Annotated in this window: 53 protein-coding genes and 2 pseudogenes (2 of these 55 only partly in view); 48 read left to right on the top strand and 7 right to left on the bottom strand. The window is 43.3% G+C overall.

Going from position 1 to position 57,671, the window contains the following annotated elements; genetic code table 11:
* From lgrD to HP399_RS15825, 14 genes are all read left to right on the top strand, one after another.
* A protein-coding gene (lgrD, locus tag HP399_RS31015; RefSeq protein WP_173619273.1) for a linear gramicidin non-ribosomal peptide synthetase LgrD crosses the window boundary here: on the top strand, positions 1 to 63 show its end. It extends 15,192 nt beyond the left edge of the window; 63 of the gene's 15,255 nt are visible here — the last part of the coding sequence; its start codon lies off the left edge, out of view; its stop codon occupies positions 61 to 63.
* Between the two features lie 104 nt (positions 64 to 167).
* Positions 168 to 362, top strand: a complete 195-nt coding sequence (locus tag HP399_RS15885; RefSeq protein WP_007729128.1) for a PLD nuclease N-terminal domain-containing protein — start codon at positions 168 to 170, stop codon at positions 360 to 362.
* A gap of 32 nt (positions 363 to 394) precedes the next feature.
* Positions 395 to 1,315 (top strand): ABC transporter ATP-binding protein, encoded by a 921-nt coding sequence (locus HP399_RS15880; RefSeq protein ID WP_173619274.1) that lies wholly within the window; start codon positions 395 to 397, stop codon positions 1,313 to 1,315.
* A complete protein-coding gene (locus tag HP399_RS15875) occupies positions 1,312 to 2,097 on the top strand; it encodes an ABC transporter permease (protein WP_173619275.1) in 786 nt (261 codons plus the stop codon). Before HP399_RS15880 ends, HP399_RS15875 begins: the two co-directional genes overlap by 4 nt.
* 15 nt (positions 2,098 to 2,112) lie before the next feature.
* Positions 2,113 to 2,874 (top strand): CPBP family glutamic-type intramembrane protease, encoded by a 762-nt coding sequence (locus HP399_RS15870; RefSeq protein WP_173619276.1) that lies wholly within the window; start codon positions 2,113 to 2,115, stop codon positions 2,872 to 2,874.
* Positions 2,875 to 2,883: 9 nt separating this feature from the next.
* On the top strand, positions 2,884 to 3,201 hold the full coding sequence (locus HP399_RS15865) for a heavy metal-binding domain-containing protein (RefSeq protein ID WP_007729137.1): 318 nt from the start codon (positions 2,884 to 2,886) through the stop codon (positions 3,199 to 3,201).
* Between the two features lie 3 nt (positions 3,202 to 3,204).
* Complete coding sequence (locus HP399_RS15860; protein ID WP_173619277.1) at positions 3,205 to 3,429, top strand: hypothetical protein; 225 nt, start codon at positions 3,205 to 3,207, stop codon at positions 3,427 to 3,429.
* Positions 3,430 to 3,896: 467 nt separating this feature from the next.
* On the top strand, positions 3,897 to 4,571 hold the full coding sequence (locus HP399_RS15855) for a response regulator transcription factor (protein WP_173619278.1): 675 nt from the start codon (positions 3,897 to 3,899) through the stop codon (positions 4,569 to 4,571).
* Positions 4,568 to 6,388 (top strand): sensor histidine kinase, encoded by a 1,821-nt coding sequence (locus tag HP399_RS15850; RefSeq protein ID WP_173619279.1) that lies wholly within the window; start codon positions 4,568 to 4,570, stop codon positions 6,386 to 6,388. Before HP399_RS15855 ends, HP399_RS15850 begins: the two co-directional genes overlap by 4 nt.
* Before the next feature lie 112 nt (positions 6,389 to 6,500).
* Complete coding sequence (locus tag HP399_RS15845) at positions 6,501 to 7,187, top strand: GDSL-type esterase/lipase family protein (RefSeq protein ID WP_173619280.1); 687 nt, start codon at positions 6,501 to 6,503, stop codon at positions 7,185 to 7,187.
* 21 nt (positions 7,188 to 7,208) lie between these two features.
* The gene (locus tag HP399_RS15840) at positions 7,209 to 8,615 is read left to right on the top strand and encodes an MBOAT family O-acyltransferase (protein WP_173619281.1); all 1,407 of its coding nucleotides are present in this window, start codon (positions 7,209 to 7,211) and stop codon (positions 8,613 to 8,615) included.
* Positions 8,616 to 8,631: 16 nt separating this feature from the next.
* Entirely contained in the window at positions 8,632 to 9,771 is a 1,140-nt protein-coding gene (locus tag HP399_RS15835) for a DHHW family protein (RefSeq protein ID WP_173619282.1), read from the top strand.
* Positions 9,772 to 9,776: 5 nt separating this feature from the next.
* Positions 9,777 to 10,250, top strand: coding sequence for a DUF4358 domain-containing protein (locus HP399_RS15830; RefSeq protein WP_173619283.1), 474 nt, complete (start codon positions 9,777 to 9,779; stop codon positions 10,248 to 10,250).
* A 657-nt stretch (positions 10,251 to 10,907) separates the two neighbouring features.
* Positions 10,908 to 11,090 carry a hypothetical protein gene (locus HP399_RS15825; protein WP_173619284.1) on the top strand — a complete coding sequence of 61 codons (183 nt, stop codon included), beginning with the start codon at positions 10,908 to 10,910 and terminating at the stop codon, positions 11,088 to 11,090.
* Between the two features lie 89 nt (positions 11,091 to 11,179).
* Here the strand turns inward: HP399_RS15825 and HP399_RS15820 are convergent, their stop codons facing one another.
* On the bottom strand, positions 11,180 to 11,593 hold the full coding sequence (locus HP399_RS15820) for a hypothetical protein (RefSeq protein WP_173619285.1): 414 nt from the start codon (positions 11,591 to 11,593) through the stop codon (positions 11,180 to 11,182).
* 134 nt (positions 11,594 to 11,727) lie between these two features.
* Positions 11,728 to 11,991 (bottom strand): hypothetical protein, encoded by a 264-nt coding sequence (locus HP399_RS15815; RefSeq protein ID WP_173619286.1) that lies wholly within the window; start codon positions 11,989 to 11,991, stop codon positions 11,728 to 11,730.
* Between the two features lie 111 nt (positions 11,992 to 12,102).
* Here HP399_RS15815 and HP399_RS15810 point away from each other — a divergent pair, with 111 nt between their 5' ends.
* Together HP399_RS15810 and HP399_RS15805 are read left to right on the top strand one after the other, a co-directional pair.
* On the top strand, positions 12,103 to 12,414 hold the full coding sequence (locus tag HP399_RS15810; protein WP_173619287.1) for a hypothetical protein: 312 nt from the start codon (positions 12,103 to 12,105) through the stop codon (positions 12,412 to 12,414).
* Between the two features lie 18 nt (positions 12,415 to 12,432).
* Positions 12,433 to 14,388, top strand: coding sequence for a GTP-binding protein (locus tag HP399_RS15805; RefSeq protein WP_173619288.1), 1,956 nt, complete (start codon positions 12,433 to 12,435; stop codon positions 14,386 to 14,388).
* Between the two features lie 78 nt (positions 14,389 to 14,466).
* Here HP399_RS15805 and HP399_RS15800 read toward each other — a convergent pair whose 3' ends face one another.
* On the bottom strand, positions 14,467 to 15,099 hold the full coding sequence (locus HP399_RS15800) for a Crp/Fnr family transcriptional regulator (protein WP_173619289.1): 633 nt from the start codon (positions 15,097 to 15,099) through the stop codon (positions 14,467 to 14,469).
* Positions 15,100 to 15,125: 26 nt separating this feature from the next.
* Complete coding sequence (locus tag HP399_RS15795) at positions 15,126 to 15,773, bottom strand: Crp/Fnr family transcriptional regulator (RefSeq protein ID WP_173619592.1); 648 nt, start codon at positions 15,771 to 15,773, stop codon at positions 15,126 to 15,128.
* 335 nt (positions 15,774 to 16,108) lie between these two features.
* On the opposite strand from HP399_RS15795, the gene HP399_RS15790 reads away from it, so the two are divergent.
* From HP399_RS15790 to HP399_RS15730, 13 genes are all read left to right on the top strand, one after another.
* A complete protein-coding gene (locus tag HP399_RS15790; protein ID WP_173619290.1) occupies positions 16,109 to 17,596 on the top strand; it encodes a 4-hydroxyphenylacetate 3-hydroxylase family protein in 1,488 nt (495 codons plus the stop codon).
* Between the two features lie 28 nt (positions 17,597 to 17,624).
* Positions 17,625 to 18,161 carry a 3-hydroxyanthranilate 3,4-dioxygenase gene (locus HP399_RS15785; protein ID WP_173619291.1) on the top strand — a complete coding sequence of 179 codons (537 nt, stop codon included), beginning with the start codon at positions 17,625 to 17,627 and terminating at the stop codon, positions 18,159 to 18,161.
* Complete coding sequence (locus HP399_RS15780; protein WP_173619292.1) at positions 18,152 to 19,156, top strand: amidohydrolase family protein; 1,005 nt, start codon at positions 18,152 to 18,154, stop codon at positions 19,154 to 19,156. The genes HP399_RS15785 and HP399_RS15780 overlap by 10 nt, the downstream gene beginning before the upstream one ends.
* The gene (locus tag HP399_RS15775) at positions 19,153 to 19,614 is read left to right on the top strand and encodes a RidA family protein (protein WP_173619293.1); all 462 of its coding nucleotides are present in this window, start codon (positions 19,153 to 19,155) and stop codon (positions 19,612 to 19,614) included. The genes HP399_RS15780 and HP399_RS15775 overlap by 4 nt, the downstream gene beginning before the upstream one ends.
* 10 nt (positions 19,615 to 19,624) lie before the next feature.
* Entirely contained in the window at positions 19,625 to 21,091 is a 1,467-nt protein-coding gene (locus HP399_RS15770) for an aldehyde dehydrogenase (RefSeq protein WP_173619294.1), read from the top strand.
* Positions 21,092 to 21,123: 32 nt separating this feature from the next.
* A complete protein-coding gene (locus HP399_RS15765; RefSeq protein ID WP_173619295.1) occupies positions 21,124 to 21,909 on the top strand; it encodes a 2-keto-4-pentenoate hydratase in 786 nt (261 codons plus the stop codon).
* 22 nt (positions 21,910 to 21,931) lie between these two features.
* The gene (locus HP399_RS15760) at positions 21,932 to 22,819 is read left to right on the top strand and encodes an acetaldehyde dehydrogenase (acetylating) (protein WP_173619296.1); all 888 of its coding nucleotides are present in this window, start codon (positions 21,932 to 21,934) and stop codon (positions 22,817 to 22,819) included.
* A 25-nt stretch (positions 22,820 to 22,844) separates the two neighbouring features.
* Entirely contained in the window at positions 22,845 to 23,867 is a 1,023-nt protein-coding gene (dmpG, locus tag HP399_RS15755; RefSeq protein ID WP_173619297.1) for a 4-hydroxy-2-oxovalerate aldolase, read from the top strand.
* Positions 23,868 to 23,878: 11 nt separating this feature from the next.
* Positions 23,879 to 24,667 carry a 2-keto-4-pentenoate hydratase gene (locus HP399_RS15750; protein ID WP_173619298.1) on the top strand — a complete coding sequence of 263 codons (789 nt, stop codon included), beginning with the start codon at positions 23,879 to 23,881 and terminating at the stop codon, positions 24,665 to 24,667.
* Between the two features lie 167 nt (positions 24,668 to 24,834).
* Positions 24,835 to 25,857, top strand: a complete 1,023-nt coding sequence (locus tag HP399_RS15745) for a heparan-alpha-glucosaminide N-acetyltransferase domain-containing protein (protein ID WP_173619299.1) — start codon at positions 24,835 to 24,837, stop codon at positions 25,855 to 25,857.
* Positions 25,858 to 26,277: 420 nt separating this feature from the next.
* Complete coding sequence (locus HP399_RS15740) at positions 26,278 to 26,751, top strand: carboxymuconolactone decarboxylase family protein (RefSeq protein WP_173619300.1); 474 nt, start codon at positions 26,278 to 26,280, stop codon at positions 26,749 to 26,751.
* Between the two features lie 42 nt (positions 26,752 to 26,793).
* A complete protein-coding gene (locus HP399_RS15735) occupies positions 26,794 to 27,441 on the top strand; it encodes an NAD(P)H-dependent oxidoreductase (RefSeq protein WP_173619301.1) in 648 nt (215 codons plus the stop codon).
* A gap of 280 nt (positions 27,442 to 27,721) precedes the next feature.
* Positions 27,722 to 28,591, top strand: coding sequence for a PhzF family phenazine biosynthesis protein (locus HP399_RS15730; protein WP_173619302.1), 870 nt, complete (start codon positions 27,722 to 27,724; stop codon positions 28,589 to 28,591).
* Positions 28,592 to 28,684: 93 nt separating this feature from the next.
* Here the strand turns inward: HP399_RS15730 and HP399_RS15725 are convergent, their stop codons facing one another.
* Entirely contained in the window at positions 28,685 to 28,900 is a 216-nt protein-coding gene (locus HP399_RS15725; RefSeq protein ID WP_173619269.1) for a type 2 periplasmic-binding domain-containing protein, read from the bottom strand.
* Between HP399_RS15725 and HP399_RS15720 the strand changes: the two are divergent.
* From HP399_RS15720 to HP399_RS15705, 4 genes and pseudogenes are all read left to right on the top strand, one after another.
* Positions 28,848 to 29,051: pseudogene (locus tag HP399_RS15720) on the top strand (multidrug efflux SMR transporter); the annotation flags it as partial. The gene HP399_RS15725 and the pseudogene HP399_RS15720 overlap by 53 nt on opposite strands.
* Before the next feature lie 1,657 nt (positions 29,052 to 30,708).
* On the top strand, positions 30,709 to 31,743 hold the full coding sequence (locus HP399_RS15715) for a hypothetical protein (protein ID WP_173619303.1): 1,035 nt from the start codon (positions 30,709 to 30,711) through the stop codon (positions 31,741 to 31,743).
* 17 nt (positions 31,744 to 31,760) lie between these two features.
* Entirely contained in the window at positions 31,761 to 32,612 is an 852-nt protein-coding gene (locus tag HP399_RS15710; protein WP_173619304.1) for a TauD/TfdA family dioxygenase, read from the top strand.
* 307 nt (positions 32,613 to 32,919) lie between these two features.
* Positions 32,920 to 33,741, top strand: a complete 822-nt coding sequence (locus tag HP399_RS15705) for a DUF6602 domain-containing protein (protein ID WP_173619305.1) — start codon at positions 32,920 to 32,922, stop codon at positions 33,739 to 33,741.
* Between the two features lie 534 nt (positions 33,742 to 34,275).
* Here the strand turns inward: HP399_RS15705 and HP399_RS15700 are convergent.
* A pseudogene (locus tag HP399_RS15700) lies at positions 34,276 to 34,434 on the bottom strand (tyrosine-type recombinase/integrase); the annotation flags it as partial.
* A gap of 650 nt (positions 34,435 to 35,084) precedes the next feature.
* Between HP399_RS15700 and HP399_RS15695 the strand changes: the two are divergent.
* The 6 genes from HP399_RS15695 to mcrC all read left to right on the top strand — a co-directional run bounded on the left by HP399_RS15695 (position 35,085) and on the right by mcrC (position 47,197).
* Positions 35,085 to 37,832, top strand: a complete 2,748-nt coding sequence (locus HP399_RS15695) for a type I restriction-modification system subunit M (RefSeq protein ID WP_173619307.1) — start codon at positions 35,085 to 35,087, stop codon at positions 37,830 to 37,832.
* A gap of 1 nt (position 37,833) precedes the next feature.
* Positions 37,834 to 39,066: a restriction endonuclease subunit S gene (locus HP399_RS15690; protein ID WP_173619308.1), complete on the top strand. Its 1,233-nt coding sequence runs from the start codon at positions 37,834 to 37,836 to the stop codon at positions 39,064 to 39,066.
* A gap of 16 nt (positions 39,067 to 39,082) precedes the next feature.
* Positions 39,083 to 42,235: a type I restriction endonuclease subunit R gene (locus tag HP399_RS15685; RefSeq protein WP_173619309.1), complete on the top strand. Its 3,153-nt coding sequence runs from the start codon at positions 39,083 to 39,085 to the stop codon at positions 42,233 to 42,235.
* Positions 42,236 to 42,696: 461 nt separating this feature from the next.
* Positions 42,697 to 43,116 (top strand): hypothetical protein, encoded by a 420-nt coding sequence (locus tag HP399_RS15680; protein WP_173619310.1) that lies wholly within the window; start codon positions 42,697 to 42,699, stop codon positions 43,114 to 43,116.
* Between the two features lie 186 nt (positions 43,117 to 43,302).
* Entirely contained in the window at positions 43,303 to 46,140 is a 2,838-nt protein-coding gene (locus tag HP399_RS15675) for an AAA family ATPase (RefSeq protein WP_173619311.1), read from the top strand.
* On the top strand, positions 46,133 to 47,197 hold the full coding sequence (gene mcrC, locus HP399_RS15670) for a 5-methylcytosine-specific restriction endonuclease system specificity protein McrC (protein ID WP_173619312.1): 1,065 nt from the start codon (positions 46,133 to 46,135) through the stop codon (positions 47,195 to 47,197). Before HP399_RS15675 ends, mcrC begins: the two co-directional genes overlap by 8 nt.
* 788 nt (positions 47,198 to 47,985) lie before the next feature.
* Here the strand turns inward: mcrC and HP399_RS15665 are convergent.
* Positions 47,986 to 49,188: an IS110 family RNA-guided transposase gene (locus tag HP399_RS15665; protein WP_173619313.1), complete on the bottom strand. Its 1,203-nt coding sequence runs from the start codon at positions 49,186 to 49,188 to the stop codon at positions 47,986 to 47,988.
* Positions 49,189 to 49,529: 341 nt separating this feature from the next.
* Between HP399_RS15665 and HP399_RS15660 the strand changes: the two genes are divergently transcribed.
* The 9 genes from HP399_RS15660 to HP399_RS15620 all read left to right on the top strand — a co-directional run.
* Positions 49,530 to 50,009: a GNAT family N-acetyltransferase gene (locus HP399_RS15660; RefSeq protein WP_228088266.1), complete on the top strand. Its 480-nt coding sequence runs from the start codon at positions 49,530 to 49,532 to the stop codon at positions 50,007 to 50,009.
* A gap of 76 nt (positions 50,010 to 50,085) precedes the next feature.
* Positions 50,086 to 50,961, top strand: a complete 876-nt coding sequence (locus HP399_RS15655; RefSeq protein WP_173619314.1) for a hypothetical protein — start codon at positions 50,086 to 50,088, stop codon at positions 50,959 to 50,961.
* Positions 50,962 to 52,239: 1,278 nt separating this feature from the next.
* Positions 52,240 to 53,268 carry a hypothetical protein gene (locus HP399_RS15650; protein ID WP_173619315.1) on the top strand — a complete coding sequence of 343 codons (1,029 nt, stop codon included), beginning with the start codon at positions 52,240 to 52,242 and terminating at the stop codon, positions 53,266 to 53,268.
* A 27-nt stretch (positions 53,269 to 53,295) separates the two neighbouring features.
* Positions 53,296 to 53,526 carry a hypothetical protein gene (locus tag HP399_RS15645; RefSeq protein WP_173619316.1) on the top strand — a complete coding sequence of 77 codons (231 nt, stop codon included), beginning with the start codon at positions 53,296 to 53,298 and terminating at the stop codon, positions 53,524 to 53,526.
* A gap of 186 nt (positions 53,527 to 53,712) precedes the next feature.
* Positions 53,713 to 54,573 (top strand): 3-hydroxyacyl-CoA dehydrogenase family protein, encoded by an 861-nt coding sequence (locus tag HP399_RS15640; protein WP_173619317.1) that lies wholly within the window; start codon positions 53,713 to 53,715, stop codon positions 54,571 to 54,573.
* Positions 54,574 to 54,578: 5 nt separating this feature from the next.
* A complete protein-coding gene (locus HP399_RS15635) occupies positions 54,579 to 55,634 on the top strand; it encodes an HAD-IIIC family phosphatase (protein ID WP_173619318.1) in 1,056 nt (351 codons plus the stop codon).
* A gap of 14 nt (positions 55,635 to 55,648) precedes the next feature.
* Positions 55,649 to 55,894: an acyl carrier protein gene (locus HP399_RS15630; RefSeq protein ID WP_173619319.1), complete on the top strand. Its 246-nt coding sequence runs from the start codon at positions 55,649 to 55,651 to the stop codon at positions 55,892 to 55,894.
* Between the two features lie 4 nt (positions 55,895 to 55,898).
* Complete coding sequence (locus HP399_RS15625; RefSeq protein WP_173619320.1) at positions 55,899 to 57,068, top strand: acyl-CoA dehydrogenase family protein; 1,170 nt, start codon at positions 55,899 to 55,901, stop codon at positions 57,066 to 57,068.
* A 15-nt stretch (positions 57,069 to 57,083) separates the two neighbouring features.
* Positions 57,084 to 57,671, top strand: partial view of a non-ribosomal peptide synthetase gene (locus HP399_RS15620; protein WP_173619321.1) — the 5' end (the start) only. 11,574 nt of this gene lie beyond the right edge of the window; only the first 588 of its 12,162 coding nucleotides appear in the window; it begins with the start codon at positions 57,084 to 57,086; its stop codon lies beyond the right edge, outside the window.

Genomic DNA, 57,671 nt, shown 5'->3' with positions numbered 1-57,671 from the left:
AAAGTCCTTGATTACTTTATCAGAAGCGGCCAACTAAAATTACCGGAACAAGCTTTACAATAAAAAAATGAAAGCCCATCCGTCACCTCATTTCATGGCGGCGGGTGGGAAAATTATCAAAATAATGATAAACTTTATAATAACTATAAAAATTGGAGGTTTTATCCATGCCATTCGACATTCAGCTTCTTGCGCCTATCATTGCTATTCAATTGATACTAGCAGTTATTGCTTTAATTGATTTGGCTAGACGCGAAGCGTACCGAGTTGCAGGTGGAAAAAAATGGCCGTGGGCTCTCGGCATTATCTTTATCAACACCTTGGGTCCGATCGTGTATTTCTTTGTAGGCAGAAAAGACTAGCTCAAGAGAACCGAGGAAAGGGTTGACATTCTTTGCGAGTTATTGAATGTGAAGGCCTCACAAAGGAATATAAAGACCATAAAGCGTTAAAGAACGTAACCTTTTCCGTCGATGGCATCGGTTGTGTCGGTTTTCTTGGGGGAAATGGTGCCGGGAAAACGACGACCATTCGCATCCTAACCGGATTAGCTGCACCGACCAGAGGAAAAGTGAGAGTAGTAGGCTACGACGTCGTGACCGACCGCAATAAAGTCACAAGTGAAGTAGGGTATTGTCCACAAATCCCAGCCTTTTACAACTACATGACAGCGACAGAGTGGATGCATTGGGTGGGTAGACTTTATGGATTGGACAAGCGCACAATTACGCAGAGGACAGATGAACTCTTGGAGTTATGCGGAATCAATGAGGCGAGGAACCGCCCAATAAGCGGTTACAGCGGAGGGATGAAACAGCGTCTGGGGATTGCTCAGGCGCTCATCCACAACCCCAAGCTACTCGTCTTGGACGAGCCCGTTTCGGCGCTAGACCCCATGGGCAGATATGACGTCTTATTGCTAATAGAAAAGTTGAAGCAACATATGACTGTCTTCATGTCGACCCACATTTTGGATGACATCGAAAGAATCGCCGACCATATCGTCATCATCAAGGACGGTACAGTGGTGCTGTCGTCCAGTTTGGATCAACTGCGAGCAAACCATGTGGAGCCGCTGATTGAGTTCAAGCTTGATCAACAGGACATCGATTTAAACGATGTATTGAATGGGCTAACCTGGATCAGGGAATGGAACCGAGACGGCGGTATTTACAAAGTTCTTACCGATGACATGGAAAAAGCCAAGGCACTCCTGCCTCACATTCTTCTAGAGTCTGGCGGGACACTGGCGTATTATCGCTTGTCCGTATCGACCCTCGAAGATATTTTCCTAAAGGTTGTGAATAACGGATGACTTCCCACCCAATGATCAGAAAAGAATTCAATGAATTGGTCAAAACCTACAAGATACTCATTGTCCCGATTGTGTTTATTGCTTTAATGATCACACAGCCGATTACGATGAAAATGCTCCCTGATATTTTGGCCAATTCCACTGGACTGCCGGAAGGGGCAGTCATCAAAATTCCAACCCCGTCTGCTCCAGAAGTGCTCTCGACGGCGATTAGCAAATTTAGCTCACTCGGCACGTTTGTGCTAATCCTTATTGTCATGGGATCCATTGCAGGAGAGAAAGCCTCTGGTGTAGCATCCATGGTATTCGTCAAGCCCATCAGTCGAGCTAAATACTATCTCGCCAAAGCTATTACCTATTACACGTTGACAATGGCAAGCATGCTGATCGGGATGGGGATAACCGCCTACTATACAGAGATCCTTTTCGGAAAACTAGATTGGACCCATGTATGGATAGGTACGTTGATGTACATACCGAATCTATTCCTTGTCGTCACAACAACGCTGTGCGCCTCCAGCTTTTTTAACAATGCTGTTGGTGCGGGTGGAGCCTCGTTGGTATTCAATATCCTGATCTTCACGGTTCCACAATTTCTCGGTAAATTTTTGGATATGGTATCTCCAGGTGGATTGTCAAATGCGGCGATGATGATTATTCAAGAAAACTCAACTCTGTCGCAAGCATTCATCACAGGTTTACCGGGGCTCGCAGGTGTCTTTACACTCAACATCGTGTTTTTCTTCATGGGCTGGTACTTTTTAGAACGATCAGAAATCTAAAGAGGAGGCGTAGAAATGGAACATTTTTGGCTGATCTGGTTGGTTAGCGTACTGTGCGCGCTATGCACTATACCTATTCAATCCAACACGATTCGCCAACATATGCAACTGCAAGCAGCCATCTATCCTAACAAAAAAGTCCCGCCTATTTCCGTCATGGTTGCGGTTATGATCATTCAGACTTGTGTATTTCTGACTGTGGCGACTGCTATAGGCTTATGGCTCATGCCTTCCACTGGTCTTCGACTCTGGATTCTCGATCACTGGGTGTCTGGAGCGGAGCTGCCTTTTTCCATCTGGTCGTTGTGGACAGTAGCGATTGGTTCAGGTATCGCCGTAGGCCTCTTGGTAAAATGGGTGGACCGTTCTTTCTTTCAACAACACATGACTACAATAATGGGTAAAGAACCGATTTCATCACGGTTCTACGGCTTCCTCTCGTCTTTTTACGGAGGGTTTTGCGAAGAAGTGCTCATGCGTCTAGGGGTTATGACTGTTGTCGTGTTTTTGGCACAGAAGATGGGATGGATGGGAATTTCCTATTGGCTGGGCATCTGTGTCGCCGCCATTGTTTTCGCTGCATCCCATCTCCCAACCAATTACATGACGTACGGAAAAAGCAACGTGGTCACTGTATGGACGTTGTTGCTAAACGGTATCTTAGGCATCTTGTTTGGCTTCCTATATTGGCGATACGGTTTAGAAGCTGCGATCATTAGTCATTTTAGCGCTGACATCGTGCTACATGTGATCTTCAAAAATAAAAGCAGAAAGTAGGAGAAGCAAATGATCGTCGTAACAACAGAAAACATTCCAGGATATCGTGTCGTTGAAGTAAAAGGAACGACATTCGGTTTGATCGTTCGAGCACGCGGAATTGGGGGAGACATCATGGCAGGTCTTCGTTCAGTAGTTGGTGGAGAAATCAAGGAATACACCGTGCTCCTAGAGGACGCGCGGAAACAGGCGCTTGACCGCATGATTAAAAACGCAACTGCCATGGGAGCTAACGCTGTGGTAATGTGTCGTTATGACTCTGGAAATATGGGAAATATGGGGGAAGTTGTCGCTTACGGTACAGCCGTTGTCGTTGAAAAGGTGTAATGAATGATTTATGTCCTTTATTACATTGTGTTTCAGATCTTGCTTTTCATCACCTTGCTAATCATTTCCAAAATCAAGGACAAGCGACTGCACGCAGACCACGGAGAAATCGTCCCGCCCGGATTTGAGTCGACGAATGAAGTGACAATCGATCCGGTAACGCAGGAAAAGCGTCGTGTATACTTCAATCCAAAGACCGGGGATCGCTATTACAAAGTTGAAAAATAAGCGATGAGGATGATTGTCCAACTCGTGGGGCATGCTGGTTTTATCATTTGGTGGAAAGTATGTAGTTAGATTTGTAGTAGAAACGAGCCAAATCTTGTTAGATGACAAGATTTGGCTTTTGTTGTGCGTCGAGCATGAGAGATAGCTCTAGGGTGTAAGTCCCGAACGGGGTTGGCTGGACCAACCTTTCCATTTTTTTCATCGTTAACTAATAAACAACAGGTACACCAATCATCTATGAAGTACAAATTGAAAAAATAAAGGAGGCAGTCGGTCAATTTAACCGACTGCTTTTCCTAATTCATGGATAACGCCCCGCTGTGCAGAGATAATAAAGTTTTAGACTGATTAGAAAATGGCGTCATCTAGGACCCTCGGCAATACTGCCCATATTGTGACGACCCCAAAGTCATGATAACATTCTAAAAAATATCTTTTGGAGAAATAGAGGACGAGAGGTCATTAGCATGACGAAAACGATACTGATTGTGGAAGACCAACAGGTTTTGCGAGAGATTATGAAGGAATACTTGATGGACGAGGGATACGAAGTGCTGGAAGCGGGGGACGGGAGTCAGGCGCTGACGTTATTTCAAGAGCATGAAGTGCATTTGATCATTCTGGACGTTATGCTGCCGGAATTGGACGGGTGGTCAGTATGCAGACGCATTCGCAAAGTCTCCAACGTCCCCATTCTGATGTTAACAGCTCGTTCGGATGAGGATGACACGTTGCTTGGATTCGAGCTCGGGGCGGACGATTATGTGTTGAAACCGTGCAGTCCTCCCATCCTTCTGGCACGCTCCAAACGGTTGCTGGAAAACCGGCAAATGCGCGAACCGGGGGATCTGATGTCCGGCGGCGGGATTACGATTCACTTGCCGTCTCGAACCCTCTCGATTGAGGGAAAGAATTATAGCCTGACTCACACGGAATTCGAAATTTTGGCCTACTTGATGAAAAACAAAGGCATCATCCTCACCAGAGAACAGCTCATTACAAAAATCTGGGGTTACGACTTTATCGGCGAGGATCGAACGCTCAGCAGCCATGTTCGGAATTTGCGTTCCAAGCTGGGAGAGCATGCGAAGCATGTCGTCACAGTTGTTCGTTCCGGTTATAAATTCGAGGACCGGCCATGAGAACAAGCATTGTACGCAAGCTGTTTCTGCTCACGACGGGATTATGCCTGTCTGTGATCGTGAGCATTTTTATCGGACAAACCGTATTTTTCGAGCAGTATTATGTGCATCAAAAGGTAGAAAAGGTGAAGGAAGCCCTTCAATCCTATCGGCAAAACGAGTTGACTCATGCCGGGACTTCCCAGGATGAACTCAGGGAGGAACAGGAGTTTTATCAAAAGACGAATGCCTGGTTCGCTCGATTGGATGATAGAGGCCAGTTGAAATACACGGACGATTTCCAGATGGAAGTCCGTCTGGAGAACTCAGACGATATCCCTACTCTTTCTGGCAAGTCGATTGTCGTTCCGTTGTACACGGTCATGGATGTGGAGGATGTAAGCACCGATACCCCCTTCCTCGATACTTATGTGAAAGTGGGACAACAGATTGCCATGGAAGGGATCATGTTCGATAATCAATGGTTTGCGCAACGGATCGGGAGGAGTGTCTCCAATCTCAGAGAGGAAGATCGACTGGAGAATCAGCAACTCGTCAAAAAAGAGTATGAGATCGTCCCGAGATTTAAGAGTGGCACCGAATACCATGAGCGTTATCCCAGCGTTTTGTTTCGCGGAACAATCACACAGGTCCGAAAACCGCAAGGCGCGGATGTATCCCGCTATATGAACCGCTTATTTCTTGAACGGGTGAAAGCTTTTCAAGCGGATCTTCTATACGGAGATGTTGTGGAGCAAACAAGCACCATAACAGACTACCAAGAGAACAATATCGATTACAAAATATTCGTTGAGCGCGTGACCGATCAAACAGGGAAACCTGCCTATTTGTTCGCCATGACATCGCTGCAGCCCGTAAACGAAGCTGCGGGGATCATGAGAAGTTATTACGTTTACATCCTTGCAGGTACCTTGCTGCTCGTTCTGCTCGCCTCCTTCTATTATTCCCGCAGAATAGCAGCTCCTTTGCTCCGCATGGACGACATGACGCAAAAAATGGCCAAGCTGGATTTCTCTGAAAAAATTCCGATCAAGACAGAGGATGAGATCGGCAGCTTGTCACGGAATATTAATCGGCTTTCGGATATGCTACATGACCATATAGGCCGGCTGGAGCAGGATATTGAGAAAGAAAAGCGGCTGGAGCAAACGCGCAAAGATTTTATAGCTGGCGTGTCGCATGAGCTGAAAACTCCGCTCAGTATCATGGAAAGCTGCCTATACATTTTGAAGGATAAGGCGGACAGCCCGAAGCGGGACTACTATTTCGCTGCGATGGAAGATGAAGTGAAGAAGATGAACCTGCTGGTTGCGGATATGCTGGAATTGGCAAAATATGAATCCGGTACATATAGAATGCAGATGGATTCGTTCAGGGTTGATGTGCTACTGGAGCGAATCTGCGTGAAGTTGGAACCAGACCTCGTCGGCAAGCAGTTACAACTACACCACCGTTTAGCCCCAGTTGAAGTCATCGCCAATCAGCATCGAATCGAGCAGGTGATCGTGAATTTCCTGACAAACGCCATACGCTATACACCGGAACAAGAGGATATTATCATCTCGACGGTTGAAGGGGAGGATACTGTCAAGATTTGCATCGAAAACAAAGGCGTCCAGATTCCGGCCGAGCAGTTGGAAAAGATATGGGATCGTTTTTACCGAGTTGAGCATTCCCGCAACCGTTCGACTGGAGGAACCGGTTTGGGCCTGGCGATCTCCAAGCAGATACTAGAACTGCATGGGGCGTTCTATGGAGCAACGAATACGGAGGATGGCGTCTTGTTCTATTTTGAATTGAAGAAAAAGAAAGTGTAGAACCTCGGTTCTGCACTTTTTTATTGTATTTCTACCCATTCTGCAACTGATCTGCATCTAATCTTGATCTCCGACGATTACTCTTTACCTTGTTCAAGAAGAAAGGGGAAAGATGAAAGTGCAAAGGAAAATGATGGGTATTACACTGGTCGCAATGGTCGCTTTGTCGGTTGCGGCATGTGGCACCACTGGACAACCAACCGCTTCCGAGATTACCAAGCAGGCCGGGGAACTCTCCACTCCGGAGCAAACCTCATATGCATCACAGTATCAAACAAGCGTGTTTCTCGGAGATTCGATTACGGAGGGATTGTCTTACCATGATGTGTTGAAACAGGAGAACGTGCTGGCAGGTGCAGGGAAAACGGCTGAATTCGCGTTGGAAGATGTGGACGAATTAGTCAAGCGAAAGCCCGAGCATATTTTTATCCAACTGGGTTCGGACGACATTTTATGGCCGACCGACCATCCCAAGGAATATTCGTTGTCGTACTACGCACAATTGATCGACCGCATCAAAGAAAGGCTTCCTGAGACGTCCATCACGATATTATCCGTTACCCCGGTTACGGAAAAGGCAGAAAAGGCGGAGCCCCGCTATCAAAATATCGGGGACTACAATAAGGGACTGAAGGAGCTGGCAAGTAAGCTGCAAGTCGGATACATCGATGTGTCGTCAATTGTGGCCGCTCAACCTGACATGTACGATGCAGACGGCATTCATTTCCAGGACAAGTTTTATCCGATCCTGCTCGATTACGTAAAAGATGAACTGGCTCGTAAGAAGAGTGCAAAATAAAGGCGCGGGAGGATAGAAACATTGGTATTCAGCAGTCTGATTTTCCTGTTTCAATTTTTGCCCGCCGTGCTGCTCGTTTATTATTTGTCGCCCAATAAGCTGAGAAATGCTGTTCTGTTCGTAGCGAGCCTCATCTTTTATGCATGGGGCGAACCGGTCTATATCATCCTCATGATTTTTACAACCGTATTTGATTATATCAACGGGCTTTTGATCGACAAGTACAGTCACCGCAAGCCGATCGCCAGAGCAGTGTTGTTTGGTTCCATCTGCGGCAGTTTGGCGATTCTCGGTTTCTTCAAATATGCCGGGTTTGTCGTATCGAATGTGAATGATCTATTCGGTCTGCATATACAGGTGGCTGATCTGCCGCTACCCGTCGGTATTTCCTTTTATACGTTCCAAACGATGTCCTATGTAGTGGATGTATACCTAGGAAAAGTGCCGGCACAACGAAATTTCGTCGCTTTCGGCACTTACGTCACGATGTTTCCTCAACTGGTCGCAGGTCCGATCGTCAAATATGGAGATATCGCGGAGCAATTGGTCTTTCGTAAAGTGACGCTGGAGCGGTTCGGAGAAGGAGCGGAATGGTTCATCCGGGGATTGGCCAAAAAAGTGCTGCTAGCCAACAATATCGGACTGCTATGGACCAATGTGAAGTCGACGCCGATGGAGGACTTGACTGTCCTGTCCGCGTGGCTCGGTATCTTGGCATTTACGTTTCAAATTTATTTCGATTTCAGCGGGTATTCGGATATGGCGCGCGGACTCGGCAAAATGTTCGGTTTCGAATTCCCAGAAAACTTCAAGCATCCGTATATTTCACGAAGCGTCACAGAATTTTGGCGTAGATGGCATATTTCACTTGGTTCCTGGTTCCGGGAGTATGTCTATATTCCGCTCGGCGGCAACCGAATGGGCTTGGGCAAGCAGCTCCGTAACCTCTTGATCGTATGGTTCTTAACTGGTCTGTGGCATGGGGCGAGCTGGAACTTTATCGTATGGGGCTTGTATTTCTGCTGTTTCGTTGTGTTTGAGAAGCTGTTTTTGCTGAAATGGCTGAAGCATTGGCCGAACTGGGCAGGACATCTCTACACGCTGCTGATTGTCGTAGTCGGATGGGTCTTTTTTGAATTCGAACAGTTGCCTTCCGCGTGGATGTTCATCAGTGCAATGTTTGGTTTCGGGGCGCACGAATGGGTGGATCGCCAGTCGCTCTACAACCTGACGACGTACGGGGGATTGCTCGTTCTGTTGGCCTTGTGCGCGACACCGCTGCCCCGCAAAGTATTGGAGCAGGTGAAAGCCCGCTGGAATTCGGTAGGCATGCTCGCTGCTTTGGCACTTTCTATCATCAGTTTGGTTTTGTCTTCCGCTTATTTGGTCTTTGAGGATTACAATCCATTCTTATATTTTCGGTTTTGAGAGGGAGGGAGCGATCTTGACCACCTATGACAAACGGACACGAGCAGTGACGGGCTTGTTGTTCTTGCTGTTTATCCTCATGGTGGCTGTTTTGAACATACTGACCCATGATCAAGCGTTCTCGGAATCGGAAAACAGGGTGCTCGAGAGGAAGCCGCCATTTTCACTGCGATCACTGCTGGCGGGGAAGTTCACTTCTGATTACGAGACCTATATCACCGATCAATTTGCTTTTCGGGACGTTTGGATCGGGCTAAAAACAGATGCGGATCGTGTTATGGGCAAAAAGGACAGCAACGGTGTTTATATGGGCAAGGATGGGTACCTAATTCAACATTTCTCATCGCCGCTGGACGCCGAGGTGAATGACAGAGTTCAGGCCATCCATTCGATTCACCAGACAACGCCTGACCTTCGCAAGTACTTCATGCTGGTACCGACCGCCGCCGCGTTGCTTCGGGATAAACTGCCCTCCTACGCACCAATTGGCGACGAACATGCGGCTCTGAATCGAGTTCGGCAATTGGTTCCACCTGATATTCGCTTCGTTGATGTCTATCCCGCGCTGTTTGCCAGACGCGAAGAAGCCATTTTTTATAAAACGGATCATCATTGGACGAGCAAAGGCGCTTATTATGCTTATCGGGTGTTGTGCAAGCAGATGGGGATTGTTCCAAAAGACGAAGCTGCGTTCAACATCCGGCAGGTGACCGATGCATTCTACGGATCGCTCTATTCGAAGAGCGGCTTCCGTCATCTGCAGCCTGATCGTATCGATCTTTATCTGCCGAAAGAGGAAAGCAAAAAGAAGGTGGAGTACGTGGACGAAGGCCGTACCGCGGCTTCCATATATCAGATGGACAATCTGGCCAAAAAGGATAAGTATGCAGTATTTCTGAACGGCAACCATGCACTGGTCCGAATCACAACCGGCCATCCGGAAGGGAAAAAGCTGCTGGTAATGAAAGATTCATACGCCAATAGCCTGATTCCCTTTTTAGCCGAACACTTCGCAGAGATTGATGTCGTTGACCTTCGATATTATGAGGGATCCGTAACAAAGCTCATACAAGATCGGCAGTTTCATGACATGCTATTCCTTTACAACGTCAAAACGTTTTTTGAAGACACCTCTATTCTGAACATCATGGAGTGAATGTAATGAAGCGATTTTTGTCTGTACTGCTTATGTTTGCTATCGGAATGGGAATGTTGGTCGGATGCTCCAATGACGACGTCACTTCCGGAGAACTTTCGGCCGCGGAAGTGGGAGAAAGAATTCAACAAACGGTAAGTTTTCAGGATATGAAGCAAGGGGATCTGGAGAAACTGCAAAAAATGTATCAGATCGAGGCAGGAAAAGTGGATGATTTCATCCTGTACACGGCTTCCTCCAATGTGAAAGCGGATGAACTGGCTGTTATCAAAGTCAAAGATGCGAGCGACAGCGAAAATGTAAAAGAGAAGATACAACAACGGATCGAGGCCCAAACAATCAAATTCAAAGACTATCGCCCAGAAGAGTATTTTCTTATCGAAAAGCATGTTTTGAAGACGAAAGGGCAGTTTATTTTATTCGCGGTGTCGAAAGAGGTTGATCAAATAGAATCTGTGTTTGAAGAAGCTCTGAAGTAAAAACAAGCTGCTCAGAGACCCAAGTAGGGAGAGCAGGAAGATTTAGCAACCCTTAACTATAAAAGGACTCATCCTGCTTCTGACAGGGTGGGTCCTTTTTCTGACAAACTACGAAGAGAAGGATTTCTAGTGGTTATAAACCGTACCTCACGCATAAAGAGCGTGAGAGGTTCAACATGACAAAACAAGTTGTGTATGTTGTAACAAAAGAAAACGGTAACCCTATTAGCTACCGTTTTCATACGGACCCATTTATCTTACTCGGATAAACACCAAAACATTATCTCTTGATAACACACGTTGGAACCCGTTATTCAAAAGACAACGTGCAGCTGGACCCACACGTCTACCAATCATTAAAAATCGGTTGCATGGTGCGGCACTTCCAATGATGCTAACGTCGCGAATAATTCGCCTCCGTACGCCATTCACTCTGATACGTCTGAATAGGATTACTACTACATCAGTCATATTAATCACCTCGCTTCTCTCTGCATGATATAGAGCATGCAAATGGGGGAAGCTTGGCAACTGATACGAGCCTATAGTAAATGAAAATGTGCTAATTGATACGGCAATTTACAAGAAAGCGTTAGTCAAAATTCAGAATAACTAAGTAATCATGTTAGTGACAAATTAGTTAGGGAGGAAAGTGCAATGAATAGACAAGCATTTTTGGACATTCTGAACAGCCTGCAAGTCCTTGATAGTGAAGGTGGCGAATCTGCGTATATCCTGGTCGAAAATAACGAGGAAGTGCTCCGGAAACTCAACGCCGTAGGTATTGTTGATGAAGTTATCAACCAATACGGCGATGATGAATCGTTTGATTTACTATGACGCTCTACAGTGAAAGTATTTCATAGGATGAACAGGTACTCGTTCGCATCTATGTAGACCATAATAGCGGTGAATTAAAAGTCGGGGGATCAGATTAGAGATCTATATCCAACTTTGACATTGGAGAGATTACCCGCTTCCCCTACATTCATCTCGATATAATAATTGTGAGATCCAGATGACACTAAATGTACCCAATTTAAATTGATCGGAAAGTTAATGGTAAAAGACAGTGGTACAGTGACGACGTGAGTATTCACCTTTCTAACAAACAATTCTGTAATCACTTGCCTTGAAGTTTGATTAGACTCAATCAAGGCAAGATACATAACCAATATGTAGTCTGAGCCGATTCCCAGACTTAATTCAACATTTATCATTGAATCAAATTTAATTTGTTGATTATACCCTGTTGTTATCGTAGGAATATTTAGAACACGTTGAGGATATCCAGGTCTGAGAGATAAGTTGTCATAGCGCTGATCAAAAACGAGATAAGCCATAATGATTCACCTTCTTTGGTGGGTGTTATCTCAGTGTATTCAAGGTCTGAAAAATCATTCTAGCATGTGAGGAGAATTTTGGACTCATCGTTCTTCGATCGCTCCAAAGAAAAGACATCAGAAAACTTGGAACTTCACCTTTCCATAACGGCTTCATCGAAAATTTTTCTGTAATGGTGCAAATCAAATTGAGAGGCTAATGCGTCGACTGTAGACCAAAATTCATCTTCATTGAAGCCAACAAAATCTACGACGATAAACTCTGCGAGATTATGGAATGCATGCACTATACGGAAATTTCTATAAAAGGTAGCCTCGTCAAAAGAACCACTGTTTTTTAGGTCTAGGAAAGCTTGATGAATCAACTTCTTATAACCGATCTTCTTTACTTCAGTCATCAGATCATCTCCTTTACCTGAATAAATAGGACAGGGGGGTGGAAAATTCCTGCGTGAAGAAAGCAGTTCATTTATCAAAACATTACGTTTGTACCCAGGGAGGGATAGAACATGGTTGAAGTCTTGAAAACGCCTAAATATCCATGCTCTATCTGCAAAAGGAAAGAGGCGACGCAGTTCTGTGATTTTGTAATCGGGTATGGATTACTAGCGCGAACGACGACCAGCAAAAATGATGGCAGATATAGCATTTGGGAGGTAAGCGGAATGAATTTACAGACACTTCTCGAAAAGCAACAACAGCTTGACGTTAACTTGACATTCAATCCAATAGAGGTGAACGCACGCATAGTTGAAGCTGGCAAGCCTATTCTTCTTCTCAATTTTTATGTTTTAATGAAAAAAGAAATTGCAGTCGAGTAGCTATGGAAGAGGGATAACATGAAGCGTCTAACGATCGGCTTGTTTGCCCATGTGGATGCGGGCAAGACTACTTTCGCCGAACAGTTGCTATATCATACGAACAGTATCCGGTCGCGGGGCCGGGTAGATCATCAAGATGCCTTTTTGGACAGCCACGATATTGAGAGGAAAAGAGGCATTACCGTGTTCGCCGATCAGGCGGTTATGCACCATAAGGGCGACGTTTATTATTTGATCGACACGCCTGGACACGTGGATTTTTCTTCCGAGATGGAGCGGGCGATCGGGGTAATGGATTATGCGATCGTGATTGTCAGTGCGGTAGAAGGTGTCCAGGGTCATACCGAGACAGTCTGGCAGTTGTTGCGCAAACATCGGATACCAACATTTTTCTTCATCAATAAAACAGATCGCGTAGGCGCGGATGCCAGCAGGACGGAAGAGGAGATACGGAGTCAGTTGACAGGGGATGTCTGTTCCGTCAAGGACAACTTCGCCAACGGTATCGTTGGTGAGGAGCTACGGGAGATGATGACCGAGCGGAACGAGGCACTGCTAGAAGCGTTCATAGAGGAACGGGACGATCAAGCATTTTGGCTGGGTGCCTTGCAGGAGATGATACGAGATGGGAGTCTTTTCCCCTGCGCCTGCGGCTCGGCACTGCAGGATGATGGCGTTGTAGAGTTCCTGAATCAACTGTCCTTGTTGACGACTGCGTCTTATGACGAGACGGCTCCGTTCGGGGGACGCATTTATAAAATTCGACACGCAGCAAACGGGTTGAGGCTAACATTCGTCAAAGCGCTGAGCGGCAAGCTAAAGGTACGGGAGCTGCTTAGCTATGAAAGCGGTGGACTTCGATACGAAGAGAAGATTACACAAATCTTACTGTTTAATGGTAGGAAATCACACTCGGTTGAACAAGTAGCTGCCGGCGATTTGTTCGCGGTCGTCGGCTTGTCCGAGGCCGAGGCTGGACAAGGGGTGGGGCTCTACTCAGACAAGTTTATTTATGAGACTGAGCCGACACTACAGTCGAAAGTACAGTTTGACGGTTCGCTTCACGTGCAGCAAGTACTCGGTGCGTTTCGCATTCTGAATGCGGAGGATCCGTCTCTGAATGTGGTTTGGGAAGAGAGCTTGCAAGAGATTCACAATCGCGTCATTGGTCTGATCCAATTAGAAGTGCTGGAGCAGGTTGTAAAGGAACGCTTCGGTTTCGTTGTCTCTTTCGGCCAACCGGAAATCTTGTATAAAGAAACAATACAGTCTGCTGTGACGGGATATGGACACTTCGAGCCACTCAGGCATTATGCGGAAGTGCACCTCCTGCTTGAACCGGGAGAGCGAGGCAGCGGGATTCACTTCACTAGCGTATGTCATCCTGATGAACTGAGTTATAACTACCAGAATTTGGTTCAGTCTCATCTCTACGAACGGGAGCATCATGGGCTATTGACAGGCATGCCGGTCACCGACATGAAAATTACGCTCCTAAGAGGCCGTGCTCACAACGAACATACGCATGGGGGCGACTTTCGTGAGGCCACCTTCCGTGCGCTGCGGCAGGGGCTCGAGAAAGCGGAGAGTATGCTGTTAGAACCCTATTATGACTTCAAAATAAAGGTGGGAATGAACGAGATGGGGAGGGTACTTTCGGATATTCAGCGCGCCTCAGGTTCATTCGAGCCACCGCAAATGTCGGATACGCATGCGGTCATTACGGGAAGGGTGCCCGTAGCAACATTCATGAATTACAGCACCGAATTCGCTTCGTTCACGCATGGACGAGGCAGCATTCGCTGTGTATTTGGCGGATACGATCGCTGCCATAACGCGGAGGAAGTGATTGAAAAGAAGAGCTATGAAAAGGATGCAGATCCGGTTTATACATCCTCCTCGATCTTTTGCGCCAAGGGAGCAGGCTACTCGGTGCCGTGGGACGAGGCAGACGCCAAGATGCATCTGCTCTAAGCAGAGTCGAACAGTGCTGTATCAAGATTTTCAAGGGTTATTTTCAATGCAGAGGGGCGAGCCTGATTAGGCCTCGCCCTATTTACATTGGATGCGAGAATAAATCTCACGCAATCCCTCTATATCCACAACTCGAATGGCACTACGCTCAGATAGCTCAATCAAGCCTTGCTGTCGCCATTTCTGCAAAGTCTTGTTCACCGTAATGCGAGACGTATCAATATAGCGTGCAAAAGACTTCTGATCGATAGGGATATGATTATTTCCATGCACAGCTATCAGTTTGAGCAAATAATTAGCCATCGCAAGCTCAATCGGACTGTCAGTGAACGCGATGATTTCAGCTAGGAGACGAAGCTTATAGATTTGTGAATTGGTGAAGATCACTGCCGACTGTGGGTGGTCTTGGCATACGCGCGATAAGACCTCGTCGGAGAAAAAGTAAATGACGGAAGGAGAAGTAGTTATGGCTGATGTCAGGTATGAGCCGTTATAAGCGCCGTGCTCCCCGAACAACCCACCTGTGGGAATGTAATCGATAGATCGCTCATGCCCGTTCTCAGATAAGAGAGTGATCTTTACGCTCCCTTTGTCTAGATAATAAAATCCAGTTCCCACATCGCCTTGATGGTAGATAGTTGTATGTTTTCCCATTTCGATCTTCTTGCCATACATGAGGTACGGGGTCCACTGATAGCGGAGACAGGCCATTGTGACCACCTTTCACATGGATAGGCTTACACTGTGCGAGCAGTGTGTGCCGTAAGTTGTGGAGGCTTCAGCATATCTGGGCGTTTGACGACAAAGGATCGGTTTTTGATTTCAATGATGCCATGTTCCTTCCATGTCTTCAGGATCTTGTAGACAGTGATACGGGTGAGGCCAGCACATTCAGCAAGCTCTTGTTGCGTGAGGGGAACCTCGTGGCTTTTAAAGTCTTCGCAAATGTTGAGCAAAAGACGAGCGATTTGTTCTTCTGAAGTCAGTGCCTTCATGTTGATGGCGGTTAGAAGAATCCGCATTTTTTGATTAATGGTTTGGGTGAAAAGAGACAAGAGTTCAGGGCGTACCTTCAGCATTTCGAGGAATTGCAAACAGGAGAAATGGTAGACGACTGCATTCTTTACAGCAATAGCCGTGGTGAAATGGGGTTGTTGATCCATCGTTTGAAGTCCCATGATTTGACCAGGGACTACGATGTTCACCAGGCGATCCTTCCCCTTGAAGGTAGTGGTCACAATCTTGACTAATCCCTTATGAAGATAATAAAAACCTTCTCCCATCGTCGCTTGCTTATAGATAGCTGTTTTTCCTTTCACAAATTGACGGTTGCCGTATTCTAAAAGGGTTTCCCATTTCAAATCAGTTTCAAAAGGGGATACCATCTTCACCGCTCCTTTCCTCATCAATGATCTTACCTCTTCCAATCACCCACCCAAGATCAAGTCTTAATTTTCTGAACTTACTACTTTTGATTATATGAAAATAAAAAGCTCCTTACCAATATTTAAACGTGAAAATGACGTGCATTCGAAAGAAAAACAGAATTGATGTTAATTCGTTTACATATCCGCAGTGGTCCGTGAATGAGGTGAGAAGCATTTTATATTTTTCAGCTGTGATGTTAAGTAGGATACATTTTTCAGAAAAGACAGACATTATAATGCAGTTTAAGAACAAAAACCAGTCAACCAACCAAAAACAACAGGGAGGAATTGTGGTGGGAATCCGTACAGGTGACCAGTACATTCAGGGCTTGAGATCGCGGCAACCGGAGATTTGGATACAAGGCAGAAAGGTGACAAATGTATGTGAGGAAGCTGTTTTTCGACAGCCGATTCATGAAATAGCCAAACTGTATGACATGCAGCATGACGAGAAGTACCAGGAGAAGATTACCCATATTTGTCTGGAGACCGGCGAGCGGGTGAACAACGCCTTTCTCGTTGCAAAGACCCCTGAGGAATTGCAGGCCAAACGAGCCTTGTACGAAGCTTATGCAGAAGCCACTTTTGGCTTGATGGGTAGAACACCTGATTTTCTCAATGTCGTCTTGACGTCGCTATACAGTAATGCGTCTTTCTTGGAAAGGTACAATCCGCAGTGGGCGGAAAACGTGAAAAATTATTACAAGGTTGTTCGCGACCAAGACCTGTTTTTAACGCATGCGATTATCAATCCACAAAATGACCGCAGCAAGTCCTCGCATGAACAAAACGATGTGTACACCCATTTAGGGGCAGTAGAAGAGACGCCGGAAGGGCTGATTGTCAAAGGAGCGAAAATGCTTGCGACACTGGCGCCGATCACGGATGAAGTCATCATTTATTCGTTCCCTGGGTTCAAGCCAGGAGATGAGCGTTATGCCCTGGCATTTGCCATTCCAATTGACACGCCTGGCCTGCGCATCATTTGCAGGGAGCCCATGCAGGATGGAAAACGTTCCGTCTATGACCATCCTTTGGCATCGCGCTTCGAAGAAATGGATGCTCTTCTTGTCTTTAATGACGTTCTCGTACCTTGGGAGCGCTTATTCCTGTACAACAATGTAGAAGCAGCCAACCTGCTTTATCCCAAGACAGGCATCGGACAGCAGCCGGCGCACCAGACAGGGGTGAGAGGACTGTTGAAGCTCCAATTTGCCACGGAAGTTGCCATGCGGCTTGCAGACTCCATCGGGGTAGACGTCTATCCGAATGTCCAAAACAATCTCGGGGAGCTAGCGCAATCGCTGGAATCGGTCAGAGCGCTCCTGAGGACAGCTGAGCTGGACTACGAGACTTTGCCATCGGGCGAGCTCATGCCGGGTTACGTACAGCTCGAAACCATTCGCGGACTGCTTCCGAAGCTGTACCCACGGGCGATCGAAGTCATTCAAATTATTGGAGCAGGCGGATTGCTCATGTCCCCGACTGACAGTGATATGGAGCATCCCGAGTTGGTGGAGGATATGGAAAAGTTTTATGCCGGACGGGAGGGTATCACCGGTACAGAGCGGGTTCGCCTGTTTAAGCTCGCGTGGGACATGTGCGGGGAAGCCTTCGGACAGCGTTTGCTGCAATACGAGCGGTACTATACTGGTGATCCGGTGCGCAAATTAGCGATTTTTTACAACAATTATAAGAAGTCTCATGCATGCACGATGGTGGATGACGCGCTCAGCGTTTTTGCTGCCAAATCGACATCGCAGACGGAGCAGATTCTTTAAACAAGTAAAAACAAGGAGGGAATAGAGCATGCGTACATTGGCACCTATCCATTTGTGGAAGTTTATCGAGGATCACATCGATCAGCTCAAGCCACCGGTGAATAACAAGGTGATTTGGAAAGATGCAGAACTAATGGTCATGGTAGTAGGAGGGCCGAATAAGCGGCGGGATTTTCACATTGATCCATCCGAGGAAGTCTTTTACCAGCTCAAGGGTGATTGCTTCGTAGAGATCATCAATCCGGATGGGAAGCGTGAGATCATTACGGTCAGAGAAGGCGAAATGTTCCTTCTTCCTGCAAATGTCCCGCATTCCCCACACCGGATCGCGGATACGATCGGACTCGTGATTGAGCGCAACAGAGTTGAGGGAGAACTGGAGGACTTTGCTTGGTTCTGCGAAAACTGCGACCACGAAATGCACCGCGTACGGATTCAACTAACCAACATTGAGGTGCAGGTAAAAGAGGCGATCGAAGGATTCAACAGCAATCTGGAGCTGCGAACATGCCAAAAATGCGGGCAGGTTATGTCTCCGGAAGCGAGTGAGTGGAAATGCGAGTAGACTTTCATACCCACATTATTCCAGAGGATCTTCCCAACCTGGCTGAGCGCTTTCAAGGAGAGCGCTGGCCAGTTCTGCACCGCACTTGCACATGCGGGGCAAATATCATGGTTGGGGGAAAAGTATTTCGCGAAGTGACGGATCAGGTGTGGGATCCCCAAAAACGGATTCATGACATGCAGCGGGAAGGCGTGGATATGCAGGTGTTGTCACCCATTCCGGTCACGTTTTCCTACTGGGCCCCGGCAGCCGAAGCGGAAGTGATGGCGCGGATTCAAAACGATTTTATCGCAGAGACGGTCAACCAACATCCGAATCATTTCATCGGACTGGGTACAGTTCCATTGCAAGACACCGAGGCAGCCATTCGGGAAATGGATCGCTGCATGCACGAGCTCGGCCTGAGAGGGATCGAAATCGGTACCAATGTAAATGGCAACAATCTCGATGACCCGGGACTGATTCCTTTTTTTGATATGTGTCAGACATGGGATGTGCCACTCTTCGTACATCCATGGGAGACGCTGGGCAGAGAACGGATGCCGCGGCACAACCTGATGTACACCGTCGGGATGCCAAGCGAGACAGCGCTTGCCGCAGCAAGTCTTATCTTGGGAGGCGTGATCGAGAAGTTTCCGCGCCTGAAAATCTGCTTTGCCCATGGCGGCGGCTCTTTTCCTTATATTCTACCCAGGCTGGACCAAGGCTGGAAGGTATGGCCGCATCTGCGTCTGACCGATCAACCGCCTAGTGTGTACGCGAAACAATTCTACTTTGATTCCTTGACGTACGACCCACTGAACATCCAATACATGATAAAGCGCTTTGGCGAAAATAAAATCATGATGGGATCGGATTATCCCTTCCTGCTTCGTGAAACACCTCCCGGGGAAGTCATCGATCATACTTTGGAGCTGACTGACGGACAGAAGCGGGCGTTGCTGGGTGAAAACGCGCTTTGCTTCCTGAACATAAAGGAGATGAACGGACTGTGAAGCATCAGACTGAAACGCCGGAACAACGTCTACAGGCTCTGGGCCTAGTCCTGCCCGAACCGAGACAGCCGGCCGGTAATTATGTCGGTTGTGTCCAAGCGGGCAATCTCCTCTTTCTGGCAGGCCAAGGGACAAACGAATATCGAGGGAAGCTAGGACAGGATGTCACGATAGAGGAAGGCTACCTAGCTGCCAGGCAGTGCATGCTCAATCTGCTGGCTGTTGCCAAATATGAGCTAGGGGAACTGGGGAGAGTCAAACGAGTGGTCAAAATACTCGGATTCGTTAACAGCGATCCAGCTTTCATCGATCAGCCTAAAGTCATGAATGGGGCATCCGATTTGTTGGTGGAGGTATTTGGAGAGAAAGGCAGGCATGGGCGGTCCGCTGTAGGGATGGCACAGCTCCCGCTAAATAACGCCGTAGAAGTAGAGATGATCTTGGAAATCGAGAATTAGGAGGATTCCCATGAGTCAGACTGCCAAGGAAAACCAAGTACGAAAAGACGCCAAGCTATTCATAGACGGAGATTACGTGGACGCTCTTTCCGGTGAAACCTTCGAGACGATCAATCCAGCGACAAATCTCAAGCTGGCTTCTGTGGCTAATGCAAGTGAGCAGGATGTAAAAAGAGCGATCGACGTGGCCCAGCGTACGTTTGAGTCAGGTGTTTGGAGTGAGATGTCTGTAGATGAGCGCGCCAAGATTCTTTGCAAAATGGCTGACCTGGTGATGAAGCGTGTGGATGAACTCGCTTTGGTGGAGACGCTCGATGTCGGGAAGCCGATCAAAGAAAGTCGGGGCTTCGATATTCCGAGGGCGGCGGCCAATTTGCGCTTTTTTGCCGAAATGGCTAAATACATGGTCCACGAGCATTATGAAATGCGCCATTTTATGTCCTACGCCAAATATGCTCCGGCAGGTGTGACAAGTCTGATCATTCCATGGAATTTGCCCTTCATGCAGATGACATGGAAAGCATCGGCGGCTTTAGCAGCGGGAAATACCGTCGTTGTAAAGCCAGCCTCGTACACGCCTCTCTCGGCGGTGATGCTTGGAGAGATTGCCAATGAAGCAGGTCTGCCTCCTGGCGTGCTCAACATCCTGACTGGTCCGGGCGGGACTGTCGGGACTGCGATGACGACGAATCCCCATGTGCGCCGGATATCTTTTGTGGGAGAATCAAACACTGGCAAGACCGTCATGCAGAATGCCGCTTCGCATTTGATTCCGGTATCGCTCGAATTGGGAGGCAAATCAGCCAATATCGTGTTTGAGGATGCCGATCTGGATGAAGCGGTAAAAGGGTCGGTCGAGGCAATATTCCGCAACCAGGGCGAGATTTGTCTGGCAGGATCGCGTTTGTTGGTACAAGAAAGCGTATATGATCAGTTTCTGGACAAATTTGTGGCGGCTGTTCAAAGGATCAAGGTGGGAAATCCTCTGGAACCGGAGACGGATATGGGAGCGTTGGTGTCCCGCAGTCACTTAGAGACTGTGGAGCACTACATCCAGATCGGACTGGAAGAAGGAGCCAAGCTCGGTTACGGCGGAAAACGAATCAGCGGGCTGGGTGACGGCAATTTCTTAGAGCCAACCGTTCTCTATGATGGTAACAGCAAAATGAGGGTGGCCCAGGAAGAGATTTTCGGTCCAGTCATCGTGATCATTCCATTTCGTACAGAAGAGGACGCTATTCGGATCGCCAATGATTCGGCTTACGGCCTGGCAGGAGTGGTTTGGACCAACGACCTGAGGCGCGCGCATCGCGTGGCTGATCGAGTGAAGTCGGGTCTTTTATGGATCAATTGCTGGTATGTGCGTGACTTGCGAACTCCGTTTGGCGGTGCCAAAGACAGCGGGATTGGCCGCGAAGGCGGGCGTCACAGCTTCGAATTCTACTCCGAGGTCAAGACAGTCACAATGAAATTATAGCGAGAAGAACAGCAAATCAGGGAGGGGACCGTGTGGACATAGAAAAGATCACACGATACGCCGATCATTTAGCGGCGGCGAGTCGTGAAGGGGTGGGAGTAGCGCCACTCACTTTACTGGATCCGCAAATCAGCGAGAGAGAGGCATACCACGTTCAATTGGAGACGATTGAACGAAAAGTGAAAGAAGGCGCGAGGATTACAGGGAAGAAAATCGGCCTGACCTCTCGTGCCATGCAGACACTGCTTGGCGTAGGACAGCCAGATTATGGACATTTATTGGACGACATGGTCGTGGAAAACAACGGAGAACTGCCTTTCGAGCATGTCCTTCAGCCAAAAGTAGAAGCAGAAATTGCCTTCCTGTTGAAACGCGATCTGGAAGGGCCACATGTAACCATCTATGATGTCTTGATGGCAACGGAATATGTAGTGCCTGCTTTGGAAATCGTGGACAGCCGTATAGCCAACTGGCAAATCAAACTAGAAGACACAATTGCGGACAATGCATCCTCGGGCTTCTATGTGCTGAGTGGACATCCCGTGAAACCGCAAGATCTGGATCTTCCTCTGGTAGGAATGGCGCTTTATAAAAATCAGGAGCTGGTCAATACCGGTGTGGGTGCCGCCGCATTGGGCAATCCCGCATCCTGTGTGGCGTGGTTAGCAAACAAGCTGTACGAATTAGGGATTACACTCAAAGCAGGAGAGATCATCTTGTCCGGTGCGTTATCGGCAGCGGTTGAAGCTAAGCCTGGCGATGTATTTCACACTCGGATTGCTGGACTTGGTTCAGTAGGAGTCAGGTTTGGCAGGTAAAAAGCATGAAAGGAGTGCATGTATGAAGAAAGTTAAAGTAGCCATACTGGGCTCGGGGAACATCGGGACAGACCTGATGATCAAGCTCGGAAGGTCGTCAGTTCTTGAACTGACGTCCATGATTGGAATCGATGCTGATTCGGATGGTCTGCGAAGAGCGAAGGCCGCTGGATACTACGTATTTGACGGCGGATTGAAACCGTTTTTGGAAACCGGTGCGGATCTTGCAGATATCGTCTTTGACGCTACTTCAGCCAAAGCACATATTCGACATGCCAAGGCGCTCAGGGAGGCAGGAAAGTTCGCCATCGATCTGACGCCTGCTGCTGTAGGCCCTTATGTAGTACCATCTGTGAATCTCGGTGCGCATTTGAATGAAAAGAACATCAATCTGATCACATGCGGCGGCCAGGCTACTATTCCGATCGTTCATGCCATAGGGAGTGTGAGTCCGGTCAGTTACGCAGAAATCGTGGCCACTATTTCCAGTAAAAGCGCGGGTCCTGGCACACGTTCCAACATCGACGAATTTACGGAGACGACTGCACATGGTATCGAAGCGATTGGCGGCGCGAAGAAAGGCAAGGCGATCATCATCCTGAATCCGGCGGAGCCGCCGATCCTAATGAGAGATACGGTCTATGCCGTAGTGGAGGAAGGTGCGGACCGACAGGCGATCGTGAAGGCTATCCACCAGACCGTTGCCTATATTCAAGCATACGTTCCTGGTTACCGACTGCGCTCAGAACCGATCTTTGATGAAAACAAAATCACCGTTTTTTTGGAAGTGGAAGGCGCGGGCGACTACCTCCCTACTTATTCAGGCAATCTGGATATCATGACGGCGACAGCGGTGAAGGTAGCAGAGGAATATGCCAAGCATGCTGTCGGCATCGGCACAGGTATATAGCCACGAATGAAAGGAGGAACCGCATATGAGTCGAGATATTATGATCACTGAGGTAGCTCTTCGAGATGGAAGCCATGCGATCAATCACCAGTTTACTGTTGAGCAAGTAACCGCGGTGGCGCGCGCATTAGATGAAGCGAACGTTCCGAATATCGAAGTCTCTCATGGAGATGGATTGGCTGGATCGTCCCTGCAGTATGGGCTGTCCAGGACCTCTGAACTGGAGCTGATCGAGGCTGCCGTTTCCGTTTGTAAACAAGCGAAAGTGGGCGTTCTCTTGCTGCCGGGAATCGGCACGATCAAAGATTTGAAGACGGCTGCAGGGCTAGGGGTAGGCATGGCACGTATCGCCACACATGCGACCGAAGCGGACATCTCCGCTCAGCATATTTTTCGGGCGAAAGAGCTTGGCTTGACGACAGTTGGCTTTTTGATGATGTCGCATATGGCTGCTCCGGAAAAACTGGCGGAGCAAGCTAGACTCATGCAAAGCTACGGAGCCGATGTCGTGTATATCGTCGATTCTGCTGGCACTCTGTTACCTGATCAAGCAGGGGAACGAGTCCGGGCGTTGAAGCAAGGTCTACATATTCCTGTTGGCTTCCATGCACACAATAATTTGTCTTTAGCTATGGCTAATACGCTCGTCGCCATTCAAGAGGGTGCGACCTGGATTGATGGCAGTGTTCGGTGCTTGGGTGCTGGTGCGGGCAATACACAAACCGAGGTTCTCCTTGCTGTACTGGATCGAATGGGCATTCAGACGGGCGTCGATCTGTACAAAATGATGGACCTAGCAGAGGAAATCGTGTCGCCGATTCTTCAAGTACCACAGGAAATTACCAGAGACGCTCTGGTTCTCGGATACGCGGGTGTCTATTCCAGCTTCCGGCTTCATGCCGAGCGTGCAGCCAGAAGATTCGGCATCGACTCCCGGGATATTTTGATCGAGCTGGGAAGGCGAAAGGCCGTGGGGGGACAAGAAGACATGATCGTGGATGTCGCAACGGAAATCTCCCAACTGAACAGCTCTACCAAAATCAGATAGGGGGTATCAGCGTGCAATCGGAACTATTGTACAAAAGGTTGGCTCAGAAGCTGGTGGATGCGGAGTTGAATAGGGAGGAGATCGTGAAACTGACGGCTGAATACCCCGAGCTGACAGTGGAAGATGGATATCGTATTCAAAATGAGCTGGTATCCCTCAAGCTTGAGCAGGGACATCGAATCTTTGCCTCTAAAATGGGTTTGACCAGTCAGGCAAAAATGAAGCAGATGAATGTGCACGAACCGATTCGGGGCTATATTTTTGACTATATGAATATCGAGGACGGCATTCTGCGGATCAATGAATTGATTCATCCCAAGGTGGAAGCGGAAATCGCCTTTGTTTTGAGTGAGGATTTGGAAGGACCGGGCATCACGGAGGCTCAAGTTCTGGCATCCACTGACTATGTGGTTCCCGCACTTGAGATTATCGACAGCAGGTATGCGCAGTTCCAGTTTGCCTTACCGGATGTCATTGCCGACAATACTTCGTCTTCCCGTGTGTTTATCGGATCGACATGGAAAAAGCCTGATGAACTTGAACTCGATTTGGTAGGTGTTACTCTTTCGATCAATGGCGAGCTCAAAGACTTGGGGGCTGGTGCGGCTGTTCTCGGTCATCCAGCCAACGCGGTCGCGATGCTGGCGAACATGCTTGCTCGCGAAGGGCGCAAGCTGCACAAGGGAGATTTGATTTTGTCCGGGGGCATTACCGGTTCCCACCAGTTACGGGAAGGGGATGTCGTAAGTGCCAAATGGGGTGGCCTCGGAAGCATTGAGTTTGTGGTGAAAACGGGATAGGCAGTAAAGGCGAAAAGCCGAGAAGAATGCAGGGAGTTATCCCGTATTCTCTCGGCTTCTTTTTACGTTGGCTTTCTTGACATTAGGTCTGACCTAAAGTTTACGCTTCTATTAAAAAGTCGGAGCAACCTGTCAAAATGAAAACAAATCCTGCGGAGGTGGATGTTATGGAGAAAAATCTGGCTCAAGTAGAGTCAAAACGCATTTTCTATCTGGATTTTGCCAGAGGATTGGCTGTGTTTTTTATGATTATGCAGCATGCTATGATCATGCATGAAAGAACATCAGGCGAAGGCGACACCCTGTTGGGCAATCTGTTTGTTTTATTAGGTACCGCACCTGCTGCGCCTGTATTCATATTTATCATGGGAGTTTTCGCAGTACGCTCCAAAAAAAGCGTAGCAGAAAATATGATACGCGGCTGTAAAATATTCGCTTTTGGATATGTCTTAAATGCACTTCGATTTACCATTCCTTTTTCATTGGCCGGTGATTCGGGGGTAGCAGTGTCACATTTGTTCATGGTAGATATTTTTCAATTAGCAGGATTGTCACTGATCTTTTTCTCCGCTTTAAAAAAGCTTGCAGAGCATGCATTCATTCTGCCGGCATTCATCCTGGGCATACTGCTGATCTCACCCTACTTGTGGGGATTGAAAAGCGATTTGTATATTTTCGACCCGCTTTGGGGGGCTGGCGCCAATACTCAATTCCCCTTATTTCCATGGGGGGTATACTTCCTTTTAGGCATGTATGTAAGTAAATACCTTCAAACACAGAAATTGGAGGAGCAGATCAAGAAAAAATATTTGATGGGATGTCTGATTTTAGGGATAGCTGGTGCTGCAATGTTTCCGCTATTTCCAATAGGTGATTACAACCGAAGTGGACTGGCTATTCATTTGCTGATGATGAGTTTTATCTTTTTATGGATGGTTCTAGCTGATTCCTTTGTTACTAAGTTAAATAAAGCTGGATTTCAGAAGCTGTTACATCCAATATATTTCTGGAGCAGTCATGTCACTGGGATCTATATCATTCAATGGGTAATCTTTGGCTGGAGCGTGCTGCTCTTGGGTTTACAGCAAATGACGGATTATTCAGCTATGATCTTTGGTTTCGTTGTCTTGCTTGTAACAGACGTTTTGTTAAGATTTACGAATCTGAAACGTATTTTACCTAAGCTGTAGCCCTGCTTCAAGCCAAGTGACTCAAACGAAGGATGACTTTTATGAATAAGGAAGCTTATTACACGATGCTCGAGAGTAAATTTCTGATGTAACGCGATTATGCCTCAGATATAAGTCGATTAACAGTAGGGATAATGAAAAGGATAAAGTGGAGCTTCCAAATGAGGAGGGCTCCACTTTTTTACGTATGAGAAAGTATAAATATGAGCAGAGGAAATCGCGCTCGGCGACTTTCTTGTGGGACCCTATGAGTGCATGGTAAGAAAGCTGTGCCGCTGCAGCCACTGGCGCCTGTAATTCTGCTTTATCATTATTGTCTGATGAAGATTCTGATTCGGTCACACTCTCCACGTTCGTTACGTCATTATAGTGAGAGGCAAAATTAAGGGCTTCTCTCAGATAATCAAAGGAGTGTTTCCTATGCAATCCAGAATGAAAAACCCTGTTATCATTTTGCCCGAAGTGGGCCAATCCTTGCAGGCGTTGGGCAAAGCCTTATTTACGTCAGCCGAGAAAAACGGTGTGCCGGCCCGCACTCTTTTCCTTGCCTACCTTCGTATTAGCCAAATCAACGGAGATAGCGTCTGCGTCACTCTTCATTCCAACAACGCGAAGAATGCAGGCGAATCTACAGAGCGAATTCTAGCTGTAGCCGCATGGCGCGATACGTCGAATTTCACCGATGCGGAACGTGCTGTGCTAGCGCTGAGTGAGTCGATGACTCGACTTAACGAACAATCCCAGCCTGTGCCGGACGAAGTATACGAAGAAGCAGCCCGTCACTATGATGAAGCGGCGCTGGCTACGCTTATTGCTGGAATCGCTACAGCCAACCTTTATAACCGGATTAACGTCTCTACTCGTCAAGTCGCAGACGTTTTGGCCAAAAAATAAATCGGCAGTCGCCGCCTATTGAAAACGGAGGTTTTTCTTTTTATGGCAACCGTACTTTATATTACAGCTCACCCACGTGATGATGAGCGTTCCTATTCCATGACAGTAGGGAAAGAATTTTTACAAGTTTACCGTTCCACCCATCCGCAAGACGAGGTCGTGCATCTCGATTTGTTTAAGCTGGATCTCCCTCAACACGATGGTGATGTATTGGATGCACGGGACAAGCTTAGACAGGGAGTGTCTTTCGATCAATTAACGCCTGCTGAGCAAAGTAAATTCGGACGTATTCTCCAAGTCCTTGAACAATTCATAGCTGCAGACAAATATATTTTTGTCTCGCCGATCTGGAATTTTTCCTATCCGACAGTTATGAAGAACTATCTTGACGCGATCGTCCTTCCAGGAAAGACGGTTAAATATAATTCTGACGGCAGTAGAACCGTTGTGCTTGGCGGTAAAAAAGCAGTTCATATTCAAGCATCTGGAAGTATCTTGTCGCCTGGCTCAGGGGGGACCTACGAAGATTGTGAAATGGGGCACCGTCACATAAAAGCCATTCTGAACTTTTTAGGTGTAACGGATTTTCAAGGCATCTTTGTTGAGGGGATGCAAGAGTTCGCTAATCGAGCGGAGGAGTTCAAGGAAAAGGCGCTCCGAGAAGCACGTCAAGTAGCGGAAATTTTCTAATTGAAGACATCCTTAAGATGAGGGAAGCTGTTCGATCGGCTTCCCTTTTAAAATGGAGGAAATGACATGTCTCATTCCACAGACAATCATTTGGCGACAAGAAAAACTACGCAAGCACAAGTATTAGACTCGCATTCAACTAACGAGCAGGCTAATTCAATACACACATGGAATTCGTTGGATATAATATTTAACGGGAAGATGAAATTACGTGTTGGAATCCATGAAGGAAAACTATATTTTATAATTAATGTGAAAATTACGAAAGAAGGAAAATATATTGAGAACTAAAGTATACGTTTTATCTGCTTTCACTAAAAACGGAGAAGGGGGAAACCCTGCGGGAGTTGTTCTAGATACGAAAGATCTCACAGAGAAAGATATGCAAGTTATCGCTAGTACATTAGGTTTTTCAGAGACTGCTTTTATATTCCCTTCTACAAATTCAGATTATAAAATTAGGTATTTTACACCGAATGAAGAAGTAGATGTATGTGGGCATGCCACGGTTGCAACTTTTTCCTTACTAGCTCAAAGAAGAATAATACATCCAGGAATTTATACCACGGAAACAAAAGCGGGGGTACTACATGTACAAAATTTTGAAAATCACAGGATTTTCTTACAGCAAAACCCCCCGAGTTTTTTAGAAATACTTCCTTCTAAAGATATAATAGGATCATTACGTATAAATGAGGACCAATTAATGCCTAATATGCCTATCCAAATTGTTTCTACAGGCTTACGCGACATCATTGTACCTGTAAAAAGTCTTAAAGACTTATTAGAAATAGACCCTGATATGGAAGGAATCACTAAAATAAGTAAAAAGTATAATGTAACGGGGTATCATTTATTTACTCTAGAAACCCTACATGATTCCACAGCTCATTGTAGGAACTTTGCACCTTTATATGACATTCCTGAAGAAAGTGCTACTGGTACATCAAATGCTGCTTTAGCTTGTTACTTAGTAAAATATAATGACAAGAAAAAAAGTAGAGAAAGAACCTTTACTTTTGAACAAGGATATACAATGAACAGCTCCTCAGAAATTACTGTAAATGTATCTGTTCACTTAGGTGATATTACATATGTTCAGGTGGGAGGTTCTGCTTCTACATTCCAAGAAAAATGGATTGATATTTAAGTAAAGTGAATTATATTCTTAATAATCTTGGTTAACCCCCTTTTAGACAACTATAAGCGGGTATAACGGGATCGGACCGCGAAGCATCCGTCCCTACAGCCCTCTTTGATTGATCATCTCGGCAAAAGCGGCAAAGGCCTTGCTAGAGAAGCGGTCCTTACGGCGTACGAGTCTTTTGGTTGTCATGCCATACTGCTTTGAAATGGGATGAGCCGCTAGGGTTTGATATTCTCCCGAAAGTATGGTGGCCGGAAGCAGCGTCGCCGCCAGCTTTTCGCTGTTAATGTTTGCAATGACGCAAATTTCCATGGGCACAGCCTACGCCGTATGGACAGGTATTGGTACAGTGGGGGGCGCGATTCTGGGGATGTTCGCATTCGGAGAACCGAAGGAGTGGAAACGTATCTTATTTATCAGCCTGGTTCTTGTGTCCGCGATCGGCTTGAAATGGATATCATAAACTCAGGGACCGTCGTGTGGACAAAAAAAGAGCTGCGGATGCGGCTCCTCTTTCTTTTACACCAACTGAAAGCAAACTCCGTGCCTAACGGGGGGATTTTTTGCCCCGAAGGAGCGGTGCGGGAGAAAGAGGAGCTGATGAAGTTTCTACAGAGCTTGGATAACGTAGCTACGCCTACAAACGGATGGGGAGTTACTGCAAGGGGCCGAATGTTTAAAGTGCTAAATTTCCTGCTGCGTGCAGATTCATGGCTTGGAAAACGAGGTCAGTCATGCACGGTTGAGCCAGGTAGGTGAGAAGACGTATTAGATTACGGTCGCAAAGCTCCTTAAATCGAAGCCAAGAGAGATTGGCGAGTTAAAAAAGGAAAATAATGAAATTATCAATTTCAGTTCATAAAAGAGCCATTTCATGAACTGAAACAGAACGGATCATTCACTGGGAGAGGAACATATACATATTGGGTCTATTCTCGAATAACTACCTTATAAAAGAATACTACGTACTTTTGTATGCCTCGACATTTGTTTGTCTATGTAAACTTTAAGGCCTTGCAAGGAGTTTAATACGCGCTAAACGCTAAAATCAGACCTGATTAGTAGCATGTTTGTGTCACCAGACAATGATTAATTACCTTATTATTGCGCTCGTTTCATAAACATTAATTAAACTGCGACACAAACCAGTATACCAATGATCTAGTGTACTTGTTTGTGTCATTTTCGTATTACATGTTTGTGTCGCTAGACAACAAAATCCCATTACATTTACACCTAGCCGATTTCTGCTCTTTTTATCAGTTTACATAATATATATTCTGGAATGGGAAAATGAGAGTTATAGAGTCGGTCCGATAATTATTGGTGCGTCCGGGGGAGTTATGGGTTGCGTCCTTGGTAGTTATGTTTGACATCAAAAGCCATTCATAAACCGACAAATTTATATAACCCTTGTTATCAAGGCGTATGTCGCTCGTAACAGATGTTCCGTTTTTTCTTTGGTTGAAATAGTTCGACGTTAGGAATCGTGAATATAGGGAGTATTTTAACAGCCTTTTATTGATTATTAGTATGAGAATCACTTTTGTGATCAGTAAGCATTGGGATGTATTAATCGAACCGAAGGTGTTTTTGATTAGATTGGCAGCTTTTTTATTTATATCGCGTGACCTAGATTGAATTTAAATACCTTACTATCTAAGGCACGGATTTGGTAAACCCAGTCCAGAAGTGGTGTCGGTAAATAATACATGGGAGGATAATTGTAGGGCAACTCCTAAATGAAGGAAACATTTTACTGGAGAAGACACTTCATTAACTAATCATTAGATTCAGGGTGCGAAAGAGTCAGGTATACGAGTTTTGGCAAAGTTTGATCATTACCAAGTTCTAGGTAAGAAAAAACTTGAAGTCGAGCAACTGTATCGTCTATCCTGATTAATAAGGAAATATTAGGTACAAAGGAGGAGAATGGGGATAGACTTAAATCATGTATTATTCTTGCATACTGAACTTCACAATGACCACTGTTACCAGTATTCGATAGAATCAGAATAAAAAACATAAGGTCTATAAAGTATTTTTTTTGACTTAAATAATACTTATTTCTGCAAGTGATATTATATTCTGTCTCTAATTCGAGCTGAAAGGGAAGCAATATGAGTCAAATAAAATCTAGGATTAAAGATATATTGATTGAAAACTCAAAAGCTTTAAGCTTGGAATCTGAATTTGAATCTAACAGCCTAAATAAATGGAATAAGGTAGTATTAAAGTGGCTAAGGGATAAAAAGCAATACAGTCGATTTAAAAACTTTTTATTTATTTCCCAAAATATATTGGCTTTTGTCAGTTTACTAATATCTTTTTTTATTAGGAATATCCAGCCCGTAGTATTCGCATATATTATTTTAATATTAAGCGGACTTCTTATATTCTTTGTTAATTTAGTTTATAAATTCTATCCAGATGATTATGATAAATTTGAGCAAGAAGTAAAAAATCTAAAGCTAATTTCTTTAAGTGAAAGGTTAGCTGCAAAGCTAGCTATTTTTGATAAATTAAATGATCATGACATAATTGATGACAGGGAAATAATCGACCAGATCTCATATCGAGTAAAAGCATATGAAGAAATGGATGAGAGTGTCCAAGAAGTAGTAAAAAATTGTATTAATCCAATATCTAGATTTAGTTCGTCCAGAGAAACTAATGTACGATTAAACTATGATGATTTAGATCTCAGCGAGGAAGAAAAAATTAAGCTTTGCCAAATCACTATGGAAATATCTGGTATTGCACAGGATCTATTTGGAGGGAAAGGGTATACTTCAAAGCTATACCTTCGATCAATCAAAAAATTTAGGGATGAAGAAGTTGAAGCTTTAGTTGCTTTTTCTAGGTTCCCAATTAAAGAAGACTTTGGATCTAGTTGGATTAAATCTAGGGGGAATTTATCTAGTGTATGGGAGTGTTTGGAAAAGGGGCACGAAAAAATAGTTGATATATCTAAAGAAGGGCTATATTACAAATCCTTTTTAGCAATTTGCCTCCCCGGAAGGATAGGTGTGCTAGCTATTCATAATGAAGATAACGACGTGTTTGAAAATAATGTTGGCAAATTAGAATGCAAGGCATTAGCACTTGTAACCAGACAATTAATAATTGAATCTTTAGACTTGAAAACTCTTTAATAGACAGGGGATTGGGTATGTCAAATATTCCGTATCATCCCACGAATTTTCATAAATATTCAAATGAGGATCTAGAACCAGTACAAATAAAGTCAGTGGCTAATCTATCATCATTAGAATTATCGATGTTACAAAAAAGATATTGTGAAGCTGGTTTCGTGATCTTTGAGATAAATAATGAAGAACCAACAGAGGAATCGTTATTATTACTTTCTAAGCAGATAGGTTTAGGAGATCCGTACGTTCCTCATATATATCACAAAACTCAACTGTATTTATCAAGTGGATTAAACTTAATACACAACAATAATAATATTAAGACCATAGAAAAAACTCACCGGGCTTTTAGCACCAATAATGAACAGTTACTACACTCAGACGGTACTTTAGAGAAGATTGGATTTATTAATACCTCAATTTTACTTTGCGTTAATCCAGCTGTTGAAGGGGGACATACTACACTATTTAATTCTGTTGCAGCATTCACTAGTCATTATATTAACAATCCACATAATATGATTCCTCTTTTGGATAATAAAGCACTAACAAGAACAGCAGTGAACATGTCTGGTAAACCATATACTGGACCTGCATTTCAATTAAAAGAGGATAGTCTTACTTCTAGATTTTCTATTGACAACACAAGTAATTGGGAATTGGGGTTTAATCTGGTTAACGGTTTGAAGGAGGCTTATAATACAATCTGTCGGTCTATACACCCAGGTTCGCCCTTTTATTTAGATATAAGTTTAAAAAGGAAACAAGGAATTATTATGGCCAATGATAAAATTGCTCACGGAAGAACTACTTACTCTGATAGCAAAAGACTTGTAATCAGAGGGTTATTTAACCGTTCAATAAAATGTTAGAAGACGTTAACTAACTCTCGTTATACGGTTAAAAAAATGACAGGTTATAATCCCCACGAAAGAGTTAGAAAAACAAAAACGTATACTTGTATTGAGTGCAAAAATATTCTTTGAGCATAGCCAATTCTTGGTTTGTCCGCATAAACACAGATAAAAGGTAACAATGTAATGGTAGCGATTTCTCTGAAGAAATACTCAAGTAAGGTAAGAAAGTCGAATGCATCAAGATATTTAATTATCTACAGAATATACGTTCAAAAACATGACTATAGACAATAGACAAGATTTGAATAAGAGGGGGATTTAGTTGCCAAATTATCTGGAATATCAAAAATCTGTAGCAGCAGAATTCAAAGCATATGAAAAAAGGGTTCGGAACTTAATAGACGATTCTCATTGGGGGGAGGACGGTCGTTATAAAGAGATAATCTTGATGAATTATCTTAAAAGAGTATTACCAAAAAACCTTTCTGTTGGTACCGGTTTTGTAAGGAATAAAACAGAGATTACATCTCAGATCGATATTATTATTTATGATAATTCATTTCCTGTTCTTTTTTCGGAAGGTGATTTTGTTGTTGCAACACCAGAAAATGTTATTGGTATAGTAGAGGTTAAAACCAAGGTGAAAGCAATAGAGTTATGTGCTACTATCGAAAAATCGAATAAAAATGGTGCTATTATTACAGAGAATTCTGATGCGCTAATTTTCAATGGAATTTTTTCTTTTAATAGCAATAATAATCCGGATCTGTACATAAGGAATATGGAGAACCATGATTTCACACCACTTTTAAGAAGAAAACACTGGAATCAAATAACACCTCCAGCACTTTTTTCGTGTGTCAATCACATTGCATTAGGGCAACGCTATTTTCTAAAGTTATGGGCAGCGGGTCAAAATCCAAATGATATAGAATCACCACATTATAGTATTTATAATATGCAAGATGGATTAGCTTTCTCATATTTTTTATCTAATATTCAGGATTTTGTTATATGGAAAAGCAAGGGATATACATCCAAAAGTTTACCAGGAGATCTGGTGTCTTTCTATTATCCATTACCAGAAGGAAAAGAATCGCATTTAGTCAAGAGGATATTGTTAGAACAGAATCAAAACATTTAAATTATAGATTACACGTTAAAGCTAATAGCATGTTATGTGTCTCTAGCGTTTATCGCAAAATTTATAAAATATTGAATAACATCATTTGAAGTATAAAAGACAGCCTTGTAATCTGGCCAATCTGAAAAGACTGTCAAGTCTTCCTTGACATACATAGTATCAATAGGTATTACTTACCCAACCTACTACGTTAAGAAACTTATTTAGCCCGATAATGTTTATTATCGGGTTCTTTGTTCAGTAAAAAACTCACAGATTATTAATCTTATGAAAATATCGTCGAGCGATCCTATTATTGTAAAAGGAATAAACCAGTTAAAGTGAAAAGAAATTCATGAGATGATCTCCTAGCGTCAGATCTAGGATATTTCAACAATCATTGTTCCGTCAGGGAGAGTTAGGGTTGAGTCCCTAGTAAGTGTGTTAGTCTAAATTTGCAGAATATCAAATTTGGTATTATGGATCTAATGTGATCAACCGATTGTTAATTAAACACTATGTAAAGAATGCTTTCCCGAAAGCATCTGCAGCACCTCACTGCATATTAGGGAGTAGGTGACTATACGTATCTAAGGTCATTCGGGTGTTTGCATGCCCCAAACGTTCAGGAACAATTTTGGGGTGTACTCCTTGTATTAGTAAAAGGGTGGCATATGTATGCCTTAAGTCGCAAAAGCAAATACCTGGAAAATCACTCATGCGTAGCCGTCTAACTCAAGGAATTATCCATCTGTCTAAATGTAATGTAATTTATGTATATAAAATTTCAGACTATCTTTCAGACAAGAAATTGAGGTTTATTATTACCAAAAACGAAATGTGCTGGAACTGTCCAAAAGTATCAACTTTTAAACTCCACAACGTTTACGAGACACTTAGAAAACGAACTACGTATTAAGCAAAAATAAAATATATGATAACTAATCATTAATAGCATATATTACACTTTTCAAATCAAGAGATATTCTGATATAATCCAGTTTTCGCTTGTTTTATTCTTACTTTTCATGTTTTCTGTGCTATGATATTTTTTGAAGTATTTTAAGAATGTGCGTTAGGTAAAGCAGTATGGCTATCAGTTACAACAAACTGTAGAAATTGTTGATTGATAAAGGTATGAATAAGAAGGAATTACAAATAGCAGCGGGGATAATTTCTGGTGTTGATTCATGTTTAGGAAGAGATGAAGATGTTACAACTACTATCCTTTCAAAAACATTGTGATATTGGTGATATTACGGGGATGGTAAACGAAAACAAAGAGCATTAGTTTAAGGAATAGCAGAAAACAGCATTTTGTTTTTAAAATACATTAAAAAATATGCAGAGAGGATATAAAATTTATGAATAAGCAACAACTTGCGACGAAAATATGGGAATCCGCTAATAAAATGCGTTCAAAGATTGAGGCCAACGAATATAAAGATTACATTTTAGGTTTCATATTTTACAAGTACCTTTCAGACAAGGAGTTAAAGTTTCTGAAAGAAAACAACTTTACCCAGGATGATATCGAGGCTCTTGCTGAAGAAGATGCCGAAACCGTAAAGTATGTTCGTGAAAATGTCGGATACTTTATTGCCTACAAGGACTTGTTCTCAACTTGGCTCAAAATGGGCAAGGATTTTGATATTTCTAATGTCACGGATGCCTTGTCAGCATTTAACCGTCTTATTAATCCCTCTCATAAGAAGGTGTTTGAGGGTATATTTAATACCTTGCAGACCGGTTTAAGCAAACTCGGTGACAGCTCCGCATCTCGAACAAAAGCTATCAGCGATCTGATTCAGCTGATTAAAGATATTCCTATGGATGGCAAGCAGGACTACGATGTTCTTGGCTTCATCTATGAATATCTGATTAGCATGTTTGCTGCCAATGCCGGAAAAAAAGCAGGCGAGTTTTACACCCCGCATGAAGTATCTCTTCTTATGTCCGAAATTGTTGCAGACCATTTGAAGGACAGGATGGAAATCAATATTTATGACCCAACGAGCGGTTCGGGCTCTCTATTGATAAACATAGGTCGTTCTGTTGCAAAGCATATTGATGATGAAAACAACATCAAATACTATGCACAGGAGTTGAAGCAGAATACATACAACCTCACTCGTATGAATTTAGTTATGCGTGGCATCCTCCCGGATAATATCGTAACCCGCAACGCTGATACTTTGGAAGATGATTGGCCGTACTTTGATGAAGCCAACCCAGTGGAAACATACAATCCACTTTATGTGGATGCAGTTGTTTCCAATCCTCCGTACTCACAGCATTGGGACCCGACTAATAAGGAAAACGATCCCCGTTACGCACGTTTCGGCCTCGCTCCGAAATCAAAAGCCGATTATGCTTTTCTGCTTCATGACTTATTCCATCTTAAGCCGGATGGCATCATGACGATAGTTCTTCCGCACGGTGTTTTATTCCGTGGCGGTGAAGAGGGCGAGATTCGCAGAAAGTTGATTGAAGGCAATCACATTGATGCTATCATCGGACTTCCTGCCGATATTTTCTATGGTACAGGCATTCAGACAATCATCATGGTTTTGAAGCAAAAGCGTGAGAATACCGATATTTTGATTGTTGATGCATCCAAATGTTTTATTAAATTTGGCAAAAACAATAAACTCAGAGCATCTGATATTAAAAAGATCGTTGATGCCGTAACTGCCAGAGCCGATATTGACAAATTCTCAAGGAAAGTCAGCCGTGAAGAAATCCGTCGAAATGAATACTACTTATATATTTCTAGATACGTTGATTCCTCTGAAGTCGCAGAGAAATGGGACTTATATGCGTCTATGTTTGGCGGTATTCCCTTGAGTGAAATTGTCGAACTTGGCGAGTATTGGAGTGCTTTCCCGGGATTAAAAGAGGCATTGTTTACAAAAGGTGTAGGTCCTTACGCTGAATTGGCTGTCGGCGATATTGAACAGACTGTCGATGAGCATCCCGCCGTAAAAACGTTTATTTCCAATTTCATGTGTGCTTTTGGAGACTTTGACGGTTTCTTGAAAAGCGAGCTTATAACGAATATGGCGGGCATCAATATTTCAAAAGAAGAGGCTGTTTTAAGTGCTGACATTTTTACCCGCCTTATTTCCATTCCGCTTATTAACAAATATGAAGCCTATCAATTGCTTAATGACGAGTGGGCAAAAATATCTATTGACCTGGAAGTAATTCAAACAGAGGGCTTCAGCGCTGTTAGAAAAGTTGATCCCAACATGGTTATCAAGAAAAAGGACGGCAAAGAGGAGGAGGTACAGGATGGTTGGATCGGTCATGTAATTCCGTTTGAACTTGTTCAGCGGACACTACTTTCGGCTGAATATGAAGCACTTAAGCAAAAAGAGGGCCGTCTTGCCGAAATCTCCTCTGAATACGATGAAATACTCGACTCGCTCTCCGAAGAAGAAAAGAATTCTAGCGTAACAAACGATTCCAGCGATGCGTTTGTCGGAAAAGAAGTCGGTGAGAAACTCAAAGAAATCTATGCAGATGTGGACACCCAGGAAATTAAGGCTCTGAATACTTATGCCACACTTTCCAGGAAAGCTGACAAACTTGCCTTTATCAGCGCTCAAGTTGATGTAGTATGGTCCAAAATGAAAGCAAGCAATGATGGCACATATGCTAAAAAAGCAGTTAACGCTTATTTAGCAGAGCTTCAATCCGTTTTTGAATTCCCGGAGGAATCCTTTGAAGCAAAAATTATAAAAGTAAGCAAGCTAATGGCCGAAGAAAAGGAAGTAAAAGCACAGGTAAAAGCGGATTCCGCAGCATTGCATATGAAAACAAAAGAAACCATTAAATCGCTGTCCGACGAACAGGCTCTTGAACTGCTTGAACAAAAATGGATTTTTCCGCTCATGGAGAGTATTAAGCAGCTTCCCCATACGGTAATTAATGTTTTGATAAACAACGTCAAAGCCCTTTCTAAAAAATACGCTGTAACATACTCTGCGGTCGAATCGGAGATACAGGAAACGGAGTCTATTCTCTCGGCATTCATTGATGAACTCGTTGGCAACGAATATGATATGAAAGGCCTCAGTGAGTTCCAGAGGCTGTTAAAGGGTGAATGATATGGCTGGGAAAGATAACAAACCAGAGATTCGATTCACTGGTTTTACCGATGATTGGGAACAGCTTAAGTTGGGAGAAATATACACAGAGAGGAAAGAACGAGGATACGATTCGTTACAGATCTTCTCCGTTTCCATCCATCAAGGTGTTTCCAACGAAGAATTAGACAGTGATACTTTAGGGAAAAAAGTGCGCAGAAGCGAAGATAAGTCTCTGTATAAACATGTTTATTTCGGTGATCTTGTTCTTAACATGATGCGTGCGTGGCAAGGGGCAATCGGCGTCGTAAAGTCAGAAGGGATGGTAAGTCCTGCATATATTACTGCTATTCCAAGTACAAAGCTTTACCCACTGTTTATGGATTATTGTTTACGCCGAGATGAAACGATTAATCAGATAAACAATCTGTCTTATGGAGTCACCGACTTCAGAAAAAGATTATATTGGGACTCGTTTATCAACGTTTTGTGTCGCATACCTTCTGTGCCTGAGCAGGAGAGAATTACGGCCTTCTTCACCCAAATCGACAACCTTATCATCCTTCATCAGCGTAAGTATGACAAGCTGATAATCGTCAAAAAATCCATGCTCGAAAAAATGTTCCCGAAGGATGGATCAAATATCCCGGAGATTCGCTTTGCCGGATTTACTGATGCTTGGGAACAGCGTAAGTTGGGAGATGTTGCAGATCGTGTTGTTAGGAAAAACACAAATCTCGATTCAACTCTACCCCTAACCATTTCTGCACAATATGGATTGGTTGACCAAATAACCTATTTTAATAATCGTGTCGCAAGTCGTGATATAAGCAATTACTATCTCTTAAAAAAGGGCGAATTTGCGTACAACAAAAGTTATTCAGAAGGTTATCCGTTTGGTGCAGTAAAACGCTTAGATCTTTATGAAATGGGCGTTTTATCGACTCTCTACATTATTTTTGCACCAAAAACCGATATCATTAATTCTGATTATTTAGTTTCATACTATGATACGAATAATTGGCATAAGCAAGTGGCAAAAAGAGCTGCTGAGGGTGCGAGAAATCACGGATTACTTAACATTTCGGCAGATGCTTTTTTTGATACAGAATTAAAATATCCCAAAGATACAACTGAGCAAGCCAAAATCGGTGCTTTTTTCAAGCACATGGACAACCTTATCACTCTTCATCAGCGCGAGTTAGAAAAGCTGAAAAATATCAAAAAATCCATACTTGATAACATGTTTGTGTAGGAGGTATGAACGTGTAATGGTTTTTGACAAAGAATCTAATTTTGAAGAAGCTTTTATTGAGGCCCTCTCACATAAAGGCTGGGAACCTAAGGTCCTGAAGTATCCCTCTGAAGAAGATTTGCTAAAAAACTGGGCTGATATTCTCTTTGAAAACAACAGAGGTATCGACCGGTTGAATGATTACCCTCTGACAAGCGGCGAGATGCAACAGATTATGGAGCAGATCACCACGCTGCGGACACCTTTGAAATTAAACGGCTTTATAAATGGGAGAACTGTAGCTATCATCCGTGATAATCCCGATGACACTCTGCACTTCGGAAAAGAGGTCAACCTCAAGATTTATGACCGCCGTGAAATTGCTGCCGGACAAAGCCGCTATCAAATCGCACAGCAGCCAAAATTTAAGAGCAAGTCCAAAATTTTAAATGACCGTCGCGGTGATTTGATGCTCTTGATCAACGGTATGCCGCTTATTCACATTGAGTTGAAGCGCAGCGGCGTTTCGGTAAGCCAGGCATATAACCAGATAGAAAAATACTCCGATGAAGGGGTATTCACAGGAATATTTGCGTTGATTCAGATTTTTGTTGCTATGGAACCGGCAGAAACAGTTTATTTTGCCAATCCTGGAATGGACGGAAAGTTCAATAAGGATTTTTATTTTCATTGGGCAGATTTTAATAACGAGCCTATCAATGACTGGAAAGATATTGCTTCTTCACTGCTTTCCATTCCGATGGCACACCGGCTTATCGGCTTTTACACCGTCGCCGATGATACCGATGGTGTACTGAAAGTCATGCGTAGCTATCAATACTATGCAGCAAACGCCATTTCTGACCGTGTTTCCAAAACCAACTGGGATGGTCACAACAGACTTGGCGGATATGTTTGGCATACCACAGGCTCCGGCAAGACGATGACAAGCTTCAAGTCGGCGCAGCTTATTGCAAACTCAAAAGATGCAGATAAGGTTATCTTCCTGATGGATAGAATTGAACTTGGAACGCAGTCCTTGAAAGAGTATCGCGGTTTTGCAGATGAAAATGAGTCCGTTCAGGCAACGGAAGATACCATCACTTTAATTTCAAAACTAAAAAGCGACAACCCGGCAAACGCGCTTATCGTCACCTCTATCCAGAAAATGAGCAATATCAAAGACGAAGAGGACGGCGTAAATGCTCATGATATTGAGATGATGAGATCCAAGAGAATCGTCTTTATTGTCGATGAAGCACATCGCTCTACTTTCGGAGATATGCTCATAGGTATAAAGCGCTCTTTCCGGTCTGCTGTTTTCTTTGGATTTACAGGAACGCCGATTCAGGATGAGAACCAAAAGGAAATGAACACCACATCAACCATCTTCGGTAACGAGCTGCACAGATACAGCATTGCCGATGGTATTCGTGATATGAATGTCCTTGGATTTGACCCTTACAAAGTATTGACCTACAGAGATAAGGATGTTCGGCAGGCTGTTGCCTTGGAGCAGGCAAAAGCGGCTACCGTTGAAGAAGCCCTTGCTGATCCTAAAAAGAGCGAAGTCTTTTATAAATACATGAATTCTTCTCAAGTGAAAATGGCGGGCTACATCGGTGATGACGGAAAGTATGTCAGAGGTATAGAGGACTATTTGCCAACATCTCAATATCAAACTGAAGCACATGAGAATATGGTTGTTCAGGACATCGCCGACAACTGGGTGACCTTAAGTCATAATAGCAAGTTCCATGCAATCTTTGCTACAAGCAGCATCCCGGAGGCGATCTGTTATTATCGGATGATAAAAAAAGCCATGCCCGCATTAAAGGTTACCTGCCTGTTTGACCCAAGTATTGACAATAGCGGCGGAGTAGCGTTTAAAGAGGACGGTCTTGTTGAAATAATTGAGGATTACAACGCAAGATATGAACAGGAATTTAGCCTAAAGAGCTACGATAAGCTGAAAAAGGACATTGCTGCGCGGCTTGCTCACAAAAAGCCATATCAATGGATAGAAAGAACGCCGGAAAAGCAGCTCGATCTTCTGATTGTAGTCAACCAGATGCTTACAGGATTTGATTCTAAATGGATTAACACACTTTATATGGATAAAGAGCTTGAGTATGAAAATATCATTCAGGCATTCTCCCGTACAAATCGTTTGTTTGGCCCGGAAAAGCCTTTTGGAACCATTCGATACTACAGGTATCCGCATACGATGGAGCAAAACATCGAAAAAGCTGTGAAGCTTTATTCTGGTGATAAGCCTATTGGATTATTTGTAGAAAAGCTTGAGTACAATCTAAACAAGCTGAATACAATTTTTTATGATATCAGCGAGCTGTTCACCCGTTCCGGGATTCCGAACTTTGTAAAGCTGCCAGATAACCGTTCGGAGCGCGGGAAATTTGCATCTCTCTTCAAATCATTCAATGACTATCTGGAAGCTGCAAAAATTCAAGGCTTTACATGGAATCAGCTAACGTACCCGTTCGATGATGGCGAAGGCAAGCCCAAAACTCAAGTCAACATGAAACTTGATGAAAACACCTATTTGGTTCTGGCAATGCGTTATAAAGAGTTGTTCGGCGGCAGCGGAGGTGGTGGTGGCGACGATGTTCCTTTCGAGATTAATGGTTACCTAACTGAGATCGATACTGGGAAAATCGACTCGGACTATATGAACTCGCGTTTTGAAAAGTTTCTGAAAATCCTTACCCAAGATAATGTAGATGAAGCAGAAATGCGGAAAACGCTTGATGATTTGCATAAGTCATTCGCCATGTTGACGCAGGAAGAACAAAAGTATGCAAACATCTTCCTTCACGAAGTAGAAAGCGGAAATGCCAAGATGGAAAGCGGTAAAACTTTCAGGGATTACATCACTGAATATCAATTCAAGGCAAAGAATAACCAGCTCCACCGTATTTCACGATTCTTGGGGGTAGATGAAAAGAAACTCCTCAATCTCATGGCTGCAAATGTAACTGAGGCAAGCATCAATGAGTTCGGTCGCTTCGATGATTTGAAGGCTTCCGTAGACAAAGCCAAAGCAAAGGAATATTTTGAAAAACTGGAAAACACAAAAATACCACTATTTAAGATCAACATAAGAGTACACAATTTACTTCAGGAGTTCATTCTTAAAGGTGGGTTCGATATCGAAGAGTCGAAAGAATAATAAGGGCAGAATCGTGGCTGCAAGAGGAAAAAGCATAAATCTATTTCTTAAGGATGGCGTAGCAAGCGGCCGCATTAAGTGTACGTTAGCAAACTGGACTGATTTTGCACGTACGGAATTGGATAAGCGTAAAGCACGAGATGATTTGAAAATCAGTAATTTAAGGAATGATTATACCCAAATTTTGGACTAAAAATTCATCCCAAGAAGCAAAAAACTCATCGAATTTCTAAAGTAGCATGGGCGGCATGAAGTAATAAGGGGGGCCATCCCATATGCATCAAGGCTTCAACCATACAAGTAAAAAAAGAGGTATCTCATGGGTTTACCCACTTGTGAGATACCTCTTTTTTTGTTAAGCAACTAATTCATTAACGACAATATTTCATTTTTTTGATATAGTAAATGGTGGAAATACTATAGAAAATTTCAAAATGAGAAGACTATTTGGGGGATTGAAAATGAATATTTCGATTCCAGATAAGAATCATATTATTGAAAAACTTAGCCTCAAATATAATTGTAAATTAACGAATATCACAAGAAAGCAGATCTTGTTTGAAGGTAGATGTGACGGGAAACGAATCGTAGTATGTACACCTGGTTCAAAAATCCATTTAAAAGGTAGCGGTTGGTTTGATCTGAAAGTATCTCAGGTTGAATTATTGGATAAAGCTGAGATTTCAATTTTGGCTGTGAGGCTAGAAGGCGGAAAAGTATATTATGTTGATTTTAAAGAACTAAGAAAGAGAATTACTCCGGATCTCATTGTTTATACGCCAGCAATCGGTGGACATTGGAAGTTTTTCGTTTGGGAAACGCATATTGAAATTCAAGGTAGTAAAAATAAGTTCTATGTTCAACCTGAACTTGTTTATTAACCCGTTAAGCGGCAATAATCAAAGGCTACTCAAAGTTCACCGAACTTGAGTAGCCTTTCTAACGCCTGATGAATCAGAGGGTTCCCATCTGTTCTTACTTCAATTCGGTTAACTAAACGATGTAACCTCTCCGGGGTTAATTCATTGAGTGCACTTTTAATATGAGGATTGAGGAGGTGTGACAGCTTGATTGATTTGGAGAAGTTGAAAGCTGTCCTCGTAAATTATAAAAGGGATTTTGTATCCCAGCAGTGGAAAAACGAACTCTATAAATGGGAAGCTGTGAAGCACTTCCAAGACCATTGGGACATAACCGCTCCTAATTTTGCTGAAATGTTTACTAAGGCAACAGATAAAACCTCTAATCTGCTTGCCTCCATGAACAACTTTCCAAGAGGCATGATTCAGGGCTTTGCGTCAGCAGATTCCGAGGCAACCAGGACCATGTTTATCAATCTGTTTGATGAAACTAGGAATTTTGCAGAACGAGTGGAAAAATTTCAATCCGATGCGGAAGCGTTGCGTGCAAAATATGATGATGGTACTTGGAAGCAACACTATCAGAATTCAAATTCCATCAGCACTTACCTATGGCTCCGTTATCCGGACAAATACTATATTTACAAATACTCGGAGTGCCGTGCCGTGGCAAAGAATCTGGGAAGTAATTTCGTGCCGAAAAAAGGCGCTTCTTCTGTTAATCTGGTGGGTGGATTTAATCTTTACAATGAAATCTGCGAGCAACTGACTGCGGATATAGAATTGGTTCAATTGCTGCAGACTATGCTAACAGCCAGCTGCTACCCGGATAAGGAACTGAAAACATTTACAATTGATGTGGGATTCTATATCAGCCGGTTCTATTCTAAGAAGTCCTCGGAGGATATCGCCGAGTGGTTCCCAAATGATTATAACCCCAATATTACGACAGATACTTGGCTTTCCCTTCTTGCGGATAAAACTGTATTCACAACGAATAGTCTTCAAATCATGAAACGGATCAATGACTATGGTGGGATGGCTACTTGCACACAGCTTTCTACCAAGTATGGCGAGACGACGAATTTCTATAACATGGGGTCATCCTCTCTCGCAAAAAGAGTTGCTGATATTACTGGATGTCCTGTTATGACAATAGATTCAGATAACTTAAGATGGTGGCCAATTCTATATGTTGGAAGACTTTCAGATAAAAGCTCAAGCAGCAGCTATATCTGGAAATTGCGAGATGAATTGAGTGAAGCACTGGAGAGATTTGACTTATCGGATATTCCGCTGTATGCCGATGAAACACCCGCCATCTGGAAAATTAGTCACGGCCCGGATGTCATCTCAGATGCTGAGGCAAAGATTTTTGAAAAGAACCATGTTATTGTAGTCCATAAAGATACAAAAGCAAAAGCAACTTCCAAAATGAGCCAAGGCGAGAGCTTTATGCTTTCAATGAAAAAAGGCGATTATTTCTACCTTAGTTATGGAAACAGCATCCGGCTTCTCGGACAGATTGCAACAGATGAAGTTGCGCTGAATCCTGAAAAGGAAGATGGATGGTATCAGCGGGAGTATACGATCGTTGCAAAATCAAAAGATTACTCGCCCTATAGGAATACACAAAAATGGTGGACACCGAATGATAACTCCACCTGCATCATGATTGGTGAGTCGGATAAGCCTTTATTTGAAAAACTGATTTTGAAGCCGTATTTTGATTTAACATTGGATTCGTTGCTAAGCAATAGCACTAATATAAACGGGTACTGGTGGTTGAACGCTAATCCGAAAATCTGGAGCTTTTCCGAGATTGGGATTGGCGAAACACAGAGTTATACTCTCTATAACGATAATGGCAACAAACGCCGTATCTTTCAAAACTTTTTGGATGCAAAGGCTGGCGAACTTATTATTGGATATGAATCTTACCCGGTAAAACAAGTTGTGGCGATTGCAAAGGTAACAAGGGAAAGTGATGGCGAAAATCTCTATTTCGAAAAAGTTGAGGGACTGGCAACACCTATTGATTATGCAACACTAAAGAACAGTCCGGAACTGGAACGTATGGAGTACTTCACTAATCCGCAAGGCAGTCTTTTTAAGCTGACCAAGGGTGAATATGAATATATCCTGGATATAATCCGTGAGGAAAATCCGGTCACTCAGAAAGAAACTGTCGAAGCCTACTCAAAAGAAAAATTTTTGGAAGAAGTCTATATGACCAACGAACGTTTTGATACGCTTGTCTCTTTGCTGAAGAATAAACAGAATTTGATTTTACAAGGTGCTCCAGGTGTTGGCAAGACCTTTGCAGCAAGACGGCTGGCCTATGCAGTGATGAAAGATAAAGATGACAGCCGCATCGAATTTATCCAGTTTCATCAGAACTATTCCTATGAGGATTTCATAATGGGATATAAACCTCAGGGCGAAGGATTTGAATTGAAAAACGGCGTTTTTTATCGTTTCTGCCAGAAGGCTGCAAATACGCCTAACAAACTATTTTTCTTTATCATTGATGAAATTAATCGCGGCAATATGAGTAAAATCTTCGGCGAGCTGCTCATGCTAATTGAAAAAGATTACCGTGGCACAAAGGCAACGCTGGCCTATAACGGGATGCCTTTTACTGTGCCAAATAACTTATACATCATCGGCATGATGAACACTGCTGACCGCAGCCTCGCCATGATTGATTATGCACTGCGTCGCCGCTTCAGTTTCTTTGAAATTGAACCGGGATTCAATTCGGACGGCTTCAGAGCATATCAGGTGGCTTTCGACAATGATACGTTCAATACTTTGATTGAGCAAATTAAAGCACTGAATAAAGAAATTGCTACTGACGGTTCTCTGGGAAAGGGCTTCTGCATTGGCCACAGCTATTTCTGTGGACAGGAAGAATGTACCGATGAATGGATGATGGAAGTTGTTGAATATGATATTATTCCGATGCTGAGTGAGTATTGGTTCGATGAACCAACCAAACTGCAGCGCTGGGAAAAGATTCTGCGTGGTGTGATTGATGACTAAAGATAAAAGAATCCTCATCAAGAATATTTATTACATGCTTTCCTACGCTTTTCAAGTATTGAAACAATCAAACTACGATGAACTATCATCTGAAGAGTTTGAGAATATTCAAGACCTGTTCGCAGCCATCCTTGCCAAAGGCATCGCTCAGCAGCTGAAGCAGGGCTTGTACAGAGAATATATTACTGAATGCGATAACCTTTCAGTGATGCGCGGGAAGCTGGATATCCGCGGGACAATCCATAACATACTGCAGCGTAAACAAAAGCTCTTCTGTGAATACGATGAGCTGTCGGAAAATAATCTGTTCAATCAGATTCTTAAGACGACAGCCATCATCCTTTTACGGCAATCCACCGTAAGTACCGAACGCAGGACAGTATTGAAAAAAGTGTTGTTATTCTTTGACAGTGTGGATACGATCGAACTGTCACACATCAAATGGAGTATGCTTCGGTATCAGCGAAGCAATCAGAACTATAAGATGTTGCTCAATATTTGCTATTTTGTTCTAGAAGGTCTATTGCTAACTACAGACAAAGGCAAGTTCAAAATGGCTACATTTTTGGATGAGCAGCATATGTCCAGACTGTATGAGAAGTTTGTATTGGAGTATTACCGCTATCATCATCCAAATCTGCGGGCAGCAGCCTCCCAGGTAGCGTGGAATCTAGAGGAAGGCGTGATTGATTTTCTACCGATTATGAAGACTGATATTACACTGCGGTATGACGATAAAATCCTTATCATCGATACAAAGTATTATGTGCGTACCATGCAGGTTCAGTCCCAGTATGATAGCCGAACACTTTATTCCAATAACCTATATCAGATTTTTACGTACGTTAAAAATATGGATATGGAGAATACCGGTAATGTAGCGGGTATGTTGCTCTATGCTAAAACGGAAGAAACAATTACACCAGACTGTGATTTTAAGATGAGTGGAAACAAAATCAGTGTAAAAACACTTGATTTGAATATTGATTTTAAAAACATTGCTGCACAATTGAATAGAATAGCAGAATCGTTACTAGCAACTTCTACTTCGGCATAGAGCGTCCCCTAGCAGTCTTGTAGCATTTGCCGCAAAAATTCGTGTTAAAGTCAAGTAAAGACAAAGAATAAAAAGATAACTGACTGCAAGAACTTTGATTCTATGTGATAAGTAAGTAACTATAACAGATGCCGCGGTAACTTGATTTCTTCCTGCATACAGTACATGTCCATTTGGTTTTGATGTAAAATTAAAGCCTACTAACAAAGACAGGCTGGATTTAAAATAAATTGAACTAAAGTAAGATCGAAAACAATTTTCAGACATTAAAAATGCTCATAAATTTGCTCATAGTATTTTTTATCTTTATTGATGATAATTAAAGAAAAACAACCAACATGCGATAAGTTCCTGTGTTTTTTTAAATAATTTTTTTCTATTTTATTCATTGCTGAATGGGCGACATGATGTAATATTGAACATAGGCTCGTTGATTGGATGGGGTTTTGGAAATTACATAGAGTCCCCATAATCATTGTTATCAGACCAAACATGATAAAATCTACTAAACTATAAAACTGTACCTCTATGCCCGATAATGTTTATTATCGGGCTTTTTACGTCCGTAAAAGTATCGGCTTTAAACTTGGAAATTAACTAGACAGGGTAATGTTCTGAAAAAAGAAATTGTCCAAGGGTGATCGACAATGAGTACGAAACCAGCTAATAGGATGTCAACATTTTTCAATAAAACGTGTTTTGTTTAATTGTTATACTGAAAATTAGCATGGCAAATAACCATCCAATGTCGTGATGGAAGGCTTTTTCTCTATTGTTGCTTATTGGTATTAGGCCATATCAAGGAAAGTCTCTTTACGCTTTAACAGGGTGTAAATCCAGTGAATCAGTTTGTTTACACAAGCAATGATGGTGACTTTTAACGGCTTTCCTTCAGCGTGTTTTCTGTCATAAAACTCTTTTAGCTTCTTATTGCGCGAACTTCTGATGCCACATAGGACAGCCATATATAAGGCATGTCGCAACCTGCTGGAACCTCTTTTCGTGATTCGATTAATGGTTGCAGTAAACTTACCAGAAGAATGCACACTAGGATCGATTCCGGCAAAGGCAACAAGTTTTTTAGGGTGATTAAACCGCTCTATCTCACCAATTTCAGAGATAATCGTTGCCGCGATTTTTTCTCCGATACCAGGGATGGATTGGATAATCTTATATTCTTCAATTTCTGATGCGAGAGCATCAATTCGGTGCTCCAAATTGGACAGATGCTCTTGATATTGAAGAATCATACGAATATACATCTCAAGACTAATCAAATGACTTTCGTACACTGCTTTTTGAAATGGATTGCGGCTTGCTGCGTCCATTATTTTTTTCGCCTTTTCTTGGGCCCAAGCGTTGGAACGGCTGATACATATAGCTTCGATTCGTTTCGTCAATTCAGATTCCCTAGCCTTTAAGACCTCTTCCGAGGTAGGGAACTCCAGTAAAATGTGCAAAGATACCTTCGAAAACAAGTTTCCAAATACAGTTCTAAACTCAGGGAATACTTGGTCTAAACTGGCATGGAACTGTAATTTTGCTTGCACGCAAAGATCAGTTAGAGAGTCATGCTGTCTTGTTAGATTACGGAGGTTTAACAGCTGTAACCCTCTCTTCTTATAAGGCTGTAGTTCTTCCTTGTAATACAGCTCACATAAATGATAAGCGTCAATCGCATCCGTTTTGACCTTGCGTAAGTTTGATTTTTTTGCTTGATATGAGATGAGTGGGTTTATCACAATATACAAGTAATCTTGTTCTTCTAGGCACTGAGTAATCGGAGTCTGGTAGTGTCCAGTTGACTCCAGAACAACCGGAGGTTGTTGACCAGTTATACTTTCTACATTCTTGAGAAAGTGAAGAAAAGTAACGAGTCCCTCACGAGTATGCAAAATGCTAAAGCTTTTTCCATAGGGCTGACCCTTGTCTAAAAATACTTGAACTTGGCTTTCCCCTTTAGATACATCCAGACCAACGACTGGATTCATCGTATCGCTCCTTTTCTAAGATAATTTGCCGGTAACCCCTAGTCCTGCTTGTAGTATCATAGCTTCGCTTGTTATACGAGATCTTGTCCCAACCAGCCTCAAACATGTTTCTACAAGTAGGGGGTGAACAGTTTAGCGGACGGGGCCAATGCCCCACGGGCAGGGACGTTCTACCCCGGCTACCGTAATCGTAGAACCATATTAAAAATGGTCAACCAGTAAAAACTGGCTGACCTCATAATACGAACGGGCAGATTAGAACAATGAACCAAAAAAAGGGGAATTAAATATTTTACCGAATATCGAACATTTGGGGGAAACTACTTAAAAGGGGTATTTTATTGAAGAACTATGCAATTAAGAGAGCGACCTTGGAAGAAAAGGAAACACTCAGCAACCTTTTGCAATTCTATATTTACGATTTCTCTGAGTTTATGGATCTACAGATTGAAGATAACGGGAAATTTGGTGAATATCCGTTAAACGAATACTGGACAGATTGCTCTAGGTTTCCCTATTTAATATCGCTAAATGAAAAAATTGCTGGTTTCGTCTTGGTCAAATTAATAAATAGAGATGAAGATGACTCATACTTTTCGATTGCTGAGTTTTTTATTATGAAAAGTTTTCGAAGAACAGGTTTAGGTAAACAAGTTGCTAAAGATATATTTAATATGCATAAGGGACCATGGGAAGTATACCAAATAGATAGTAACGTGCCCGCACAACATTTTTGGAAAAAAACAATTGAGGAATACACTGGAGGCAAATTTACTGAGCGAATAGAAATTGGAAGAAAGACACAAGTGTTTGTTAGTTAATAACTTGGGTTAAAGCAGTGAGGAAAGATTAAGGTAACGAGTTCATTAGTTTAAATAAATAAGGAGAAGTTTTCTAATGAATATCGAGTTGAGACGTTTGCTCGAAGAAGATCAAAGAGATTTAAAGAATACCCCGGTTAATCGTGTAGAAAGAGATATGTTAAGGAAGAATCGGGTAAGAGGAATTCTTTCCGAAGGAGGGGTGACTGAAGGAATTGATTTTTTTCACGCTGCGTTAATTTTCCAGCACGGTGACTCATTAAATGATTGGTTTCAAGCGCATGAATTAGCTAAGAAAGCAAGTGAGCTCGGATATTTCGAAGCAAGATGGCTCGCTGCTGTAGCTCTGGATAGATGGCTTGTCTGGCAAGGTAGGCCAGCGAAATATGGTAATCAATTGATTCCTTTTGGTGGAACCTATCGTTTACCATGTGTTGATCCAGCCACAACAGATGAAGAGAGGAAAAAATGGGATATAGCTACTCTCGCTGATTTACTTGCGTTTCATGGTCTTCGTGGCTTTGCTTCCATAGAGAAAGAAAATATTGTTTCAGCAACTGTTGAAGGATTTCAGATTAACGTGGTTAGACTTAACCGTCATCTTGTCCATAGCCCGAATTTAGAAGGTGTTCACTGCGGTTTTGATGATGAAAACCGTACTATCTTGGAAAATTCATACGGCTGGCGCTGGGTTATAGATAATATGGGTGATTTTATCGCCTGCTGGCTTTCTATGCCTTATGCCCCTAAAATAGCCCATATCATAACTGGTGAAGAATCTCCCACTCTCGAAATAACCGAGTACCAGAACCTTCCTGCAATATGGGTTAAGTGCAATGGTTTGTTGACCCACTATTTTTTAAAGCAAGAAGAAATTTGGGCTGTTTCAGGTCGTGATCGTAATGATATAGTGAAAATTTCAGGCAAAGTTGGGGTGCATACTGGAACATAGTGTTACAGGGTGGGTAAAGTATCCATTCAACTACCGGAGAACGATAGTTCAATAAAACAGCGGGAGTCAAGGACTTTATTTTCTGGTCCATGGCTACCGCTGTTTTGATTGGTAGGGTCAGTCTAATACTTATTTCTAACGAACTGACGGATGATTGTCCTTCAAGATTACGCCAAATCAACAGTTCGAGTCTAAAACTTTATTATCTTCGAACAGATGAAAATGAAGGAAGTCGTCGGTAAATCCCGGTTTGAAGAACACGAATCTCATAGAAGGGTAGCGTGCGTTGGATGAGACTGCTAAGTAAGTCAAAGCCCCTACTACTGAAGGCGTACGAAAGTACATAAGACAGATAGATGGCGAGGAAGAGAGCACCCTTACCTGGGGAGATCTGTTAGCGAGCAGCATTTTAACTGAAAACGTCCTTGAGAGAGCACGTTGAATTTACAGAAGTAAGCTGATGCCGTAGTAAGCAAACTGAGACGACAGTAAGAGAAAGGGCTGAACATGAAATAGGAATGAAGCGACTGAAATTTCGAGTACAAGCAAAGAACAAAGAATCCCGAAAAAAAGGCTAATCTGAGGAAAGTAGCAGTGAATACCTGAGGGCACTCAGAAGGACAGAGCTTATGCGCGGCATGAACAGAAGAAAGGAAAGTATCTTGAAATGATGGAGTCACTATTATCACGGGGAAGTTTGCTGTCAACAGTTCATCGTGTTTAGGGGGAATAAGAGAAGCTACAGCGTGGATGGCAAGCTATCCGAGAAAGCATAGAAAAGGAACCAATGAACCGAGTCCAATCGGTTGGGCCGAAATCACGAACACGAACGGTAGAACAAGTGTCCTTATATGGATATAGGGTTTTCTCCTAACAAACGAGGAATTCGATATCAATGAGGCTAGATCACTTTAGAAAAGAGGACAGGTAAAGAAGAATTGAATGAACCTATTTTAGATGTAGCCTATGTCGAAGAAACTGAACTTTTACCATATCAGTCATTCATTTGTCCTTTGTGTATGAAAAGGGAAGAAGATCATACCATTGGAGAGTGTACTGCCTGTTTCTTCAAGGATGGAAGGTAAAAAAAGTAACATACTGGCGTATGCACAGACTGACAAGCGCTATGGATTTGGATGGTTTGTCTATCTTCTTGCGGGTGTGTTTTTGCAACCTTAGTGAAAAAATATAATAAATTTACATTTATAACGTTAAACATTAACGTTTAAAGAATAAAATAGCAAAATGTAAATAACTTGAAAGTGAGGGAAGGTATTCATGTTAGCTAATAGTTTACCAGTTGTTGATCCATTGATAAATGTTTATCCCAAACATGCAATCCCGCTTACTTTACTTTCTTTAGATAAACATGCTGAACAATGGATTTATAGTAACTATATTCAATTAAAGTGTAGCAAGGATTTTATGAATCATACCCCTCAGGATTGGTTTGACTTTTTCACAGTTTACCCTGAATTTTATGAAAACCCCTATTTACATACTGAAAGAATCACTATAGATACAATTAATAATCTTGATATAAATATTATAAATTTTGTGATTAATTCTATTGATAATGGGTCATATATATACACACACGTAGACGAATATTATATATCAGATACTGTTGCCCACAACTCATTTCATTTGCCACATGCCATATTAATATATGGTTACAACAAGGGTGAGAAAATTCTTAATATAGCTGGTTTTAATAAAATACAAAAATACTCATTTCGTACAGTGGATTTCTCTCATTTTGAAAAAGCATTTTATAAAATTGCGGATTACAAGCAAGAGATTAATTCGAGGCATAAAAACTACTTTAAATTTAGTTACCTTATGAAGCTTAACCAAGTAAAAAAATATGATTTTGATATTTCTTGGGTATTTGATTGCCTGAAAGATTATATTGAGTCAAAAAATACGAGTGGTAGATTTCGCGGCTTTTCCAATATAGTAGATGACTATTATGGTTTAGAAACCTACAGCAAATTGATAGATTATTACAGCAGCATACCCGAAGACAAAAGATATTTGGATATTCGACCGGCCCATTTGTTGTGGGAACATAAAAAAATAATGTTTAAAAGGATTCAGTACATAGAAAAAAATAAGATTGCAAATGTTGACGGTTCACTAAAAGTATTTGAAGAAATTGAAAGAATTTCTCTAAATTTAAGAAACATTTTAATCAAATACACTTTTAATAATGATAATTCTCTGATTGATAAAATAATAACTCTCTTAAATACTCTTGAAACTAAAGAGGGGAATGCAATACAAAAACTATTACAAGAAAACTAAAATCTGTTGGGAAGAAGGAGATCCAAATTGCTAAACAATCTGCAAAAAATTTTACTATCTACAACAAATCCTGGAGAAGTATTAAGGGTAGAGAAAGAACTTATGAACTTAGGAATACCTTACACTAAAAAAGTAGATAACATGTCTAATTTAGAATATGCGTTAATTCAACCAATGACTTTTCTATTAGTTGAAGAAAGACATTATGAGGAAAGTAATCAGATACTAACGAGAAGTATTAACCATCATATTGAGTAACTTAAACTCTTTTAGTTAACTAGGTTGATTTGAATCGGAAAGTTGGATTTCACTTAAAAGTGGTTCAAACCCGAAATCAGCTCTCGACGAAATGAGCTTCAGAGATGAATCTTCACGTGAATAACTAGGCCCAATTCGGGGGCATAAACTCAGTGTATTGATTTTGGTTCTTGGAGGAATAGTGGAATGCTTCAAACTTTTGGAGTTATCGGAGCAGGTGTCATGGGTACAGACATTGCACTTGATCTCGCAGGTTATGGGTATAAAGTAATCTTGAAGGATCTTCATGAAGATCTAATTCTTCGGGCGAAGGAAAAGATTCGAAAAGAATTTCGAGTGTATCAGCTGACCCAAAAGCACTTGAAGGCCCTGACCGCGGACGAGTTGTTGTCTCGCATTGTTTTCACGACCACTTACGAAGGATTTGAAGATGTCGATTATGTCATAGAAAATGTGACGGAACATTGGGACACGAAGAAGCAAGTGTATAACGAATTGCGTGATGTATGCCGTGAGGATGTCTATTACGCGGTCAATACGTCCTGTATTTCGATCACGAAAGTGGCAGCACTGTTGCCACGCCCAGAACTTGTCATCGGGATGCATTTTATGAATCCAGTGCCATTGAAAGAAATGGTTGAGGTCATCCGCGGTATGCACACTTCCGATGAAACGGTGGCGGTAGCTGAGAAGTTTTTGCAATCTTGTAGAAAAACACCTGTCGTTGTAAATGATTTCCCAGGCTTTGTGACCAATCGTGTTCTAATGCTGACAATCAATGAGTGCATCTGGGCGGTTCAAGACGGAGTATCGAAGCCACAAGACGTTGATAAGATCTTCCGTATGGGATTTGGGCATAAGATGGGACCATTGGCGACTGGTGACCTGATTGGCCTAGACACGATTCTGAACTCACTGTACACCCTATATGAACAGTTCAATGATCAGAAATTCCGCCCGGCTCCACTGCTGGTCAAGATGGTGGACGCAGGTTTGTTGGGTCGTAAGACGGGTAAGGGATTCTTTGAATATACACGGAAGGGGTAATTCCGGTGAGTTCGAAAGGACAAGAAATTAAGTGTGTAGTCTGGGATCTTGACCATACGATATGGGATGGCGTTTTGTTGGAGTCGGAAAATGTAAGTTTGAAAGAAGGGATTGTGGAGATTCTAGAATTGCTCGACTCCCGAGGAATTCTGCAATCCATTGCCAGCAAAAACAACTATAATGACGCGATGTGCAAGTTGCGTGAATTTGGCATCGACCACTATTTTCTCTACCCACAGATTCATTGGAACGTGAAGTCACAGTCGATTGCAGCGATTCGTGAGAAGCTGAACATCGGTATCGACACGTTCGTTTTTGTAGACGATCAAAGCTTTGAGCGTGATGAGGTGGCAAGCGTGTACTCGGAGGTGTTCTGTATGGACGCTCTGGAGTATGAGGAACTGCCTGCTCATCCACGACTGAATCCGAAGTTCATCACGGAAGATTCGAAACGCCGTCGCCTCATGTATCTCGAAGACATGCAGCGCAACCATGAGGAAGAGGAGTACCAAGGACCAAAAGAGTCGTTCTTGGCTTCCCTGCAGATGTCGTTCATCATCTCGGATTGCGAAGAGGAAGACCTGAAACGTGCTGAGGAGTTGACCCAGCGCACCAACCAGCTGAATTCAACAGGGAGGACGTTCGACTATGACGAACTGAATGCGTTCCGTCATTCGGATCAACATCGATTGCTGGTTTGTGAGTTGACGGACTGCTACGGTTCCTATGGGAAGATCGGTCTCGCACTGATTGAACTGACGGAAACGCACTGGCATCTCCAATTGATGCTGATGTCCTGCCGCGTGATGTCGCGAGGTGTGGGAACTATCTTGATGTCACACATTATGCAGCAAGCTAAGCAGGACGGCAAAAAACTGCTCGCTGACTTTAAGCAGACGGATCGAAACCGCATGATGTACGTGACCTACCGTTTCGCCAACTTCAAAGAAATTGAAAACGACAGGCAAGGCAACATTTTGTTTGAGAATGACTTGAGCACTATTCAGCCGTTCCCACCTTATATCGAAGTCAATGTCCGTGAAACAGAATACATCGGCTAAGGAGCTTTATACATATGGAACTCAACCAAAAAATTCGTTCGTTTATTGAATCTCAACTGGTCGTATTTGAAGATGAAGCAAAATTCGAAGACGACGACAACATTTTCGAAATGGGGTTTGTGAACTCGTTGTTTGCGATGCAATTGCTGGAATACATTGAGTCGGAGTTCAACATGACCGTAGACAACGATGATCTTGATATCAAAAACTTTTCCACCGTCAACAACATCGCAGCTCTCATCAACAGAAAGGTTGGATAAGCCGATGAGCCACGTTCTCGACCTGACACAAGAGGAACGTCAAGCGCAGATCGTTGAAGAAGCGGAACGGTTTGCAGCAGAACAGATCGGTCCGCGTGCTCGTGTGTTTGATGAAGCAGGGGTGCTAGCAGACGATTTGATTCAAGATATGGCGACTCGCGGATACTTGACCGCCAACTTCCCGACTGAGTACGGCGGACTCGGCTTGGACCCGGTACATTACGGCTTGTTCCAGCAGGCGATCGGCAAGGCGGACTGCTCAACTCGCACTTTGATCACGGTTCATTCGGCCTTGTGTGGTGAGAGCTTGCTCCGCTGGGGCAATAAGGAGCAAAAGGAATTGTGGTTGCCGCGAATGGCAAAAGGTGAGGCGCTGGCCGCATTTGCTTTGTCCGAGCCGAATGTAGGGACGGACGCAAAGTCTATCGAAACGCGATATCGCAAGGTGGGCGACACCTACGTCTTGAACGGCAACAAAAAGTGGATTTCCTTTGGGGACAAAGCGGATCTGTTCGTGGTGATTGCGGGCAATGATCAGGGACAGATTTCTGCATTTCTCGTCGAGCGCGCTTTTCCTGGTATAACCACTAAGCCGCTAAAGGGGATGCTCGCTGGACGAGCAACGCACATCGCGATGATCGAGTTCGACAACGTGGAAGTGCCAGCCGCGAATTTGGTCGGCAATGAAGGTGGCGGCTTCACGTACGTTGTTTCGACGGCGCTTGATCACGGACGCTACAGTATCGCGTGGGCGGGAGTATCGATCGCCCAAGAGGCGGTCAACCAGATGGGGTCATATGCTCGTGAGCGCAAGCAATTTGGCAAGCGTTTGGCGGAATTCCAATTGATCAAAGGTATTATCGCCGACGCAACCACCGAAACACATGCGGCGCGTGCCCTGTGTCTGAAAGCGGGAGAAATGCGCAAGAGCAAAGCGCAGGACGCAGTCATGGAGACGACAATGGCGAAGTACTACGCATCGAAAGTGGCAATGAAGGTGGCGACTGACTGCGTGCAGGTACACGGTGGCAACGGATGTATCTCGGATTACCCAGCGGAACGCTTGTTTCGCGAGGCCAAGATGCTCGAGATCATCGAAGGTACTTCGCAGATTCAGCAGGAGATCATCTCTGGATATGCTCTGCGTAAATACACCAAAGCTTGTAATCAATAAGGGAGATCAGTGCCAATGTCGACGTCGCAAAAGTTAGATCGTAAAAACGTCCAAGATATCATCGCCCTGACACCTTTGCAAGAAGGTATGCTTTTCCACTATCTTGAGAATCCGCAATCGGATCGTTACTTCGAACAACTCTGTCTGCATCTCGCGGGCGAAGTGAACGAAGAATGGGTGAACTCAGCGTGGAACGAGGTAGTCAGAGCCAATGAAATGTTAAGGACGACGTTTCGTTGGGACAAGGTTGAACAACCGATTCAGATCATTCTGAAGGATCGGAAGTTCGAAGTGGTAATCGTAGAAACGGATGACCTCGAAACAGTCAAACGTTTAGATCGTGAACGCAAATTCGATTTGAGCGAGATACCGTTTCGAGTGACGCTGGTCAGACTGCCGGATGAAAAGTACGCCCTGCTGATTAGCAACCATCATATTTTGTTCGATGGTTGGTCTACTGGGATTTTGTTACGAGAATTTCTGAACGTGTATCACCGTATGAGCAATGGTCTCACGTTACAATTGCCTCAGAAAACGTCCTTTAAGTCGTTCATTCAATACCTGCAAAGGCAGAGTAAGGAGCAACAAAAAGCATTCTGGTCG

This window comes from Brevibacillus sp. DP1.3A, assembly GCF_013284245.2.
Classification (GTDB): Bacteria; Bacillota; Bacilli; order Brevibacillales; family Brevibacillaceae; genus Brevibacillus.
Note: the sequence above shows the minus strand (reverse complement) of the source record. Positions and strands in the feature narration are given on the sequence as shown.

What these genes read in the sequence shown, in the direction of transcription:
- HP399_RS15665 (WP_173619313.1), bottom strand. Translation starts at nt 49,188, where the DNA reads ATGAATCCAGTCGTTGGTCTGGATGTATCTAAAGGGGAAAGCCAAGTT.
- HP399_RS15725 (WP_173619269.1), bottom strand. Translation starts at nt 28,900, where the DNA reads ATGGAAATTTGCGTCATTGCAAACATTAACAGCGAAAAGCTGGCGGCG.
- HP399_RS15830 (WP_173619283.1), top strand. Translation starts at nt 9,777, where the DNA reads ATGAAGCGATTTTTGTCTGTACTGCTTATGTTTGCTATCGGAATGGGA.
- HP399_RS15810 (WP_173619287.1), top strand. Translation starts at nt 12,103, where the DNA reads ATGGTTGAAGTCTTGAAAACGCCTAAATATCCATGCTCTATCTGCAAA.
- HP399_RS15885 (WP_007729128.1), top strand. Translation starts at nt 168, where the DNA reads ATGCCATTCGACATTCAGCTTCTTGCGCCTATCATTGCTATTCAATTG.
- HP399_RS15710 (WP_173619304.1), top strand. Translation starts at nt 31,761, where the DNA reads ATGTCAAATATTCCGTATCATCCCACGAATTTTCATAAATATTCAAAT.
- HP399_RS15780 (WP_173619292.1), top strand. Translation starts at nt 18,152, where the DNA reads ATGCGAGTAGACTTTCATACCCACATTATTCCAGAGGATCTTCCCAAC.
- HP399_RS15850 (WP_173619279.1), top strand. Translation starts at nt 4,568, where the DNA reads ATGAGAACAAGCATTGTACGCAAGCTGTTTCTGCTCACGACGGGATTA.
- mcrC (WP_173619312.1), top strand. Translation starts at nt 46,133, where the DNA reads ATGACTAAAGATAAAAGAATCCTCATCAAGAATATTTATTACATGCTT.
- HP399_RS15875 (WP_173619275.1), top strand. Translation starts at nt 1,312, where the DNA reads ATGACTTCCCACCCAATGATCAGAAAAGAATTCAATGAATTGGTCAAA.
- HP399_RS15715 (WP_173619303.1), top strand. Translation starts at nt 30,709, where the DNA reads ATGAGTCAAATAAAATCTAGGATTAAAGATATATTGATTGAAAACTCA.
- HP399_RS15855 (WP_173619278.1), top strand. Translation starts at nt 3,897, where the DNA reads ATGACGAAAACGATACTGATTGTGGAAGACCAACAGGTTTTGCGAGAG.
- HP399_RS15690 (WP_173619308.1), top strand. Translation starts at nt 37,834, where the DNA reads ATGGCTGGGAAAGATAACAAACCAGAGATTCGATTCACTGGTTTTACC.
- HP399_RS15845 (WP_173619280.1), top strand. Translation starts at nt 6,501, where the DNA reads ATGAAAGTGCAAAGGAAAATGATGGGTATTACACTGGTCGCAATGGTC.
- HP399_RS15640 (WP_173619317.1), top strand. Translation starts at nt 53,713, where the DNA reads ATGCTTCAAACTTTTGGAGTTATCGGAGCAGGTGTCATGGGTACAGAC.
- HP399_RS15825 (WP_173619284.1), top strand. Translation starts at nt 10,908, where the DNA reads ATGAATAGACAAGCATTTTTGGACATTCTGAACAGCCTGCAAGTCCTT.
- HP399_RS15865 (WP_007729137.1), top strand. Translation starts at nt 2,884, where the DNA reads ATGATCGTCGTAACAACAGAAAACATTCCAGGATATCGTGTCGTTGAA.
- HP399_RS15815 (WP_173619286.1), bottom strand. Translation starts at nt 11,991, where the DNA reads ATGACTGAAGTAAAGAAGATCGGTTATAAGAAGTTGATTCATCAAGCT.
- HP399_RS15650 (WP_173619315.1), top strand. Translation starts at nt 52,240, where the DNA reads ATGTTAGCTAATAGTTTACCAGTTGTTGATCCATTGATAAATGTTTAT.
- HP399_RS15860 (WP_173619277.1), top strand. Translation starts at nt 3,205, where the DNA reads ATGATTTATGTCCTTTATTACATTGTGTTTCAGATCTTGCTTTTCATC.
- HP399_RS15740 (WP_173619300.1), top strand. Translation starts at nt 26,278, where the DNA reads ATGCAATCCAGAATGAAAAACCCTGTTATCATTTTGCCCGAAGTGGGC.
- HP399_RS15735 (WP_173619301.1), top strand. Translation starts at nt 26,794, where the DNA reads ATGGCAACCGTACTTTATATTACAGCTCACCCACGTGATGATGAGCGT.
- HP399_RS15695 (WP_173619307.1), top strand. Translation starts at nt 35,085, where the DNA reads ATGAATAAGCAACAACTTGCGACGAAAATATGGGAATCCGCTAATAAA.
- HP399_RS15820 (WP_173619285.1), bottom strand. Translation starts at nt 11,593, where the DNA reads ATGGCTTATCTCGTTTTTGATCAGCGCTATGACAACTTATCTCTCAGA.
- HP399_RS15760 (WP_173619296.1), top strand. Translation starts at nt 21,932, where the DNA reads ATGAAGAAAGTTAAAGTAGCCATACTGGGCTCGGGGAACATCGGGACA.
- HP399_RS15785 (WP_173619291.1), top strand. Translation starts at nt 17,625, where the DNA reads ATGCGTACATTGGCACCTATCCATTTGTGGAAGTTTATCGAGGATCAC.
- HP399_RS15770 (WP_173619294.1), top strand. Translation starts at nt 19,625, where the DNA reads ATGAGTCAGACTGCCAAGGAAAACCAAGTACGAAAAGACGCCAAGCTA.
- HP399_RS15870 (WP_173619276.1), top strand. Translation starts at nt 2,113, where the DNA reads ATGGAACATTTTTGGCTGATCTGGTTGGTTAGCGTACTGTGCGCGCTA.
- HP399_RS15625 (WP_173619320.1), top strand. Translation starts at nt 55,899, where the DNA reads ATGAGCCACGTTCTCGACCTGACACAAGAGGAACGTCAAGCGCAGATC.
- HP399_RS15745 (WP_173619299.1), top strand. Translation starts at nt 24,835, where the DNA reads ATGGAGAAAAATCTGGCTCAAGTAGAGTCAAAACGCATTTTCTATCTG.
- HP399_RS15795 (WP_173619592.1), bottom strand. Translation starts at nt 15,773, where the DNA reads ATGGTATCCCCTTTTGAAACTGATTTGAAATGGGAAACCCTTTTAGAA.
- dmpG (WP_173619297.1), top strand. Translation starts at nt 22,845, where the DNA reads ATGAGTCGAGATATTATGATCACTGAGGTAGCTCTTCGAGATGGAAGC.
- HP399_RS15655 (WP_173619314.1), top strand. Translation starts at nt 50,086, where the DNA reads ATGAATATCGAGTTGAGACGTTTGCTCGAAGAAGATCAAAGAGATTTA.
- HP399_RS15800 (WP_173619289.1), bottom strand. Translation starts at nt 15,099, where the DNA reads ATGGCCTGTCTCCGCTATCAGTGGACCCCGTACCTCATGTATGGCAAG.
- HP399_RS15685 (WP_173619309.1), top strand. Translation starts at nt 39,083, where the DNA reads ATGGTTTTTGACAAAGAATCTAATTTTGAAGAAGCTTTTATTGAGGCC.
- HP399_RS15680 (WP_173619310.1), top strand. Translation starts at nt 42,697, where the DNA reads ATGAATATTTCGATTCCAGATAAGAATCATATTATTGAAAAACTTAGC.
- HP399_RS15805 (WP_173619288.1), top strand. Translation starts at nt 12,433, where the DNA reads ATGAAGCGTCTAACGATCGGCTTGTTTGCCCATGTGGATGCGGGCAAG.
- HP399_RS15630 (WP_173619319.1), top strand. Translation starts at nt 55,649, where the DNA reads ATGGAACTCAACCAAAAAATTCGTTCGTTTATTGAATCTCAACTGGTC.